The sequence below is a fragment of the Brachybacterium sp. genome (genome assembly GCF_036379615.1).
Lineage (GTDB): Bacteria > Actinomycetota > Actinomycetes > Actinomycetales > Dermabacteraceae > Brachybacterium.
The window spans coordinates 1-54,515 of record NZ_DASVGJ010000042.1 but is presented as its reverse complement, the minus strand read 5'-3'; the positions used below and the strand labels follow the sequence as shown (position 1 = coordinate 54,515).

Here is a 54,515-nt window from a genome sequence, read left to right as displayed (position 1 = left end):
CTCGCGCGCGCGCTGCGGCCCCGGGCACAGGGGGCGCTCGGGCCCCAGGTGGCGGTCCGCTCCTCCGCCACGCACGAGGACACCGCCGGGGCCTCGGCCGCCGGCCAGCACAAGAGCATCCTCGCGGTGCGAGGGAGCGAGTCCGTCGCGGCGGCGGTCCTGCAGTGCTGGGCCTCCCTGTGGTCGCACCACGCGGTCTGCTACCGGCAGGCGCGCCCTCCGAGGGATGCGGCACCGCCGGAGATGGCGGTGATCGTGCAGCGCTTCATCGAGGCGGACGTCTCCGGAGTCCTGTTCACCGGCGAGGAGAGCACCGTGGAGGCGGTCCGCGGTCGCGGCGAGCAGCTGGTCGGCGGCGCGGTCACACCGGACGCCTGGAGGGTCGGGGCGGCGAGGAACCTCGAGCGGCGTCTCGGGGACAGGGCTCAGCGGGCGCCCTGCCTGAGCGATGCGCAGGTGCACGCCCTGGTGACCCTCGGGGAGGAGGTCGTCACCGTGCTGGGCACCGAGGCCGATGTCGAATGGGCTCTCCTGGACCAGCGCCTCCACGTGCTCCAGGCACGGCCGATCACCGTGGCCGTGCCCCGCACCCCGAAGGCCGGACCTCGGGACGCCGGGGCGCTGCGAGGCACTCCCGCGAGCGGAGGCGTTGCGCGCGGCACGGCCCGGTGCGTACGCGGCCCGCAGGACTTCCGACGGGTGCAGCCGGGCGAGGTGCTCGTCTGCCATGCCACGGACCCTGCCTGGACCCCGCTGTTCACGGTCGCGGGAGCAGTGGTCACGGAGACCGGGGGAGTGCTCTCCCATGCCGCGATCGTGGCACGGGAGCTCGGCATCCCGGCCGTCCTCGCAGTCCCCTCGGCGTTGGCCGAGATCCCGGACGGCGCCCTCGTCACCGTCGACGGCGATGCAGGACTGGTCAAGGTGGCGGCGACACCCGTCTGAAGGGCCCGTTCGAGGATCCCCCTCGCGGGGGAGCCGGTCCACCCTGGGGGAGGAGCCGGTACGGGATCCGTCGCGGAAGAGTCAGGGCATGTCCTCACCACGACCCGCCGCACCACGACCCGCCCATCCCGCGCCCGCCGCATCCCGCCTGACCCTCGCCGCCGGCTGGTCGCTCCTGGCGATCTGCCTGCTGCATACGCTCGCCTTCTCGATGCACCCGTACTGGGCGGACTGGCTCGCCGGGCCCTTCCGCGACACCACCGCCGTCGCCGACGAGTCGATCCAGTTCTGGGGCCTGCCGGGAGGGTTCGTCGTCCCGGGAGCGCTCCTCGGGCTGCAGATCCTCGAGCGCGGTCGTCAGGGTCTCCGCCTTCCCGCCTACGTCGGCGGGGTGCTCGCCGTCTGGGCCCTGGCCTGCCTCTGGGTGATCGGCCCCAGCGGGTTCCTGGTCGTCCTGGTGCCGGCCGGACTGCTCCTCGCAGCGCGCCTGCGCGCAGAAGTCACGGCACCGGGCGCGGCGGCACGGCGGCGATCTCCTGCGGAGCGCTGAGCGTCGCGCAGTCCCCGCCCGCCCGCTCAATCTCCGCCCGCCCGCTCAGTCCCCGAGGATCGCGCCCCTCGAGGCGGACTTCACGAGTTTCACGTACTTGCCCAGCACGCCCTTGGTGAACTTGGGCGGCAGCGGCTCCCAGCCCTCGCGCCGGCCCGCCAGCTCCGCCTCGTCGACCAGCAGGTCCAGCGCACCGGTGCTCACGTCCAACCGGATCCGGTCCCCGTCCCGCACGAAGGCGATCGGTCCGGCGTCGACCGCCTCGGGGGCGATGTGCCCGACGCACAGTCCGGTGGTGCCGCCGGAGAAGCGGCCGTCGGTCATCAGCAGCACGTCCTTGCCCAGGCCCGCGCCTTTGATCGCGCCGGTGATCGCGAGCATCTCGCGCATGCCGGGCCCGCCCTTGGGGCCCTCATAGCGGATCACGACCACATCGCCGTGGGTGATGGTGCCGTCGTTCAGGGCGTCCAGCGCCTGCTGCTCCCGCTCGAACACCCTCGCAGTGCCTTCGAAGGCGTCCTCCTCGAAGCCGGCGGACTTCACGACCGCGCCCTCGGGGGCGAGCGATCCGTGCAGGATCGTGATCCCTCCGGTGGGGGCGATGGGCGCGGAGGCCGGGCGCAGCACCTTCCCGTCGGCCGGGCGCGGGGCGAGCACCTCGAGGTTCTCGGCGATCGTGGACCCGGTGACGGTGAGACAGTCGCCGTCCAGCAGCCCCTCATCCAGCAGGGTCTTCATCACCACCTGGATGCCGCCGACGTGGTCGACGTCGTTCATCACGTAGCGCCCGTACGGCTTGAGATCCACGAGATGGGGGACCTTCGCGCCGATGCGGGCGAAGTCCTCGAGGGTCAGGTCCACGTCCGCCTCGTGCGCGATCGCCAGCAGATGCAGGACCGCGTTGGTGGAGCCGCCGAAGGCCTGCACCACCGCGATCGCGTTCTCGAAGGCGGCCTTGGTCATGATGTCGTGGCTGGTGATGCCCTGGCGGAGCATCCCCACCACGGCCTCGCCCGCGCGGCGAGAATCCGCATCGCGGCGACGGTCGGCCGACGGGGGAGTGGCCGATCCGGGGATCGACATGCCGATCGCCTCGGCGACGCTGGCCATGGTGTTGGCGGTGTAGAAGCCGCCGCAGGCGCCCTCGCCGGGACAGATCGAGCGTTCGATGCGGCCGACGTCCTCGCGGCTCATCAGCCCGCGCGCGCAGGCGCCGACGGCCTCGAAGCCGTCGATGATGGTGACCTCCTTCTCCTCGCCGGTGGAGAGGCTGACCCGGCCGGGCATGATCGTGCCCGCGTAGACGAAGACGCTGGCCAGATCCAGACGGGCGGCGGCCATCAGCATGCCCGGCAGGGACTTGTCGCAGCCGGCCAGCAGCACCGAGCCGTCCAGCCGCTCGGCGCTCATCACGGTCTCGACGCTGTCGGCGATCAGATCGCGGGAGACGAGCGAGTAGTGCATGCCGTCGTGCCCCATCGAGATGCCGTCGGAGACGGAGATGGTGCCGAACTGCAAGGGGTACCCGCCGCCGGAGTGCACGCCCTCCTTCGCGGCCTGGGCGAGCCGATCCAGCGACAGGTTGCAGGGGGTGATCTCGTTCCAGGAGCTCGCGATGCCGATCTGTGGCTTGTCCCAGTCGGCATCGCCCATCCCCACCGCGCGGAGCATGCCGCGCGAGACGGTCGCGCCGAGTCCGTCGGTGACCTGGCGGCTGCGGGGCTTGATGTCGGGGGTGGTGGCCGTTGCGTCGCGGGCAGTGCCCGCGGTCTCCTCAGCGTTCATGTGCCGACCCTAGGACCCCGCGCCGCCGATGTACACGGCCGACGGGGCGCGTCGGCCCCGCCGGCGTGCCCGCCGACCGGGCGTTCAGAGCGCCCGCGGGCGGCTCCGCTCCTCCTCGCCGAGCCGGGCGAGGCGGCTGAGCTGGGTGACGTGCTGCGGGCCGAGATCGGCCAGGGTGGGGACCTGCAGCAGCTTCATGGTCTGCTCGACCTGGCTCGCGAGGATCTCGATGGTGCGGTCCACGCCCTCCTTGCCGCCGGCCATGAGGCCGTAGAGGTAGGCGCGGCCGATCATCGTGAAGTCGGCGCCGAGCGCGATCGCGGCGACGATGTCGGCCCCGCTGCGGATGCCGGTGTCCAGGATGATCTCCATGTCCTTGCCGACCTCGCGGGACACCTCCGGCAGCAGGTGGAAGGGCACGGGGGCGCGGTCGAGCTGGCGGCCGCCGTGGTTGGAGAGCACCACGGCGTCGACGCCGAGGTCCGCGAGCTTCTTCGCGTCCTCGAGGGTCTGGACCCCCTTGACCGCGAACCTGCCCGGCCACATCGTCCGGATCTCGGCGAGGTCCTCGAAGTCGATCGACGGGTCCATCGCGGAGTTCAGCAGCTCGCCGACGGTGCCGCCGGTCTCCGAGAGCGAGGCGAACTCGAGCTTCGCGGTGGTCAGGAAGTCCCACCACCACCAGGGACGCGGGATCGCGTTGACGATGGTGCTGAGGCTCAGCTGCGGCGGGATGGAGAAGCCGTTGCGGGAGTCGCGCAGACGGGCACCGGCAACGGGGGTGTCCACCGTGAAGAAGAGCGTGTCGAAACCGGCCGCGGCCGCCCGCGCGACCAGGCCGTAGGAGATCTCGCGCTGGCGCATCACGTAGAGCTGGAACCAGTTGCGGCCCAGCGGGTTCGCCTCTTTGACGTGCTCGATCGAGGTGGTGCCGAGGGTCGAGAGGGTGAAGGGGATCCCGGCCTCACCGGCCGCCGTGGCACCGGCGATCTCGCCCTCGGTCTGCATCAGCCGGGTGAAACCGGTGGGGGCGATGCCGAAGGGCCGGGCGGAGCTGCCGCCGAGGATCTGGGTGGTGGTGTCCACCGAGGAGACGTCGTTCAGGATCGAGGGATGGAACTCGATGTCCTCGAAGGCCTCGACGGAGCGGTCCATCGAGATCTCGCGCTCGGCCGCGCCGTCGGTGTAGTCGAAGGCGGCGGCGGGGGTGCGGCGCTTCGCGATCGTCCGCAGGTCGTCGATCGTCAGCGCCGAGGAGAGGCGTCGACGCTTGCCGTTGAGCTCGACCTTCTTGAACTGCATGAGCTCGAGGAGCTCGGCGGGGCGGGGGACCTGTCGCTGGACCATGGGGGTTCTCCTTCGGGGCGGCGTATCGGGGCATCGGGGTATCGGCGTATCGGCGTATCGGGGTTCGGAGGTGGGAGGTGTCCGGATCGGGCGGGTGCGGCGGGGTCAGATCATTGGACCGGGATCATCCACGAGAGCACGGTGGATTGCAGCCCGACCAGCAGGCACAGGGCCACCAGCATGCCGAGGCTCCACCAGATCACCGTGCGGAAGATGGCGGACTCCTTGCCCACCAGTCCCACCGCGGTGGCGGCGATGGTGAGGTTCTGAGGGCTGATCATCTTGCCCACCACGCCACCAGAGGTGTTGGCCGCGACCAGCAGCGCGGGATCCAGCCCGGCCTTCTCCGCGGCGGTCTGCTGGAGCGTGGCGAACAGGGCGTTGGCACTGGTGTCGGAGCCCGTCACGGCGGTGCCGAGCCAGCCCAGGATCGGGGAGAGGAAGGCGAAGGCCGCGCCGGCGCCGGCGATCCAGGTGCCGATGGTGATCGTCTGTCCGGACTGGTTCATGACGTAGGCGAGGGCGAGCACGGAGGCGACGGTGAGGATCGAGTAGCGCATCGTGACCACGGTCTTCACGTAGACGTCCGCGGCATCGCGCAGCGGCAGGCGGTAGACCACGGCGACGATCACGCCGGTCAGCAGCAGCAGGGTGCCGGGGGAGGAGAGCCACTGGAAGGAGAAGACGGTGCTGGTCGAGAGCTCGCCCGCGGCGTCGTGGATGTTCCCGTCCAGTCCCGGCCAGGGGATCATCAGGTCGGTGGACTCCAGCAGGGAGCTCAGCGGCATCCACAGCTTCGAGGCCGAGAAGATCGCGATCACCAGCAGATAGGGGAACAGGGCCATGAACACCCGGCTCGGGGTCAGGCGCACCTCGGTGCGGGTCTCGGTGGCCAGGGCCGTGCCGCCGGGGCCGGGATCGGGGGCGTCGGCCCCCTCGCTCTCGCGCTCGCGCTCCATGTTCTCCAGCGCGTCCTGGCCGCCCACGGGCTTCCACACCTGGAGCATGAGCACGGCGGCGGCGAGGCCGGCGAGCGAGGCGATGATGTCGGTGAGCTCGACCGAGAGGACGTTCGCGGAGACGTACTGGCTGATCGCGAAGACGAGGCCCACCACCAGGGCGAGCGGCCACAGCTGCCGCAGACCGCGACGGCCGTCCACCAGGAAGACCAGGAACATCGGCACCAGCGCCGCGAGGAACGGGGTCTGGTGGCCGATGATCGCGCCGATGTGCTCGTAGTCGATGCCGGTGAGGTTCCCGGCGGTGATGATCGGGATGGCGATCGCGCCGAAGGCGACCGGAGCGGTGTTGGCGATGAGCACGACGGTCGCGGCACGCATCGCGGTGAAACCGATCGCCATCAGCATCACGCCGGTGATCGCGACGGGCGCACCGAAGCCGGCCAGCGCCTCGAGCAGCCCGCCGAAGCAGAAGGCGATGATGATCGCCTGGACGCGCGGGTCGTCGGAGATCGCATCGATCACCCGGCGCAGGTCCTCGAAGCGGCCGCTGCGCACGGTGAGCTCGTAGAGCCAGATCGCGTTCAGCACGATCCACATGATCGGGAAGAGCCCGAAGGCGAAGCCCTGGGTCGCCGAGAGGCCGACGAGGCCCACCGGCATGCCGTAGACGGCCACGGCGACCAGGATCGCGACGCCCAGCGAGGTCAGGCCCGCCCAGTGGGCCTTCCAGCGCAGCACGCCGAGGGTGAGGAAGATCGTCAGCAGAGGGAGGACCGCGACCAGCGAGGACAGCGCCAGGCTGTCTGCCAGGGGAGCGAGATCCGGTGTGTACATGGGGACCTCCGACACGAATCAGCGGCGGTGCTGCACTGCATCACCGTCGATGTCGTGCCTCGTGTGTCGATGAGGAGTCGAGCGGCAGACCGTCCTGTGGTCTGACCACTAAGGGATGGTACGGGGTGCGGTCGTCGACGACAAGGGGACGGCCGCCGGAGATCCACCGTCGCCCCGGAACCCCGTCGGCCGCACGCTGTCCGAGCGCACGCAGTGCGACTGCGAGCAGCCCGGTCGCGCGGCGCGGGGCAGTGAGCCCTGCGCTCGCGCGGACCCGCCCGGGGTTCTGCCGGAAGGCTGTGCTACAAACAGAGCTATGGTCGAGGCGACGAAGGACGATGAGGTCGGACCGCAGCGCGCACGCCCCCGGGTGGCCGAAGCGAGCTGGCGACCGGTCGCGCGGGCCAGCACTCACGAGCTCGTCCTCAACGCGATCGAGGACCAGATCATGCACGGCACCCTCGCCGTCGGCGATCTGCTGCCCCCTGAACGTGAGCTCGCCGCGCGTCTCCAGGTCAGCCGGGCGGGGGTGCGCGAGGCGATCCGCGTCCTCGAGGGCCACGGGGTGCTGCGCTCCGACGTCGGCTCGGGGCGCGGCGCCGGCACCTTCGTCGCCTCCCTGCCGAGCGCCGCCCTCGAGCGATTCCTCCGCCTCCATGTCGCGCTGTCGAACTTCCGCCTCGAGGAGGTGATCGAGGCGAGGGTGCTGCTCGAACGGGCCAGCGCCTCCCTCGCCGCCCGGCGCGCGGGCGAGGAGGCGACGGCCGAGCTCGAGCGACTGGTGGCACGGATGGACGACCCGGAGCTCAGCCGCGAGGACTTCAACGACGCCGACACCGCCTTCCACGTCGCGATCGCGGAAGCCGGGGGGAACGCCCTGTTCTCCGACATGACCGGCGCGATCCGCGCTTCGCTGCGGCGACCGATCCTCGAGGCCTTCACGAAGGTCGAGGACTGGGACGGCTTCGCCGCGATGCTGCGCCGTCAGCACCACGAGATCCTCGAGGCGATCCTCCGGGGGGACGACGCCGCAGCGGCGGAGCTGGTCGCCGCCCACATCGGCGCCGCGGGCGAGGCGCTGCCCGGATTGGCGGGCGCAGCGGCGCAGCCCGGAGGACCCGGCGACTGAGCGGCCCGGCCCCGGGAGCGGCTGAGGGCCGATTGCTACGCTGACGGTGCCCGAGGATCGCCCGCGAACCTGCCCGTCCGTCGGGCGGCGGGCGGCGCCCGCGGTGAGGAGGATGCGCATGTCGACCACGAACGCCCCCGCCGGACTCGCCCTGAAGATCGTCATCTCCCTGCTGACCGTGATCACCGCGGTCATCCATCTGTCCATCGGTGTGCCGCTGTTCGTGCTGAACGGCCTCGGTTATCTCGGACTGCTGGTGCTGCTGTACGCCCCGTTCGCGCCTCTGCGCCCGATCCAGCCGATCGTCCGCTGGGTGCTGGTGGGCTACACCGCTCTGACCGTGGCGCTGTACTTCCTGGCCGGCCCGCCGTTCGACACGCTCGGACTGCTCACCAAGGCCGTCGAGGTGCTGCTGATCATCGCCCTGGTGATCGAGGCACGCCGGGCACGGTCCGTGCCCGCGGTCGGCGCCGCCCCCAGCAGGGGCTGAGGACGGCGCGCTCGCTCAGGCGCCGGGGACGGGCCGCTCGTCGGGCCCGCTGTACTCCGACAGCGGCCGGATCAGGGCGTTGGACGCCCGCTGCTCCATGACGTGCGCGGTCCAGCCCGTCACGCGAGCCGCGATGAACAGCGGAGTGAACAGCTCGGTGTCGAAGCCCATCAGGTGATACGTGGGACCGGCCGGGTAGTCGAGGTTGGGCTTGATGCCCTTGGCCTCGTCCATCGCCTGCTCGAGCCCGTTGTAGAGCCCCAGGATCTCTGGCCGCTCGTAGTGCGCGATCATCGCGTCCATCGCCTGCTTCATGGTGGGCACACGGGAGTCGCCGTGCGTGTAGACGCGGTGGCCGAAGCCCATCACCTTCTTCTTCTGCGCGAGGGCGTCCTCCATCCAGGCCGTGGCCCGTTCCTTGGCCTCGGCCTCGGACTCCTCGGGTCGGATGCCGAGCTCGTCGAAGGTGTGCATGACCGCTTCGTTGGCGCCGCCGTGCAGGGAGCCCTTGAGCGCGCCGATCGCCCCGGTGACCGCGGAGTGGAGGTCCGAGAGGGTGGAGGTGATGACTCGGGCGGTGAAGGTGGAGGCGTTGAAGGAGTGCTCGGCGTAGAGCACCATCGAGACGCGGAAGGCATCGACCACCTCGGGGGCGGCCTCCTCGCCGAAGGTCATCCACAGGAAGTTCTGTGCGTAGTCCAGATCCTCGCGCGGGGCGATCGGCTCCGTCGGCCCCCCGGCGCGCCGCCGCCGCTGCTCGTAGGCGATCACGGCCGGCAGCTGGGCGAAGAGGCGCCGTGCCTTCTCGAGCTCGGCCTCGGGGGAGGAGTCCTCGGCGGCCGGGTCCAGGCCTCCGAGCACGGAGACGGCGGTGCGCACGGCGTCCATCGGATGGCAGGTCGGCGGCAGCGAGTCGAGCGCAGCCCGGACCTCCGGGGCGAGCTCGCGATGGGCGCGCTCGTGCGCGGTGGCGGCAGCCAGCTCCTGCGCCTCCGGCAGCTCCCCGGTCCACAGCAGGTGCGCCACGGCCTCGAAGGGCTGGGTCGCGGCGAGCTCGGGGACGGGGTAGCCGCGGTAGAGCAGCGAGTTGGTCTCGGGATTGACCTTGGAGATGGCGGTGACGTCGGCGATGACGCCGTTCAGGCCCTTGCGGATCTCGTTCTCGCTCATGTCTCGCTCCTGGGATCGACGGCGGTGTCGGTGGTGGTGGTGTGGGTGTCCGGGGTGGCGTGCGCGCCGGGTGAGCTGGGTCGGGCGCCGGGGACCTCGACGTCGAACACCGAGGTGTCGAAGCGGTTGTAGGACTCATAGTCCACCAGTTCGTACAGTCGCGCACGGGTGAGCATCTCCGGGACCCGGGATTCCTGGGTCCCCTCCTCCAGGATCGTCTCCAGCACCCGCTCGGCCGCGCCCATCGCGGCGCGCAGCAGCGTGACCGGGTAGATCACCATCGCCACCCCGGCCGCGGCGAGCTGCTCGCGCGTGAACAGCGCGGACTTCCCGAACTCGGTCATATTCGCCAGCACCGGCACGTCGAGCGCCGCGCACACCTGCTCGAACTCGCCGAGGTCCTTCAGAGCCTCGGGGAAGATCGCGTCGGCCCCGGCGTCGACCAGCGCCTTCATCCGGTCGATCGCGGCGTCGAGCCCGTCGGTGGCGCGCAGATCGGTGCGGGCCATGACGAGGAAGCCCGGGTCACGCCGGCCGTCGGCCGCGGCGCGGATGCGCTGGGTGGCGGTGGGCAGGTCCACCATCGTCTTGCCGTCGAGGTGGCCGCAGCGCTTGGGGTTGACCTGGTCCTCGATGTGGCAGCCGGCCAGGCCCGCGTCCTCGAGCTCCTGGACCGTGCGGGCCACGTTCATCGGTTCGCCGAAGCCGGTGTCCGCATCGATCAGGCAGGGCAGGTCGGTGGAGCGGGCGATCTGGGCGCCGCGCGTCGCGACCTCCGAGAGGGTGGTCAGGCCGATGTCCGGCAGGCCGAGCTCGTTCGCGATCACCGCGCCGGAGATGTACACCCCGGGGAAGCCCTTCTCCTCGATGAGCGTCGCCGACAGCGGGGTGAAGGCGCCGGGGAAGGGCTGCGCCGCCCCCGGGGTGAGCAGGGTGCGCAGGTGCTGGCGCTTCTGGGCGGGGGTCCTCGTGCTGGACAGCATCAGAACAGTCCCTTCGGAGCGGCCGACGGGTCGAGAACTCCGGGGGCGGCCTGGAGGGTCAGCCTGCCGAGCTCACCGGCGGGCAGCGTCGCGAGCTGCGCGGCGGTCTCGAGGAAGCGGGCGATCTCGGCCTCCTCGACCAGCCCCTCGGCGAGGGTGCGGAACTTGTGCACGTACTGCTCGCGGGCGAAGGGGCGCGCGCCCTGAGGGTGGGCGTCGGCGACCGCGATGCTGTCCTCGATGACGGTGCCGTCGGTGAGAGTGATGACCACGGCGCCGCCGAAGGCCTTCTCGGACAGGTCCAGGGAGTGGTAGCGGCGGGTCCACTCCTGATCCTCCTCGGTGGTGACCTTGTGCCACAGCGCCACGGTGTCGGGCCGGGCGGCCCGCTCGGGGGCGTAGGAGTCGACGTGGTGCCAGGACCCGTCCTGGAGGGCGACGGTGAAGATGTACGGGATCGAGTGGTCGAGGGTCTCCCGTGAGGCGGTCGGCTCGTACTTCTGCGGATCGTTCGCACCCGAGCCGATCACGTGGTGGGTGTGATGGGAGGTGCGGATCAGGATCGAGGCGACGCGGGCGGGATCGGTCGCCTCGGGGTGCTCGGCGTGGAGCCTGCGGGCCAGATCGATCCAGGCCTGGGCCTGGTACTCCGCGGAGTGCTCCTTGGTGTAGGTGTCCAGGATGGAGCGCTTGGGCTCCCCGGACTCCGGCAGCGGCACCGTGTAGCGAGCGCCCGGGCCGTCCAGCAGCCAGGCGATCACGCCGTCCTCGCCCTCGTAGATCGGGACCGGGGAGGTCTGGCCGCGCATGGCGCGGTCCGCCGCCTCGACGGCGAGCTTCCCGGCGAAGGCGGGGGCGTGGGCCTTCCAGGTGGAGATCTCGCCCTTGCGGGACTGGCGGGTGGCGGTGGTGGTGTGCAGCGCCTGGCCGATCGCCTGGAACACCGTCTCGGTGTCCAGACCCAGCAGGGTGCCGATCCCGGCGGCGGCCGACGGGCCGAGGTGGGCGACGTGGTCGATCTTGTGCTCGTGCAGGCAGATCGCACGCACCAGATCCACCTGCAGCTCGTAGCCGGTGGCGATGCCGCGGATCAGATCCCGGCCGGAGCGGCCGGTGTGCTCGGCGACGGCGAGGATCGGCGGGATGTTGTCCCCGGGATGGGAGTAGTCCGCGGCCAGGAAGGTGTCGTGGTAGTCCAGCTCTCGCACGGCGACGCCGTTGGCCCAGGCCGCCCATTCCGGGGAGGTGCGCTGCTCGATGCCGAACACCCCGGCCCCGGAGCCGCCGGCGGAGACCGAGTGGGCGAGCGCCTGCGCACGGGCGGAGACGATGGGAGCGCGGTTCAGCGAGGCGATCGCGACCGAGGCGTTGTCGATGATCCGGTTGATGATCATCTCTTCGACATCGGCCTCGACCTCGACGGGGTCGACGGCGACCTCGGCCATCGTCCAGGCCAGCTGGCCCTCGCGGGGCAGGTTCTCGTCGGAGCGGTGGACGCGGACATCATGGTCGATCATCAGGCGGTCTCCTGGAGGGGCGGGGGCGTGGTGGACGTGGTGGTCGGTGTCGGCGACTGTGGCGGTGACAGGGTCGGAGGGTCAGCGCCCTGGTCCTGCAGGTGGGCGAGAGCCTGGCGGAGGTGGACGGTGGTGGCGGCGGCGGCGAGCTCGGCGTCACCGGCGGCGACGGCGCGGGCGATCGCAGCGTGCTCGCGCGCGGAGTCGGCGAGGCGCCCGGGGGAGTTGCGTGCGAGCCGGCGCAGGCGGCCCAGATGAAGGCGCAGCCCGCGCAGCGACTCGGCGAGGTAGGGGTTCGCGCACGCGGCATCGAGCGCGGCATCGAGCTCGGTGGTCAGGGCGTAGTAGGCGCTCGGGTCGGTGCCCCGTGCGAGCGCGGAGGTGGCCCGCTCGAAACGTGCGGCGAGAGCTGCGAAGCGCGAGGGGAGATCAGTGCCCTCGGCGGCCTCGGCTGGGTCCACCCGGTCCGCGAGGGCGGCGCGCTCGGCGGCGCGGCGGGCGGCGAGAGTCTCCAGGGCGATCCGGAGGTCGAAGAGCTGCGGGGCCTCGCCGAGGGAGACGGCGGTGACGACCGCGCCGCGGCCCCGCGAGGATTCGGCGAGCCCGTCGGCGACCAGGCGGGCGAGTGCTTCACGCAGCGGGGTGCGGGAGATGCCCAGGCGCGCGGACTGCTCCACCTCGCCCAGCACGGTGCCGGGATCGAGATGGCCGTCGATGATCTCCTCGCGGAGCGTCGAGTAGGCGCGGTCGCTGGCACGCATACGACTCAGTGTATACAGCGAGAAGGGGACGGGTGCCAGATCGGGGCGATGACTCCTGCCTCTGGAGTAGCGTGTATACATCCGGGCGCCCAGCCCTGCACCACTCAGCCCTGCACCGGGTCACCCCGTGAGCGGACACGCTCAGCGGCCGAAGGCCTCCGCCGTCTGCGTCGGGTCGAGCACCGCTCCCGGGTGCGGACCGGCCTTCTCCCAGGCCGTCCGCCACTGCCCGACGTCGGGGGAGGAGAGGGCACCGCCCGCGATCAGCACCATGTTCCCGTCGGCCGGGGTGGTCAGCAGCGAGGCGAGGGTCAGGGTCCACACACCGGAGAGACCAGCCTCGGCCGCGGCGCCCTCGAGCTCGCGCACCTGCGCGGCGAGGAAGCGCTGGCCCGAGTCGTCGCCGACGTTGACCAGCAGCAGCCCGTCGGCCTCCAGGTGCGCGAGTGCCTCGAGATAGAACTCCTTCGTCGCGAGGTGCGCGGGGGACTCCTCGCCGGAGAACACATCGAGCACGATCGCGTCGAAGCGGCGGCCCTCCATCGCGGCAAGCTCCTCGCGGGCATCACCGATCACGATCTCCAGCTCCGTCCCTGCGGGCATCGGCAGTGCCGTGGTGACGAGGGTGGGCAGCTCGCGCTCGATCTCGATGACCACCTGCGCGGAACCAGGCCTGGTCGCCTGCACGTACCGGGCCAGGGTCAGGGCGCCCGCCCCGAGATGCGCGATCCGCAGGGGCTCGCCAGGGGGCCAGGCCTCATCGAGCACGGTGGCCATCCGGTGCAGGTACTCGTGCACGAGATGCGTGGGATCCTCGAGATCCACATGGGACTGCTCCACCCCGCCGATCAGCAGCGTCCACCCGCCGGAGACCTCGTCCTTGACGATCCAGGCGGGCTGGTCGGAGAAGCTCAGCTGAGCACTGCGCTGAGCGCCCGGGAGGAAATCGTGGGTGGTCATGGAACAAGTGTCGTCGATGCGGCGAGCCGTCGCCGCCGACCACAATGGGGCCATGGACGCACTGACCCTCGCCGGCCGCCGTTACTCCATCGTCCGTGCCGTCGCGGACGATCTGCCCGCGCTGGTGGCGCTGCTGGCGGACGATGTGCTCGGCCGGGAGCGGGAGAGCAACGACCTCGGTCCCTATGAGACGGCCTTCGCACGGATCGATCAGGATCCGAACCAGCTGCTGCTCGCGGTCCGGGACGAGGAGGGCACGCTGGTCGCGACGATGCAGCTCACGCTCGTGCCCTCCCTCTCTCGGGGCGGTGCCCTCCGCCTCCAGATCGAGGCCGTGCGTGTCGCGGGATCGACCCGCGGCACCGGGCTCGGCACGGCCCTGTTCGACTGGGCCCACACCTGGGGCCGACGCCAGGGCGCGGTGCTCGCCCAGCTCACCACCGACGCCACCCGCCTCGACGCGCATCGCTTCTACGAGCGGCTCGGCTACGCGGCCAGCCACGTGGGGATGAAGCTGGACCTGTGACCCGCGAGCCGCGGAACGGTTCTCCCGATTCTCCTGCGTGGCGGGGTCCAGCGCTCTATGGTGTGGCCATCCCGTGATGTCCCGCAGGCGACGAGGAGCGAGGATGCCGATCTACGAGTTCCGCTGCGAGAGCGCCCACGAGTACGAGCGCTCGGTGCCGATCAGCGCCCGCGATCAGGACCTCACCTGCCCCGACTGCGGCGCCCGGTCGCGCCGGCGGGTGAGCGCGCCGCGGCTGGGATCTCTCGGCTCCCCAGCCGGGAGGCTGCTGGAGAGCACCGCGGCGAGCGCCCATGAGCCCGCCGTCGTCGACCGACTCCCCGGGGCCCGTCGGACGGCCACGAGTCGCATCACCGCCGACCCGCGCCACGCGCGACTGCCGCGCCCCTGAGCCGGCCCTGGATCTGGCGGGCCCGCGCAGAGGACCCGTCGCTGTGGAAGGAGAAGCATGCCCCAGAACGTGTTCCCCCTCGACTCCGCGAAACCCTTCACCGAGCAGAAGATCCTCGGTCACAACCGCTGGCACCCGGACATCCCGCCGGCCGTCAGCGTCAAGCCCGGCGACACCTTCCGCGTCGACTGCCGCGAGTGGTTCGACGGCTGCATCAAGAACGACGACTCCGCCGAGGACATCGCCAGCGCGCCCCTGAACACCGTCCACACCCTCTCCGGGCCGTTCCGCATCGAGGGGGCGCAGCCGGGCGACCTGCTCGTCGTGGACATCCTCGACGTCGGGCCGATCCCACAGGAGGATTCCGGGCCGCTGGCCGGACAGGGCTGGGGCTACACCGGCATCTTCGCCACGCGCAACGGCGGCAGCTTCCTCACCGACGAGTTCCCCGACGCCTACAAGGCCGTGTGGGACTTCAGGGGAGGTCGGACCACCTCCCGCCACGTGCCCGGCGTCGAGTTCACCGGGATGATCCACCCCGGCCTCATGGGCACCGCCCCCTCGCCCGAGCTGCTGAGGACGTGGAACACGCGCGAGGCGGCGCTGATCGCCACCGAGCCGGACCGCGTGCCGGCGCTCGCCCTGCCTCCGGAGCCCGACGGGGCGATCCTCGGCGGGGTCGGCGAAGCGGATCGTGACCGGGTCGCCGGGGAGGCCGCTCGCACCGCCCCGCCGCGTGAGAACGGCGGCAACCAGGACATCAAGAACCTCACCAAGGGCACCCGGATCTTCTACCCGGTGTTCGTGGACGGGGCGAACTTCTCCGTGGGCGATCTCCACTTCTCCCAGGGGGACGGCGAGATCACCTTCTGCGGCGGCATCGAGATGGGCGGATTCCTGGACCTCCACGTCGACGTCATCAAGGGCGGCATGGAGAAGTACAACGTCTCCGAGAACGCGATCTTCATGCCCGGTGACTCTGCCCCGCAGCACACCCGGTGGCTGTCCTTCTCCGGCACCTCGGTGACGCTCGACGGCGAGCAGCGCTATCTCGACTCGCATCTCGCCTATCAGCGGGCCTGCCTGCACGCGATCGACTACCTCTCCACCTTCGGCTGGTCGAAGGAGCAGGCTTACCTGCTGCTCGGCGCCGCGCCGATCGAGGGGCGGTTCTCGGGTGTGGTCGACATCCCCAACGCCTGCGCGACGGTGTACCTGCCGCTGGACATCTTCGACATCGACATCCGCCCGGGCAGCGGCGAGGTGCCGAGGATCGATCCGGGGATCGGGGCGCCGCGCGCGAGCGTCGGCTGAACGAGGATGCTCCAGCAGCGCAGCGCCCGGGTCGGCGGGGACGCGTCGGCCCGGGCCCTGCCCTGCCTGCGGGCCGACGGTGCCGGCGAACGCCGTAGGCTCTCGAGCACAGCACCGACGACGGAGGATGCACGATGACAGGCAGCGCGCAGGACACCGACCTCACTGCGACGATCACTGCGCTCCGTGAGGAGCTGGCCGGGCTCGAGGACGAGCGTATGCGGGCGGTCAACGCCAAGCGCGGAGACGACCACGCGGTGAACCTCACCGCTCTCCGCGGGATCGCGAAGCGCCTGAAGACCCAGCCCGAGCTCGCCCATGCGCTGTGGGAGGAACCCGCGCGGGACTCGACCCCGAAGCTGCTCGCCCTGCTCATCTCCCGCCCCTCGCAGTACTCCCGGGAGGACCTGGATCGCATGCTGCGCGGGGCCGGCACGCCCAAGGTCCACGACTGGCTCGTGAACTACATGGTGAAGAAGAGCCGCCACCGAGAGGTGCTGCGTGAGGCCTGGTTCGTCGATCCCGATCCGGTGATCGCGAGCGCCGGCTGGGCGCTGACCAGCGACCGGGTGGTCAAGAAGCCCGACGGCATCGACCAGAGCGCTCTGCTGGATCAGATCGAGGCGGAGATGACGGATGCGCCGGAGCGGTTGCAGTGGGCGATGAACGAGTGCCTCGCCCAGATCGGCATCACGAACATCGCGCTGCGCGCACGGGCTCGCGACATCGGCGAGCGGCTCGAAGTGCTCAAGGACTATCCGACGCCGCCGAACTGCACCTCACCGTTCGCGCCGATCTGGATCGACGAGATGGTCCGCCGCGCCGACGACGGCTGAGCGAGTCGAAGACTGAGCGAGTCGGAGGCTCAGCGGTCGAGGGCTGAGCGGGATCAGCGGTGGAGCTCCTCGGAGACCTCGACGTGCACTGCCTTGTGGTCGGTGCCGGTGATGCTCTCGAACCGGGGCGTCCCGCCGACCACGGTGTCGGAGACCAGTGCATGGTCGATGCGGGCGAAGGGCGGGAGCACGGAGCCGACGGGCCAGGTGGGATGCCATGGGAGACCCTCGCCCGGATGTCGGGCGGCGAGGTCCTCCAGGTCCCCGTCCGCAGTGAGCCGCAGCATCGTGTCGTGGCGGTCGATCGCGTTGAAATCTCCGATCAGCAGCAGATTCTCCGTGAGATACGGTGCGGCCATCTCCTGGACGGCCGTCGCATCGTGCAGCCAGACGTCGGCACCCATCTGGGGCGGCGCGGTATGGATCACGCCGAGATGCCAGACGGTGCCCTCGACCGCGGTGGACGCGATGAGGTTCGCGAACACCGTGTCCTCGGTCTGCGCGATGAGCTCGAGCGGAGTGCGGGAGAGCAGGACCGATCCCGCCGCTCCGGCGCGCGCCTCGCCGGCGCGGTGCGGGAACTGCTCCAGCAGCCCGGATGCCTCGAGCTCCGCCTCGAACGCTGGGGTGTACTCCTGGAGGGCGAGCACGTCGACCTCGTCCGTGGCCAGCCCGATGACCTCCTCGAGGTCCGCGTCCCCGTACTGGAGATTCAGGGAGAGGACCGAGAGGGCGCTGCCCACGGCGACCGGGGCGTCCGATCTCTCCGGCAGGGGCCGCAGCGGCCAGGCGAAGGGCACCATCGACGCGATGAGGACCACGGCGCCGAGCAGCCGCCACCGGCCGCGCAGCACGAGGATCAGCCCCAGGCAGCCGACCAGCACCGGGATCCACAGCAGCGGGATGAACGTCGCGGCTGCGATCAGGAGGTGGTGCCAGGTGTGCACTTCCGTCACCTGGCGCAGCACCAGGAGGACGGCGGCGGCGAGCACCCCGGCCGCCAGCAGGGCCCACCCCAGGATCGATACTCCGGTACGGACCATGCCGGGAGTCTACGGCGACGCCGACGTGAGGAAGCGGGAGGGGTCCACCGGGCGCTGCGCCCGCGGAAGCGTCTCGACGACCAGCAGGTACGAGTCGGTCACCAGCTCCCGCACGAGCTGCTCGTCGAGCCCGCCGCCCGGGGAGAGCGTGATCCAGTGCCGTTTGTTCATGTGATAGCCGGGGGTGATGTCCGGGTGGGTCTCGCGCAGCATCTCCGACTCGCGAGGATCCGCCTTCATCACCACGATCCTCTCGCCGCGCACCTCGGTGAGCAGGAGGAACATCTTTCCCACCACCTTCGCCACGTCGTACTCGGGCCCGAAGGGCCGAGTGATCCCGGCTGCGGGCAGTTCGAGCGCACGGGCGCGGGCGATGTCCTGCAGGGTCTGTCCGTCCATGTCCTCATCCTCCTCGGAGACGACGCGGGCTCACATGCTGTGTCCGCCGGGGATTCATCCGCCGGCCGTGCCCTCGAACGCTGCCAGCAGTGGGGAGCCTGCCGGACCGTCGAGCTCGAGCCTGCCATCGGCCACGAAGGTGAGGGCCGGGGCGGCGGTGAGCGGTGTGCCCAGGGAATCCCCATGGAGCAGGGTCCGGCGCGAGATCGGGGTCCCGGACTCGAGGTCCTGCGCGCCGACGACCACCGCGTCTGTGAGCCCCTGGCGATGAAGCAGGGCGACCGCTCCCGGCAGGGTGCGGTCGTCGACGGCGTCCTGGAGCATTCCGGCGACGGTGTTCATGGCCGCAGTGTGGCAGGGAAGCGGGTGAGGGTCGAGCGGCCGTGAACGTGCATCGACCAGTCGAGTCCTGCTCCGGGGTGGGGCGCGGCGGCGCCGCGAGGGTCCCGGAGGTGTCAGCCTGCTGTCACCACTGGTCCTGCTCGGCGAAGAACTCGAGCAGCTCCGGCTCGAGCTCGCCCGCAGCCTGCATCGGCAGGGAGTGCGTGGTGTGCGGCCAGGTCTTCACCGTGGGCTCCGCCAACTGCTCGGCGCGCTCGGCAGCGGACTCTCCTCCCGCGAGGGAGCTGTGGGACGCGATCGCCACGTAGACCGGCATCGTGAGCTGGGCGAGCTCGGCGTCCGTCAGCGAACTGGGCTGGGGCAGAGCCGCTCTGTATCCCTCGGAGGCCGCAGCGATCATGCGTGAGAGGGGCTCCTCCTCGAGCGATGCCGAGTCCGTCTCCTCGCCGCCGACCTTCTCGAGCGCCGTCTCCCGCACGCCGGCGGGAAGGAGCGGCAGTGAGGACACCATCGTCCAGAACAGCAGGTCGCCGGGTGGTGGGCTCAGGGTGAACACTGGTTCCAGCAGCGTCAGGGTCACGACGCTCTCCGGGTGCTGCCGGGCGTAGGCCGCCGCGATCGCGCCACCGAAGGAATGCCCGATGAGGTGGACTCCCTCCGGGGCGAGCTCTCGGACGACCTCGGCGATCGGATCGGCCTGCTCGTCGAAGCTGGAGAAGGGTGCGGACTGGATCGACTTTCCCGAGTCCCCGAGCGAGTCGACAGCGAGCACCCGCCTCTCCTGGAGGAGCGCGGGCAGATTCTCGCCCCACATGGGAGTCCCCGACGCCCGGCCGGGAAGGAGGAGCAGCGGGGTCGCCTCACGGTTCTCCTCGCTCGACCACTCGTAGACCCGCACCATCCCATGGGCCGTCGGCACGTCGTGCACGGACGTGGTCGGGGGGAGGAGGGCCATCGCCTCGTCGTAGGCGGCGAGGTACTGCTCGCGGGACTGTGCGTCGCGGAAGTGTCCGACTCCGGGCGGGCCGGCGAAGAAGTTCCATGTCGCCACCAGCCCTACCGCCGTGAACAGCGCCACGATGACCGTGCCCGCGCGGCGCAAGATCCGTCGCGGACGGGAAGCACGGCGCCGTGCTCCGCTCGGCATCGATCCCTCCTCGGCAGGGGCCGTCGGCGACTCCTGCGAGGGGTTCCTGGCGCGAAGCTTTTGCAGTACATTCATACTGCCATGATTTCGCAAGTCGCTCGTACTGTAAAGTGGCCGCATGCCGAAAGTCGTCGATCACGATCAGCGCAGGGCAGAGATCGTCATGGCGCTGTGGCAGGTGATCCATCAGCAGGGGATCGACGGCGTGTCCTTCCGTGCCGTCGCCGAGGCGACCGATGTGTCGGTGGGGCGGATCCAGCACTACTTCCCCTCCCGGGAAGAGCTCGTCCTCGACGGGTGCCGACGCATGGTCGCGGCCGCCGTCGCGGACCACGGGCCGGGCGGGCGGCCGGCTGATCCTCAGGAGGCTCGCGCGGCACTGATGTCACTGCTGAGCGCTTCCCTGTCCGAGGCCGACGAGTTCAGGGTCGGTGCGTCCGTGTGGGCGGCCTATCAGGCCAAAGCGGTCTCCAGCCCCGGCATCGCCGCGATCGTGGTCGACGCTCTCGTCGGGCGCTCGACGCTGCTCGCCGAGCTCGTGGCCTCCGCTCGCGCGACAGGCGGCGCGAGGTCTCCGGCACCCACGAGCGCGGACAGCGCTGACGCCCTCTGCCTGGCGTCGCTCTCCGAAGGGCTCGCGCACCGGGTCCTCGCCGGCGCCATGAGAGCCTCCGAAGCGCGACGGCTGCTCGACGAGGCCGCTGCCCGGTACCTCGAGAGGGATGACTCCGCCTCGCCGTGCTCGGGCGGCCGCGAGCGGGCGCGCTGAGCTCTGCGTCCGGTCAGATCGAGATGCCACCTGGCCTGGTGGCCGTTTCCCACGGTTCCGGGGTGGTGGACGGCTCCTGGTGGCGCGGTCATCGATGGTGTGAAGGAACCAGCCCGAGCCCGGGCGACCATCTCGAGGACGCTGGCGTCCTGCTGGCGGAGATTCACCGAGCGGGCGAGAAGAGCGCCCGGGCGCTCGACGACCAGGCTCGGGAGGCTCGAACGTGGGGCGCCCTGGCTGAACTGCCGGGGCTTCCGGGGCCGCTCTCCGATCAGCTGTGCTCTGCCGCCCCCGAGCTTGCCCAACTCGGCGCAGCGACGGCGGCGAGCGCCCACCTGGTGACTGAGCATGCCGACTCCCACAGCGACCTCGACCCGAAGAACACACTCTTCGCTTCGGGACGGTTGCTGGCAGTCGATCGGGATGCCGCAGGTCCTCGTTCCATCGCACAAGAAGCCGTATGCCTGGCGCTCGACTGGGCCGAGGATGTTGACGGCTTCCGTCGCGTGCTCACGGCGTACGCCGACTCGTCCGGCACGGCGCTGCCCACCGAGGCGTGGGCGTTCGGCGGATGGGTGGCTGCGCTGACCGGCTGGCTCACCTGCAACGTCGAGAAGCGATCAGGCACCGGCCTCGGCCTGCATGAGGCCTCCGAGACCTGTGCTCGACTGCTCTCCGTGCACCGCGCTCTGGACGAGCATGTGTTGGCGCTCAGCGACCTCTGACGCCGCAGGCAGGACGCGGGCACGCCCCCACACGTCCGTGCCGTCGAGATGCTGCTGGTCGGGTTCCGTCTCCGAGCCGATCACGAGCATCGCCTGCTCTTCGGAGCCGCTGTGATCGCCGTGGCCGTGAGGCGTTCCGATGCGCCACGTCCGATGCTCTCCGCCGAGTTCGGCGAAGAGCGGGCCGCCGTCGACTCCGGGCGCGTCCGACGATTATGGCGGCGGTGATCCGCGAGCCCGCGCTCGCGCACGGCTGCGGCTGACCTGTTAACTCGGCGATCGCCCTGAGCGCAGCCAGGTGCTCCTGGACGGCCTCGCGACCAGAATCCGTCAGTGCCACCCAGGTCAGCCGACGTGCATCGGATCGCTTCTCCGATGCCTCTTTGCGCATGGAGACCAGGCCCGCGTCCGCGAGGACCGCGAGGTTGTTCGAGACGTTCGCATCCCTGAGACCGAGCGCATCGCGGATGGCCGAGAACTCCAGCTCCTCGACCCGACGCAGCAGCCCGCAGAGTCGCAGGCGGGTCGGAGCATGGATGACGTCATGGAAATGCGCCGTCGTGCTCACGAGTCGGCCGCCGAAGCGGCGAGCTCTCTGCGGAGCTCGCGGTCGTAGCGAGGACCTATGGCCCACGTGAGCAGAAGGCCGGACAGCGCAGGTACCAGCGCCCACCAGGCCGAGGGCTCCATCAGGCGCAGGGCGAGAGCAGCGCCCATCAGCACGATGTAGACGACCATGAGGACGCGCTGGAGCTGCCTGGTGGCGGGTCCCGCAGCTTGCGAGATCCAGAGCCCCGTACGGAGTGTGTATGCCCGCACGAGTACGGGGATCCCGATGATTCCGATCGCGACGAGGCCGAAGCCGAGCACGCCAGGGTGTGCAACCCCGAAGATCATCAGGGCGACGATGGCGCCGAGGATCGGGTGATACCACCAGGGCGTGATCACCCGCTGGGTCAGACGTGCCCCATCGGCATCGAGCGCTGACAGCGCCTCACGCGCCGCGTCGCGGTCACCCGCCGCCGCACCAGAGATGTTTTCCGTGTCGACAAGTCAAGAACTGACTTTCCGTCCCGTCAAGTCATCTGGGGTCGGTCCGGTCAGTCCCGCATCCGTGATCCGGTCCAGCTGGTACGCGAGAACGGCCACCTGGACACTGCGGTGCCGCAGTGGGCGGCGCGACCTGCGTCGCACGGGCCCAGATTCTCGCTGAACTGTCAGATTCTCCAGCGTGCAGGCAGCAGGAGAGGCCCGCAGGGGTTTCCTCGCGGCGCTCCCACGACTCGGCCCCCGGGGACTGGGCAGTCGGCTGTTCCCGCTGCGGAGTCGTACAACCCGAGCAGCAATCAGTTCTCTCCCGGAGCGGGGTTGCCGGCCTCGGGGGCCGAGCTCCCTCGCGAAGAGAATCGAGGCCCGGCGCAGGACCTCGTCGTCCTCCCGCACGCGCTTGTTGTCCACCTCGGCATGCTGTCCATCCTCTCGGACTCAAACAGCAGCGGCATCGAACCCGCGCCGATTCAGGCTGCGGGCAGGCGGTGCTCCACGCCCTTCTCGACAATCAGCCCGCACTCAAGCTCTATCGGAATGAAGGTTGGATAGCCGTGGGCGACGAGTATGAGCACTCGCTACTGAAGAGACCATTGCAAACCTTTTCGCGATCCCTCCAGGCGGACGGGCTCGAAGGAGCCAGCGGAGGGTGAGACCGGACCCTCGCTTCTTCAACCACAAAGATGGAGCTGCTGCGCCGACTACTACGGGATCGCTCGGCGTCTCTCACCCCTGCTCGCCGACGAGCGCCTCTCCGAGCTCGGTGCGCCGGTAATGGACCTCGCGTCCGGTGCGAGCGCGGTGCACGAGCCCGGCGCCCTCGAGCACGGCAAGGTGCCCGCCGACGGTGCCGAGCGCATACCCGAGATCGGCGTGGAGCTGGGAGGGTGTGGCAGGAAGGTCCAGCGCCAGCAGCACTGCGGCTCGACCGGTGCCGAGAAGTCTCCCGAGCGCCTTCCCGGTGCGCGGGGAGACAGCGGCGCGTGAGCCCCGCGCCCCATACACGAGCGCGACGCCGACGGGTCCGTCGCACGTCCACCTGCCCCTGACCTGCGTGGTCGGGACGAAACAGAGGTGGGAGGAGACGGTGAGGCTGCGGTCGAGACGGTGGGAGACGAGCAGCGCGTCGGGATCCTCCCAGGCGACGTCGCGGGCGATGCCGTCCACCGCACCTGCCCAGCCGGTGGTGCCGATCAGCGCAGTGCGGAACGCGATCTCACGGCGCAGGATCCGTTGCCGGCGCGGCCAGTCCGCCGCGAGCAGCTGCTCCCACGCCGAGCCGAGCGCAGCCGCGATCCGACTCGGGAGGTCGGGGGCGGCGAGCCATGCCGTCTGCTGCGGGGTCCATGCGGCGGCGACCGAGTCCTCGAGGGTGCTCACGGCGGCCTGCGGGTCCCACGCGGCGATCTGAGCGAGCTCGCCGACGAGGCTCACTTCCCCGGTCGCGGGTGGGGCGAGACCGATCAGGTCCGGGAACCACTTGGTGTGCGCGATGAGGTCGGTGAAGGCGGTGTGGAGCGGGTCCGCGGTGCGCCAGCGGTGGAGGGCGTCGAGGTCGAGCCCTTCGGCCCGCGAGATCGCGGAAGACGGCAGCGGACGGGCGCGCCGCGGCTGCTCGAGTGCGGTCACTCCGCTGGCAAGGGCCCCGATCAGCTCTGCGAGCGGAGAGACGACGAACCGCGTGCGCGCGAGCGCACCGGGCGTAAGAACGAACCGCATGAGCACGTCCTTTCGGTGGACACCGAAAGCCTAGTGGTCACAGATCGAGCCGTCCACGATGAGGTGATGCTGTCAGCTCCATCTGCTTCGCCAGCCGTACCCGCCTCCCCGTGGACCCCTGCTTTCACTCGCTTCTTCCTTGCCCAATGTTTTTCGTGGCTCGGCAGCTCGATGACGCCGGTCGCGCTGAGCTTCGGAGTGCTGCGCGCCACGGGCTCCGCCGCGGATCTGGGTCTGGTCCTCGCTGCGAGCACGGTCCCGATGGTCGCGCTGCTGCTGGTGGGAGGGGTGGTGGCGGACAGGGTGCCTCGTCGAGCGCTGCTGACCTTCACCCACCTGAGCGCGGGTCTCGCCCAGGCAGGCAGCGCACTGTGGTTCCTGCTGGATGCGACGGCACTGCCGCTGCTGCTGGGGGTGGTGGCGCTGGGAGGCATGGCCTCGGCATTCACGGCCCCGGCGCTCCGCGGCATCATCACCGACCTGGTCCCGCATGACGCGATCGGCCGTGCGCACGCCGTGCGCACCACCTCACGGAACCTCACCCGTATGCTCGGCCCGGCCGCCGCTGGCCTCCTGGTCGCCTCCGCGAATGCTGGTTGGGCCCTCGCGATAGACGCCGCCTGCCTGCTGCTCGCCGCCGCCGTTCTCGCCACCATCCCGAACGCGGCCACCTCCCACCGGTCGGCCGCTGTCGCTCCTCCCCGTCGCCGACGCAGTGTCCGGCCGGTTCTCCGCGGTCTTGTCGCGGAGCTGAGCGTCGGCTGGCGCGAGTTCACCAGGCACCGCTGGATATTGCCTGTGACCTGTGCATTCACAGGGATGAACGTGCTGATCGGAGGGGTCTGGCTGGTGCTCGGCCCGGCTGCAGTCGAGCACACCATCGGTCCCTCCGGCTGGGGGCTCGTCCTCGCGGCGCGTGCGGCCGGACAGGTGGGTGGCGGCGTCCTCGCCTACCGTTTCTCCCCGAGTCGACCGATGGTCGCGGCGCTGCTGATGCCCCTGCCGTACGCGGCGCTGTTCGCGGCGCTCGCTGCAGGAAGCGGCCTGACGCCGCTGCTGGTGCTCGCGGTGCTGGCCGGGATCGGTGCGGCGGTCGAGAACGTAGTGTGGGAGACGGCCCTGCAGCAGCGGGTCGCGCGCGAGGCGCTCTCTCGCGTGGCCTCGATCGACATGCTCCTCAGCTTCGTCTCGGTGCCGGTGGGGGCGCTCGCAGTCCCCTTCGTCGCTGCTCTGATCGGTGTGCCGCTCGCGCTGGCGGTCGGGGCCGGAGCGTGCGTGGTGACCTTGCTGGCCCCGCTCGCGTCGGCCGACGTGCGCGGCCTGCGCCGAACCCGAGGTCCCGTGTGAGCATCTCTCCGTCACTCCCTGGTCGTCGCGACCTCGTCGCCGGCGACGGCGCAGTGCACGGGTTCACCTCGCGGCCGCCCGCGAGGTCATGGTGCCCACTGCGCGATGCGTCGGAGACCGACCCGCGCCGGCCAAGAACTCGGAGCTGACCACTTGGGCTCTGGGCCTACGGGTATGCCCAGCACCTGCAGCTGTGATCTAGGACATATCGCGAGGCCCTGGGAATGAACCTGTCCGGACCGAAGTTGAGTCTGGTGTGCTCAAGTTCAGTGACACTCGGATTGACAACAACGATCGAGGGTCTTCTACTTGAGTCCGTACAGCTCAAGTCTTGCCGCCGGTACTCGCCGGTAGTGCAGATCCCGTGCGGCGCATCCGTCGCAGAAAGGCAGGCACCCATGTCCCGTGTCGTCGGAATCGACCTCGGTACCACCAACTCCGCCGTCGCCGTCCTCGAGGGTGGCCAGCCCACCGTCATCGCGAACGCCGAGGGCTCCCGCACCACCCCGTCGGTCGTCGCCTTCTCCAAGCAGGGCGAGGTCCTCGTCGGCGAGGTCGCCAAGCGCCAGGCCGTCACCAACGTCGACCGCACCATCTCCTCCGTCAAGCGCCACATGGGCACCGACTGGAGCCAGGAGATCGACGACAAGAAGTTCACCGCGCAGGAGATCTCCGCGCGCACCCTCGGCAAGCTCAAGAAGGACGCCGAGTCCTACCTGGGCGAGGCTGTGACCGACGCGGTCATCACCGTCCCCGCCTACTTCTCGGATTCCGAGCGTCAGGCCACCAAGGACGCCGGCACCATCGCGGGTCTGAACGTCCTGCGCATCATCAACGAGCCCACTGCTGCGGCTCTCGCCTACGGCCTGGAGAAGGGCAAGGACGACGAGCAGATCCTGGTCTTCGACCTCGGCGGCGGCACCTTCGACGTCTCCCTGCTCGAGGTGAGCAAGGACGAGGAGGGCTCCACCATCCAGGTCCAGGCCACCGCGGGCGACAACCGCCTCGGCGGCGACGACTGGGACCAGAAGATCGTGGAGTGGCTGACCTCCCAGGTCAAGAACAAGGAGGGTGTGGACCTGTCCAAGGACCGCATCGCCCTGCAGCGTCTGAAGGAGGCCGCCGAGCAGGCCAAGAAGGAGCTGTCCGCCTCGACCTCCACCTCGATCTCGCTGCAGTACCTGTCGATGACCGAGAACGGCCCGCTGCACCTCGACGAGAAGCTCACCCGGGCCCAGTTCGAGGACATGACCTCGGACCTGCTCGAGCGCACCAAGGCTCCCTTCCACCAGGTGATCAAGGATGCGGGCATCTCCGTCTCCGACATCGACCACGTGGTCCTCGTCGGCGGCTCCACCCGCATGCCTGCCGTCACCGAGGTCGTCAAGGACCTCACCGGCGGCAAAAAGCCCAACAAGTCCGTGAACCCGGACGAGGTCGTCGCCGTCGGCGCCGCGCTGCAGGCCGCCGTCATCAAGGGCGAGCGCAAGGACGTCCTGCTCATGGACGTCACCCCGCTCTCCCTCGGCATCGAGACCAAGGGCGGCGTGATGACCAAGCTCATCGAGCGCAACGCCGCCATCCCCACCAAGACCTCCGAGGTCTTCTCCACCGCCGAGGACAACCAGCCCTCCGTGGCGATCCAGGTGTTCCAGGGCGAGCGTCAGTTCACCCGGGACAACAAGATGCTCGGCACCTTCGAGCTCACCGGCATCGCCCCGGCCCCGCGCGGCATCCCGCAGGTCGAGGTCACCTTCGACATCGACTCCAACGGCATCGTGCACGTCACGGCCAAGGACCGCGGCACCGGCAACGAGCAGTCCATCCAGATCACCGGCGGCTCCGCCCTGTCCGATGAGGACATCGACCGCATGGTGAAGGACGCCGAGGCCCACGCCGCCGAGGACGAGGAGCGTCGCAAGAACGCCGACGCCCGCAACACCCTCGAGCAGCTCGTCTACCAGGGCGAGAAGCTGCTCAAGGACAACGAGGAGAAGATCTCCGACGGCGATCGGACCAAGGCAGAGGACTCCATCAAGGAGGCCAAGGAGGCGCTCGCGAAGGAGGACGCCTCGACCGAGGACCTCGAGGCCAAGCGCGATGCGCTGAACGAGGCCCTGCAGGCCGTCGGTACCGCGATCTACTCCCAGGCCGACGGTGCCGAGGGCGCCGAGGGTGCTCCCCAGGGTGCCGAGGGCGAGGCCCCTTCGTCGGACGATGACGACGTGGTCGACGCCGAGATCGTGGACGAGGACGAGGAGAAGAAGTGATGACCGAGGACCGGAGCACTCCTGAGGACCCCCAGCGGCCTGAGGGCGAGCCGAGGTTCTCCTTCACCGACAAGCGCAAGGTGAACCCGGAGGACGGCTCCGTCCGTCCCTCCGGGGCCACCCCCGCCGCCGAGGGTCAGGGGACCGACGAGCCGGTCGACCCCTTCGACGCCGAGGCAGCGGAGCTGTTCGAGCAGGCGGGCCAGGGCGGGGACGACTCCTCGCTCCCGGCCGACGCCGGACGGGTCGCCGAGCTCGAGGGCCGGGTCACCGAGCTCTCCGAACAGCTCAAGCGCGACCAGGCCGAGTACGTCAATTCCCGTCGCCGTATCGAGGGCGCCGCGCAGGTGAGCAAGGAAGCGGCGGTCGCCGGTGTCCTGGGCTCGCTGATCGGAGTCCTGGACGACGTGGAGCTGGGTCGACAGCACGGCGACATCGTGGAGGGCACGCCCTTCCACGCGATCGCGCAGAAGCTCGAGGAGGTCCTCACCTCCCACGGCCTGAAGCGCTTCGGCGCGGTGGGCGAGGAGTTCGACCCGAACCTCCACGAGGCGCTCATGCATGAGGACGCCGACGGCGCCGAGGGCACGACCATCTCGATGGTCATGCAGCCCGGCTACTCGATGAACGAGCGGATCCTGCGCCCCGCCCGCGTCGGCACCCGGGGTCCGGCCTGATCGACGTGCTGTGAGCTTGCGATCGGCAGGAGATCAGGCAGCAGATCCCGCCTGATCGACGTGCTGTGAGCTTGCTATCGGCAGGAGATCAGGCAGCAGGCACAGCCTGAGACCGGGTCCCACCCCTCGACGGCGACGGGACCCGTCGGTCGGACTCCTCGGCCGACGGGTCCCGCCCCGTCGCCCCCATGACACATCCGAGGCTCCCGGAAGGAGACGCACATGTCCCAGCAGGACTGGCTCGACAAGGACTTCTACGCCGTCCTCGGCGTCTCCAAGGACGCCGACGAGAAGCAGATCAAGAAGGCCTACCGCACCCAGGCCCGCAAGTACCACCCCGATCACCACCCCGATGACGCGAAGGCTGAGGAGCGGTTCAAGGAGATCGGCGAGGCGTACTCGGTGCTCAACGATCCCGAGCAGCGCCAGCAGTACGACGCCCTGCGCGCCATGGGCTCCGGCGGTGCCAGGTTCTCCGCCGGCCAGGGCGGCCCCGGCGGTGCCGGCTTCGAGGACATCTTCTCCTCGATGTTCGGCGGCGGCCAGGCAGGCCCCCGCACGGCTCCAGGAGCAGGCGCCGGCAACCCCGACATCGACGACCTGCTGAAGATGTTCAGTGGTCAGGGCGGCGGATTCGGTGGGGGAGGACCTGCCGGATTCACCCCGAACCGGGCCCCGGCCAAGGGCGCGGACACCTCTGCCCGTACCCGTATCAGCTTCCGCGACGCGGCGCTGGGCACCGATCTGAAGCTGACCGTCGATGGTCGCACCGTCACAGCCCGCGTTCCCGCCGGGGTGCACGACGGGCAGAAGATCCGACTGCGCGGCAAGGGACGGCCCGGTCCGGGCGGTGCCCCCGCCGGCGACCTGCTGCTCACCCTCGAGGTGGGGAAGCATTCCGTGTGGAGCGCGGACGGCACCCATCTGAAGCTCACTGTGCCGATCTCCTTCGACGAGGCGGTGCTGGGGACCACGCTGTCCGTGCCGCTGTTCGACGGTGGCACGGTGTCGGTGAAGGTCCCGCCGGGCACTCCGTCCGGACGTACCCTGAGGGTCCGCGGCAAGGGTCTGGTCACCTCCAAGAAGACCGGTGACCTCCACGTCACCGTCGAGGTCGCCGTCCCCACGCACGTGGAAGGCGCCGCGAAGCAGGCCGTCGAGGACCTGCGCACGGCCCTGGCCGAGGAGGACCCGCGCGCCGGGCTCGCCGAGGCCGCCGCCCGCTGACCCGACCGGACCCTCGCCCGCCCGACGGGCCCGGTTCCGTCCGCCGCCCACCGACCGTCACCACCGGATCCTCGGAAGGAGCCCCTGATGCCGAGCTCGCACCGCCTGGACGACAGGGCGCCCGTGTTCGTGATCTCGGTGGCGGCGGAGCTGTCAGGGATGCACCCCCAGACCCTGCGCCAGTACGACCGGCTGGGTCTGGTGATCCCGCAGCGCACCCGCGGGCGAGGGCGCCGGTACAGCACCCGCGACATCACCCGCCTGCAGGAGATCCAGACCCTCTCCCAGGAGCAGGGCATCAACCTCGCCGGCATCAAGCGGATCCTCGAGCTGCAGGACGAGGTCACCGCGCTGGAGGACCAGCTGGACACGGTCCGGGAGTCCCTCGAGCGGATGACCCCCGCTCAGCGACGGGTGTTCTCCGCCGACCGTGACGGGGAGATCAGTGCACTGCGCCGCGGCGAGCGGCCGCGCCGCCGGTCCACAGGCAGCGCCGTGGTGGTGTGGCGGCCCACGCGACGGCCGTGATCACTCTGTCCTGACGCTGAGCCGTGACGCTGACGCCGCCGCTCACCGGCCCCGGGCGGCGCTCCGGGCACGGCGTGCGGGCACGACGCCGGTGACGTGGTAGATCTCCTGCAGCTGCTGCGCCACCTGCTCCAGGTCGACGCCCTCGGCCGCGCGTCGCCCTGCCGGCGCGAGGTCCTCCAGCTCACCGCCGAGAAGAGCGCTGAGCTTCTCGGCGACCTGCCCCGCGAAGCCAGGGCCGTCGCCGCTGACCTGATGGGTGAGCACCCCGTCGGGCATGGCGTCGCGGTAGATCGGGATCCCACGCACCAGGACGGGCACCTCGCAGGCGAGCGCCTCCCACAGCACGATCCCCTCGGTCTCCTCCTTGGTGAGGAAGCAGAAGGCGTCCGCTCCGCAGTACGCCTCGCGCAGGGTCTCCGCGCCCACGTATCCGGGGAACAGAGCGTTCGCGGGCGCCTCGGCGAGGGCGCGCTCGACCTCCGCGGTGAGCAGGCGGGGATCGGTGCGTCCGTACCAGACGAAGGTGACCTCCGGCAGCTGCCGGGCGAGCTCCACCCAGTCCAGGATCCCCTTGCGCACCAGCTGCATCCCGACGCTGATCACCACCGTCGCGTCGGCCGGCAGGCCCAGCGACTCCCGCAGCCGGGGCCGCGCCTCGGGATCGGGGCGGAAGAAACCGGTGTCCACCCCGTTGGAGAGCACCCGGATCGGTGCCCGGATGCCATATTTCGGCGCGGAGATCAGCCCTTTGGAGTAGGTGCTGGGAGTGACCACCGCGTCGCCGCGGCGGTACAGTTGCGCGATCCAGCGCCGGAACAGCGGGGCGATCCGGTTGGCGCCGGTGAACGAGTCGCGGAAGTCCTCCTCGGTGGAGTGCGCCCACATCAGCACCGGCCGCCGTCGCAGCCGCGCCCACCGCGCCAGCAGCGGGGTGTCGGGGAACGGGGTGTTCAGATGCACCACGTCGAAGGGCTGCAGCGGATTGGTGACCACCTGGTGACCCAGGGAGCGCACCGCCGATTCCTGATGGCGCATCGCGGCTCCGATGCCGGATTCGCGCGCCAGGGTCGCGAGCCCGCGCGGCATCAGCACCCGCAGCGGTTCCTCGGCCTGCCCCTCGGGGCGCGCGGGCTGTTCCGATCGGGCGGTGGGTGCGAGGGGAGTTCGGGGTGCGCGAGGAGCAGCGGCGGGGGCGCGGCGTCGCAGGGAGCCGGCATCGCGGGAGCGCCGCAGGGCGCGAGATCTCATGAACATGTCAGGGGTCCGTTCACCAGGGGAGGAATCGCATCACGACCGCACTGATGCCCAGACCGTAGGCGATCAGCGCCCACGGCTTGCACAGCAGGATGATCGCGACATAGGTGCGCCACCGCATCCGGGTGGTGCCGGCGATGTAGCAGAGGAGGTCGTCGGGGGCGATCGGGAGCGCGATCGCGAGGGCGAAGGCACGCGTGAAGCGCGGGCTGCGGGTCCAGCCCAGGAACTTCTCGACCGTGCGCGGGCGGAAGATCCGCTCGATCATGTCCAGCCCCACATGACGGGCGATGAGGAAGTTCAGCAGGGAGCCGGCGCAGACGGCGAGGTAGTTGTAGATCGTGCCCTCGACGGCACCGAACAGCACGGGGCCGGCGATCACCAGCAGACCGCCGGGCACGATCGGGAAGACCACGGAGGCGACGGAGACGATCAGGAACGCGACCGGGCCCCAGGCACCGAGCGAGTCGATGAAGGCCTGCAGGTTCTTCAGCGAGTGCAGCACGCCCGTCTCCAGGCCCCACCACACCAGTGCGATGCTGAGACCGAGCCCCAGCAGCGGGGAGAGCCGGGCGGCGAGCTGCAGCGGGTCGCGGCGCGGGTGGGAGACCTCCGCGGTCGATCCCCGGACCGGCGCTGAGGGCCGTGTCGCCGTGAGGGAGGATGCCCGTCGAGCGGGAACCGGGCGGACGACGGAGAGGGAACCGGTGCTGGTGCTCACGCTGGCACCGCTTCGCGGATCATCACCAGCGGGGCACGCCGCTGCCGAGCTCGCTGGTAGACATCGAGCACATCGCGCCCGAAGACCTGCGCGCTGCAGGTGGCCTGCGCATGCGCCACGGCCGCACGCGACATCCGCTCCCGGCGCTGCGGATCATCCAGCAGCATGTGCAGACGGGCCGTGAACTGTGCGGTGTTCTCGAACTGCCAGCCGGTGGAGCCCTCGACCACGACGCTCGCGAGCGACGGGTCGCGGCGGCACAGCAGAGGCAGCCCGCTCGCCATCGCCTCGATGAAGGTCAGGCCCTGGGTCTCGCTGAGCGAGGCGCCGACGAAGACATCGCCCAGGCGGTACCAGCGCGGGATCTCGGACGGTGCCTGCACACCGGCGAAGCGCACCCGCTCGGTGATGCCGAGCGCCCGGGCACGCGCCTCCAGCTCGCCGCGATAGGGGCCGTCGCCGACCAGCACCAGCACGGCATCAGACCTGTCCGCCGAGGCCACCATCTCGAGGACCTCATCGAGGTTCTTCTCCTTGGCGAGGCGCCCCACGGACAGCAGCACGCGCTGGTCGGGAGCGATGTCGAGCGAGGCGCGCAGCGCGCGCACCTCGGCGCGCTCCTCTTCGGACCGCGCCGGGCGGAAGCGGTGCAGGTCCAGCCCCGTGGGGATCACGTGCAGCGGCCGGTGCACCCCGTAGCCGGTGAGCAGATCCGCGACCTTCGTGGTCGGCACGATCACGGCATCGGTCGCGGCGAGGGCGCGACGGGAGAAGGTCTCCACGACCTTCCTGCCCACGGTGCGGCTGGGCGAGTAGTAGTGGGTGTAGTCCTCGTAGATGGTGTGGTACGTGTGCACCAGCGGCACCGACAGGGTGCGGGCGATGCGCCGCGCCCACACATAGGTGGAGAACTCGGCCTGGGAGTGGACCACCTCCGGTGCCCAGCGCAGCACGTCACGCAGCACCCGACGGCTGGAGAGCATCCCGAACCGTGCCCGCTCGTAGACCATCGAGGCCGAGACCGAGCCGATCCGGTACACCCCCTCCTCGCTGCGGGTGCGCAGGCCCTGGGACAGGGTCAGCACACGGACATCGCATCCCAGAGCGAGCAGCTCGCGACGCAGGGTCTGGACGGAGGCGACCACGCCGTTGACGACGGGCTCCCACCAGTCGGTGGTGATCAGCACCCGCAGGGGGCGCTGCGCTGAGGTCGACGCATGCGGGTCGGAGGAGGTCCGGTTCTCGTTCACCCCTCGAGCCTGGCACCCCGAGCGCGTCTCCGCGTCACCCGGGCGCATGAGAGGCATCAGACCAAGGTCTGATCCTTGTGCTCGCCGCTCGCTGCGAATCGTCCTGGCGTTCATGCTCTCGAGCCTACGACCGGCCCTCGAGACAGGGCACGGGGCACGCCCGACCTGTCGCGGAGTGTTTCCCCCTAGTGTTTCAGCGCGTCACCTGATAACGGGCTGTGAACGAGGCCGAGGCGAGCTGCTGGGAGAAGATCGCGAAACGTGCGCCGATGTGCGGGTCCTCGGGATCCGCGCCCAGGGTCTCCACCGGCAGGGCGTGGACGGAGAACTGGTAGCGGTGCGGGGCACCGGCCGGCGGCTCGGGGCCGTCGTAGCCGACATTGCCGAAATCGTTGCGCGCCTGCTTCAGCGAGGCGTCATCCCTGGCCACCCCGAGCGGGAGCGAGGTCGTCGAGGCCGGGATGTCCCAGGCCACCCAATGCCAGAACCCGGAGCCGGTGGGAGCATCGGGGTCGTAGCAGGTGACGGCGAAGGACTTCGTGCCCTCCGGCGCATCGGTCCAGGTGAGGTCGGGGGAGAGGTTCTCCCCTCCGAGGTTCTCGACCAGCTGCTGGGGTGCGACGTCCGTGCCGGCGGGAGTCGCGTCCGAGGTCAGGGCGAAGGTGTTCTGGGTCATGGGAGCCACCTTAGGCAGACGCCCGGACGATGTCGACCACGGTGGCAGGAGCCGAGGTCGAATCGCCGCCGGAGTCCTCGGCTCGGGACTCGACGGCTCAGAACCCGTCGGCCGACGGGCGGGGGTAGTGCTGCAGGAACTTCTTGACCTGGTTCGCCTTCGCGGCGAGCACGTACGCCCGGCGCTTCGCCCCCTCGATCCCGTAGGCCAGCGGGTGCACGGTACGGCGCCTGCCGATCTCGCGCACACGGGCCCGGAGGTCAGGATCGACGATGTAGCGGCGCAGGAGCATCCAGGGGACGATCGAGTAGAGGATCTCCTCGCGAGGCACCAGGCGACGCAGCTCGCGCTCCTCGATCAGATCGGCGACCACGGGCTCGGCGACGTTCGCGCCCGCCGCGGTCATGTAGTAGTTGTTCCGACCGATCCGGGGGTTGACCTCGAAGAACTTGCCCATGCTGTCGCGCGGGTCGATCTTCACATCGAAGTTCGCATAGCCGCGGTAACCGGAGTGCTGGAGGAAGCGCACCGACTGATCGAACACCTCGGGCAGATCGGTGGTGAACATCGCCGCAGGATTCCCGAGCGCGCCCGGGGTGTGCTCCTCGAGCAGCACCTGCGCGCCGCCCAGCAGGGTGACCGCCCCTTGGGAGTCGACATAGGCGGTCACCGAGAGCATCGCGGTGTCGTCCCCGGGGATCATCTCCTGGAGCACGAAGCGGTCCCGGTACCCGGCTGAGGTCAGGCGTGCGATCAGATCCATCAGCTGGTGGCGGTCCTCGATCTCGAACACCTTCCGCTTCCCCGGGAAGGAGACCGCGTTGTAGGCGGAGGAACGGGAGGCCTTCGCCACCAGGGGCCAGCCGAGGTCCAGCTCCGGCAGCTCCGGCGCGGTGCCGGAGGAGAAGTCGAGCACCTCGGTCCGCGGCGTCGGGACGCCGATCTCCGTGCAGATCTGCGAGAAGCTCGCCTTGTCCGCGACCGCGTGCAGCACCTCGTCCGCGAGCAGCGGCAGGTGGTACAGCTCGCCGAGCTCCTTGCGGTGGGCGGCCATCAGGGCGACCAGGAAGTCGGCATTGGCCAGCAGCACGGGGCGGGTGCCACCGGGCCGGGCGGCCTTGTCGCGCCCCACGCGCATCAGCGCCTGGATCATGTCCTCCTCGGACGCACCCATCCCGATCTCCACCGTGCGCAGGATCGAGGAGTCCGCCACCGGCCCGGCGACCTTGCGGGTCACCACGGTCGCGACGGTGCCGTACTTCTCGTGGAAGGCGCGGGCGAGGGCGTAGATGCCGATGTCGCCGCCCAGCAGCACCAGGTCCACCTCGGGAGCGGATGCGGCGAAGGGATGCGGAGGAGTGTCGGGCATGGGAGGCGGAGTCCTTTCGGGGACTGTGGACCGGGGCTCAGAATCCGGTGTCGGTGGGACGCGGGTACACGGCACGGTACTTGCGCACGAAGTTCAGGCCGGAGGCGACGGAGTACGCCCGCATCCACAGACCTTCAGGACCGTACCGGAAGGGATTGCGCAGGCCCCTGCGCGCCACGCGGCGCACGTGCGCATGCAGAGCGGCATCGCGCACATAGCGCAGCACCAGACGCAGCGGCAGGATGGTGTAGAGGACCGGCGCGGTCACCACCACCTGCGTCAGGTCGCGGTCGTGGATTCGATCGGCGACCACGTGGCGCGCCACCGACTCCCCGGCGGCGGTGACGTAGTAGTTGTTGCGACCGATGCGGGGATTGATCTCGAAGAAGCACTCGGCGCCGGTGCGCGGGTCGACCTTCACATCGAAGTTCGCGAAGCCGACGTAGTCCACGGCGTCCAGGAACTTCTCGGCCGCGGCGGTGAGGGTGGGGAAGTCGCCGGTGACCATGGCCGCAGGGCGACCCAGAGCCTCCGGGGTGTGCTCGCCCAGCAGCACCTGGGCCGCGCACAGCAGCGTCACCTTCCCGCGGCTGGAGCGGTAGGCGGTGATCGAGCGCTGCGCGGTGTCATCGCCCTCGATGAGCTCCTGGAACAGGAACCGCCCGGTGAACCCGGACTCCTGCAGCCGCCGCACCAGATCATGCTGCTCGGCCGCGGACTCCAGGAAGAAGACCTTCCGCTTCCCCGGGAACTCCACGTGGTGGTACTCCGCGGTGTTCGCGGCCTTGCCGACCACCGGATAGGACCAGGGCAGCTCGTCCAATCCGTTCCAGTCCGGTTCCTCGGCGCGGGCGAAGTCGACGATCACGGTGGGCACCGTGGTGATGCCGAGCTCCTGGCAGATCTCGGCGAACTCCGCCTTGTCCGCGAGGCGGGAGAGCAGCGCCCCGTCGACCTGGGCGAGGAGGTAGTGCGCTTCGAGGTCCGTGCGGAAGCGATCGATGAAGTCGATCAGGGAGTCCGCATTGGTCAGCAGCAGCGCGGGCCGGCCGGCAGGTCGCTGCGCGGCGAGGTCGATCAGCGCGTCGCGCATGTCCTCATCGCTCGCCTCGGCCCCGAGGACCAGCAGGTCCGAGGTGACGGTGTGCTCGTTCATCGCGACCGGGATGCGCACCACCGTGGTGCAGCGCATCCGGTACTGCTGATGGAAGGCGATCGTGAGGTTCAGGGAGTTCAGACCGGCCCCGAGGACGACGACGTCGAACCCGGGGTCGGTCGGGGAAGCAGCAGGCATGCGGTCGATGGTAATCGGGAATCCGGCCGCCTCAGCCCTTGACGGCACCTGCCGTGGAACCGCCCACGATGTACCGCTGCAGGAACTGGTAGAGGATGATCACCGGGATCATCACCATCACGGACCCGGCGGCGAAGACGCCCAGGTTGTTCGAGCGGTCCGAGGAGAACATCCCGTACATGCCCACCGCGAGGGTCTTCTTCGAATCGTCGGTGAGGAAGATCGATCCGATCAGGAACTCGCTCATCGACCCCACCAGCGCGAGCAGGAGCGTGGTGGCCAGGATCGGGGTCATCGACGGCACCAGGATCTTGCGGAACGCCTGCCAATGGGTCGCGCCGTCGATGATGGCGGCCTCGTCCAGGGACTTCGGGATGGTGTCGAAGAAGCCCTTGAGGAGCCAGACCTGGCCGAACGCCCCGCCCATCAGCACGGCGATGTAGCCGGCCAGGGTGTTCAGCCCCAGCATCGGCACCGCCTCGCCGAGGTCCGCGATCATCGTGTACACCGCGATCATCGACAGGATCGCGGGGAACATCATGATCAGCAGCACCGCGAGCATGCCGCCGCGGCGGCCGCGGAAGCGGAAGCGGCTGAACGCGTAGGCGGCCAGCAGGGAGAGGAAGACCTGCCCGACGGCGACCACCCCGCACACGATGATCGTGTTGAGGTACCAGCGCAGGAAGTTCGCCCGCTCCCCGCTGAGCATCGCGGCGTAGTGCTCGAGGGTGACGCCCTGGGTGGGGATCAGCCCTGCCGAGGACAGGGAGCCGCTCTCGTTCACCGAGGCGGAGAGGACGAAGAGGATCGGGAAGACCGCGAAGGCGATCGCCAGCACGCCGACGACGTGCCGCCAGCCGATCTCCGTGAACCAGCGGCCGAAGGGCATGCGTCGTCGGCGCGGCGGGACGCGGTCGGCGGTGGTGGTGCTCATGGTGGACCCCTTCCGCGGGTTCAGTTGACGTCTTCGAGGACGTTGGTGAATCGGAACTGGATGGCCGCCAGCACACCGGTGAGGATGAACAGGCAGACGGAGACTGCGGAGGCGAAGCCGAAATCGGCCCCGGAGCCGCCGAAGGCGATGCGGTAGACCATCGAGATGAGGATGTCCGTGGCGCCTCGGCCGGAACCGTCGGGGAACGGACCGCCCTCGGTGAGCAGCTCGATCGCGTTGAAGTTGTTGAAGTTGAAGGCGAAGGACGAGACCAGCAGCGGCGCCACGGCCACCAGCAGCAGCGGCAGCACGATCTTCGAGGTGGCCTGCAGGGGAGACGCGCCGTCCATCCGGGCGGCCTCCTTCAGCTCGTCCGGGATCGCCTGCAGCGCACCGGTGGAGACGATGAACATGTACGGGAAGCCCATCCATAGGTTCGTCAGCAGCACCGCCGCCTTGGCCAGGGTGGGATCGCCGAACCAGTTCAGGTCCAGGCCCAGGGTCTGGTTGACCAGCCCGAACTCCTGGTTGTAGAAGTTCGACCACACCAGCAGCGAGATGAAGCCCGGGATCGCGTAGGGCATGATCAGCACCGACCGGTAGATCCGCCGGCCCGTGAGCCGCTGATCGTTGAGGATCAGAGCCAGGGCGAAGCCCAGCGCGAAAGTCAGCAGCACGGAGCCCGCCGCGAACACCAGGGTCCACACGAAGGCCGAGAAGAACTGCCCCGCGACGGTGGAGTTGGTGAACAGCCGCTCGTAGTTGGACAGCCCCACGTCCTGCAGCCAGCCCTGGGAGAAGGCACGCTCCCCGGCGGAATCGACGAAGTACTGCTCGTCCCCGATCGTGCCGACGGTGTACTCCTCACCGGTGGAGGTGTCCACGATGGTGTCGCTCGCCTCGTCGTACTGCAGCACGGTGGTGCCCACGAACGCCTGGTTCACGCCCAGGGGACGCACCGCGGAGGACTCGTCGACCGGGACCGAGAGCTCCATCAGCTCGTTGTAGACGGCGTTGACCTGGCCGGCGTCCAGCACGGTGAGCCCGTCGACCTCGGTCACCCGGCCATCGGCCACGGTGACGTCACCGGCGTCGACCTCCTCGAGCGCGGTCTCGGCATCACCCCGGAAGATCGTGCCGTCGGAGGGGTTGACCAGGTACAGCTCGAAGGGCCCCTCGGTGGGGGTGCCCGCCGTCGCGACCGTCATCGTGTAGCGCGGGGCGTCGGCGCTCTGCTGGACGGAGTTCGCGACGATGGAGCCGACAGCCTGCTCCTTGGTCCCGCGGGTGCCGTCGCCGTAGTTGGTGAAGGAGTACCCGACGGTGAGCGCGATCGGCAGGATCAGGAAGACCGAGAGGAAGAAGGTGCCGGGGAAGAGGTACTTCCCGGGCACGAAGCGCTTGGTCGAGTACAGGGCGAAGATCCCGGCCGCGGCGAGCACCAGCACCCCCAGCCACATCCAGGACTGCTGGGAGATCAGCACCGGTGCGATGAACACGGTCACCGCGAGGGTGATGCCGAGCACGGCGATGCGAGCGACCTGAGCCGGCACCGTGGTGGACCGGCTTCGATGCGCGGGGGCATGCGTCGAGGTCATGAGGCGACTCTGCCTTTCGGGGACTGGACGAGCAGGGACGGCGGAACGACGGGGCGACGGCGCGGAGCGATCCGCCGCGCCGGCCGCAGGGGCACAGGCAGCGGCGGATCGCTCCCTCCCGGTCAGCCGATCGCGGCGGCGATCTCCTCGCCGGCGGCCTCCATGGCCGCGTGCGGGTCGTCCCCGCCGACGATGTTGGCCTGAGCGATGCCCAGCGGCTCCCAGATGGCGGACATCGCCGGGATGGCGGGCATCGGGGCGGCGGCCTCGGCGGCCTCGGCGAAGATCATCACGTGCTCATCCGTGGAGGCGATCTCCTCGCGCAGCTGGAGGTTCACCGGCGGCAGCGGGTTCGCCTCGTACATGGCCTTGGCGACGTCGGGGGAGCTGGCGACATCGGTCATGAACTGCTGGGCGAATCCGGCGTTGGCCGCGTTCGAGGCGACGTAGAACGAGTTCACGCCCGCGAACGGTGCCGCAGGCTCCATGCCCTCGAAGCCGGGGACGGGGGAGACCGTGAAGTCGATGCCCGAGTCGCGCACGTCCGCCAGGGCCCACGGGCCGGAGATCAGGTACGCGGCCTTGCCCTCCGCGAACAGCGAGATCGAGTTGTCGCCGGTGATGGAGTTCTTCAGCACGCCCTGCTCGCCGAGCTCGGAGATCTTGTCCGCTGAGGCGAGCGAGCCCTCCTCGCCCACGCCCAGGTCTGAGGGGTCGAGGTTGCCCTCGGAGTCCTCTCCGAACAGGTAGCCGCCGGCGGAGGTGTAGAGGGGCTGCATGTGGTACGGATCGCCGGACTCGCCGATCGGGAGCGCGAGGATGTTCTCGGCGCCCCCGGCCTCCGCCGCGGAGATGAGCTCCTCGATCGACGCCGGCTCGGCGACATCGGTGAGCTCGTTGTTCGCGTACAGCGCGAGGGTCTCGACCGCATACGGCACGCCGTAGGTCTGGCCGTCGTAGGTCACGGCCTCGATGCCGATCGGGGCGATGGTGTCGGCGACGTCGCCGGGCAGCTGCACGGGGGAGATCGCACCGTTCTGCACCAGGTTGCCGATCCAGTCATGGGCGCCCATGGTGACGTCAGGACCGTTGCCGGCCTGGTTGGCGGTGATGAAGTTCCCCTGCAGCTCGTCGCCGGGGACGACCTCGACGACGACCTCGATGCCGTTCTCCTCGCCCCAGGCCTTCGCGGAGGGCTCCAGCGCGGGAGCCTTCTCCTCGTCGGCCCAGATCACGAGCGTGCCGGCACCACCGGCGGCACCGCCCCCGCCGTCGGAGGCGCCGCCGGAGCCGGAGCCGGTGTCGGCGCCGGAATCGCTGTCGCCGCCGCAGGCGGCGAGCACGGTCATCGAGGCGGCGAGGCCACCCAGGGCCAGGAAGTTCTTACGACGGATCTGCACGTCTTCTCCTTTGAATCGTGGTCGGTCTCGACCGTTCCAGGACGATGCCTGATGGCGTCACTGTAGATCTCGGGGCGCGGTCTGTGCAAGAATACGCAAGAACTTGCAGATGACGATCTGGACACGGTGAGGACGCCGCGGGTCCGGGAGGGAGCGTGGGATGACGCGACTCATCGATATCGCGAAGACGGCCGGGGTCAGCGAGGCGACAGTCTCCCGGGTGCTCAACGGGCGCGCGGGCGTGAACGAGACGACGCGCAGGTCCGTGCTGGATGTGGCCCGCCAGATGGGGCGCGATGTGGGCCCCGCGGCCGCCGGTGGCGGTCCGCTCGTGGGGGTGCTCGTGCCTGATCTCGACAACCAGGTCTTCACCGCCTGGGCGGAGCGCATCGAGGCCGAGCTGTTCGAGCGCGGAGCCTCCACCCTGGTGGCGCTGAGGGCCCGCACGGTCGAGCGTGAGCGCGATATCTTGCAACGCTTTCTGCACTGCGGTGTCGAGGCGATCATCGTCGTCTCCGGTCATCACGCCCAGGAGCGCGCACCACTGGACCACTACCGCGAGCTGACCGCCGCCGGCATCCCGCTGGTGCTCGTCAACGGCGTGCGGGAGGACCTGGAGGCGGCCTTCCTGTCCACCGATGACGAGCACGCCGTCCGCTCGGTGCTCACCCATCTGCAGGACCTCGGTCATCAGCGGGTGGGGCTCGCCGTCGGCGATGAGCACACCTGGCCGGTGCGCGAGAAGCTGCGCGTGTTCGAGCAGGTCACCAGCGAGTGGGGGACTGATCCGCAGCCGGTCGCCTTCACCGACTTCTCCTATGCGGGCGGCTATGAGGCCGCGCGGGATCTCGTCGGGCGCGGCGCGACGGCGATCGTGTGCGGTTCGGACGTGATGGCCGCCGGAGCCCTCGAGGGCGTGCGCTCCCAGGGCCTCGCCGTGCCGCGCGACGTCTCCGTGGTCGGCTACGACGACGTCTTCTGGGCCTCGCTGACCAATCCGCCGCTGACCACCGTGCGCCAGGCCGTCGGCTCCATCGCCCGCGCCGCCGTGCGCACCGCCCTCGGCGGCGGCGAGGACTCCCGCCGCCCCGCCCGCACCGAGGTGGTGGTCCAGCCGCAGCTGATCGTGCGCGGCTCGACCGCGGCGGCACCCGACGGGGCCGCTACCATGGAGTGGTGACCGCACCGAACCACGCCCGCACCAGCTACGACACCGCCCAGCAGCGCAGCGACAAGATCTGGTCCCAGATCCAGACCGATCCCTCGGGCCTGCGCATGCTCACCGGTGACCGCCCCACCGGCGCCCTGCACATCGGCCATTACTTCGGCTCGCTGCGCAACCGAGTGCGCCTGCAGGACGCGGGCGTGGAGACCTGGCTCATCGTCGCGGACTACCAGGTGATCACCGATCGTGAGGTCACCGGGGACATCAAGGGGTCGGTGCGCGAGCTGCTCACCGACTACCTGGCCGCCGGGATCGATCCCGAGCGCTCGACGATCTTCGCGCACTCCGCGGTGCCGGCGCTGAACCAGCTGATGCTCCCCTTCCTGTCGCTGGTCACCCAGCCAGAGCTGGAGCGGAACCCCACCGTGAAGACCGAGCTCGCCGCGGCGGGGAAGTCCGCCATGGGCGGGCTGCTGCTCACCTACCCCGTTCACCAGGCCGCAGACATCCTGTTCTGCCACGGCAACCTGGTCCCGGTGGGCCGGGATCAGCTGCCGCACATCGAGCAGACGCGCGTGATCGCCCGCCGCTTCAACGAGCGCTACGCCGGCGGGGAGGAGTTCTTCCCGGTGCCCGATGCGCTGCTCTCGGAGGCCCCGACCATCCTCGGGCTGGATGGCGAGCACAAGATGAGCAAGTCCCGCGGGAACACCGTCATGCTGCGGATGGATCCCGACGAGACCCTGAAGAAGATCAAGAAGGCCAAGACCGACGCCGACCGCCTGATCACCTTCGATCCGGAGGGTCGTCCCGAGGTCGCGAACCTGCTCACCCTCGCCTCACAGGCCACCGGCCGGACGCCGGAGGAGATCGCCGAGGAGATCGGTGACCGCGGCGCGGGCACCCTGAAGATCTTCACGGCCGAAGCGCTCAACGAGCACCTCGCCCCGCTGCGCGCCCGCCGCGCGGAGCTCGAGCGGGACCCCGGCTATCTCTTCGAGGTGCTCCGCGCCGGCAACGAGCGCGCGAACATCGAGGCGGAGGCCACCCTCGCGAAGGTCCGCGAGGTCATGGGAATGGTCTACTGAGGCACTGCTGACCCGGGCCAGGGTCCGGGTCAGGTCCTCAGCCCGCCGGCCGGCTGCCCCTCGCTCAGAAGCGGCTCGAGCTGCCGGCGCCGGAGAATCCGCCGCCGGAGTACCCCGAGGTGCTGCCGCTGCTGGTCGAGGACGGGTCGCGGTGCTCCGCCAGCTCGGACGTGGACTCGTCGTGCCAGCTCGAGTACCACAGCACCGGGCTGAGGCTCCAGAAGACGTCGTTCCCGGAGGTCCCGACCCTCTGACGGTGGCGGCGGGCCCGCAGCGAGGTGTACTCGTGCTCCTCGTCGTCCTCGAAGTCCACGGTCGCTGCTCGCAGCACCCCCGCCTCGCTCCCGTCCTCTGCGACGCGCTCGATGCGCAGCTCCCGGAGCCGGGAGACGGCCGCCGAGAGCTCCCGAGTCAGGGTGTCCAGGCGCTCGAGGGCGGTATCGGGATCGATCCGATCGGCCTCGAGCTGCGCGGTGAGGGTCTCCATCTCCTCGGCGGCATCCCGGCCGAGCGACTCGAGATCCGTGACGGCGGCTCGCTCCTGCTCCGACATCTCCTCGTCCTCGGAGCGCAGGGACTCGATCCGGGCGAGGGAGTCCTGCAGCGGGTCCAGCTCGCGCTGCCAGGCCGCCTGCCAGTCACCCAGGCGGTGCAGCAGATCGGCGGCGGAGAGGATCGCATCGTCGGTGTCGTCCAGGTAGCCGACGGTCTCCTCGTAGTCCCGGGCCAGGCGCCGCTGAGCGGAGGCGAGGCCCCAGCCCCAGCTGCGCCGCTGCGGGTCGGGCAGCTCGGCGTGCAGGCGCTCGGCGTCGATGATCCGGCGTCCGTACTCCTCGTGGTCCTGCAGGGCTGCCTGTGCGTAGGGGGAGGAGGTCGGCAGGGTGCGCGCCGCGGTGTCGGTGAGGGAGCGCTTGGCCTGGACGTCCTGGTAGCGGGGCAGTGTGTCGTCCATGCGGCGTCGGGCCGCGCGGCGCAGCCCCAGCAGGCTCAGGGCCCAGATCGCCGCAGCGCCGACCGCGCTCGCCGCAGCCACCAGCACGCCGGGGTGCTGCCACCAGGGGCGGTGCAGCAGATCGCTGTACTTCTCGGCACCCGCTGTCAGAGCGTCCCTCCACTGCGCATCCCGGGCGTCCTCGCGCATCGCGTCCTGCACCGCGGAGAATCCGTCGTCGTCGAGCTTCACGTCCTCCCCGGCATAGGTGCCGAGGAAGCGGTTCTCCGGGTCGAGCGCGAGGATGACGGTCCCGTCGGCGTAGTGCTCGCCGTCCCCGGAGAGCAGCGACGGATCAGTGGTGCGGGCGTGATCCAGCACGGCATCGTTCAGGGCGGTGTCCTGTGCGGGATCGCCCCCGTGGTCCGTGACGTCGAGGATCAGCACCACCAGATCCAGCTCTGTGCGGAAGCCGACCTCGGACAGCTCGTTCTGCAGCACCTCACGGTCGACGGAGCCGGTCGTGTCGATCACCTTGACCGAGCGGGGCGGTTCGGCCCGGGCGGGAGCCGGGACGAGAGCAGTCAGGACGAGCAGAGCCAGTGCGCACAGCGCGACGAGGGGGCGAATGATCGGGCGGTGCGCGAGCCGGGAGTCCGGGCGCGGCGCGACGGAGTGCGGAGCAGAGAGCATGACCCGACGGTAGTGGTCTCGCCCTCGCCCGCACCTCCGACGTTCGTCGTGAGGTCACCCGCTCTCCTGGAGGTCGCCCGCTCTCCGGGAGGTCGGCCGGCCTCCAGGACGATGACCGGCCGTTGGGTATCCCCGCACGAATCCTGGATACGCCGTTATGATCGAGCCAAGCACACCTTGGATGCCCCCGAGGGGTGATCCCCGTCCCGCGAAGGAGAAACATGCCCATCTACGAGAACGTCTCCGAACTCGTCGGCCGCACTCCGCTGGTCAAGCTCAACCGCCTGGGGGACGAGGTCAAGGCGACGATCGTCGCCAAGCTCGAGTTCTACAACCCCGCCAGTTCCGTCAAGGACCGCATCGGCGTGGCGATGATCGACGCCGCCGAGGCGTCCGGCCAGCTGCAGCCCGGTGGCACCATCGTCGAGGCCACCAGCGGCAACACGGGGATCGCGCTGGCGATGATCGGCAGCTCCCGCGGCTACAAGGTCGTCCTGACCATGCCCGAGTCGATGTCCAAGGAGCGGCGGATGCTGCTGCGCGCCTACGGCGCCGAGCTGATCCTCACCGAGGCGCCCAAGGGCATGAAGGGCGCGGTCGAGAAGGCGGAGGAGATCGCCGCCGAGACCGGCGCCGTCCAGGTGCGCCAGTTCGACAACCCCGCCAACGTCGAGGTCCACCGCCGCACCACCGCCGAGGAGATCTGGGCCGACACCGACGGCACCGTCGACGTGCTGGTCGCCGGCATCGGCACCGGCGGCACCATCAGCGGCGTCGGCCAGGTGCTCAAGGAGCGCAAGCCGGGGGTGAAGATCATCGCCGTCGAGCCCGAGGAGTCGGCGATCCTCAACGGCGGGCAGCCCGGCCCGCACAAGATCCAGGGGCTCGGCGCGAACTTCGTGCCCAGCATCCTGGACCGTGAGATCTACGACGAGGTCATCGACATCGATGCGCAGACCGCGATGGAGCGTGCCCGTTCGGTGGGCCGCACCGAGGGCCTGCTGGTGGGGATCTCCTCCGGCGCCGCCATCGAGGCCGCCGTGCGGGTCGGCTCCCGGGAGGAGTTCGCGGGGAAGACCATCGTGGTGGTGGTGCCGTCCTTCGGCGAGCGCTACCTCTCCACCCCGCTGTACGCCGAGCTCGCGGACTGAGCCCCGGATCACGAACATGGTGACGAGCCCGCTCGATCGGGTGATGAGCGTCGTCGCGACGGTCCGTGAGGACCTCGCGGCGGCGCATCGTCGTGACCCGGCCGCGACCGACGACCTGTCGATCCTGCTCACGTCTCCGGGCCTGCACGCGATCTGGACCCACCGGGTGGCGCACCGGCTGTGGGAGCGCGGGGCGCGGCTGCCGGCCCTGGTGCTCGCCCAGGGAGCCCGCTCGGTGACCGGGGTGGAGATCCACCCCGGGGCGAGAGTCGGCCGGCGCTTCTTCATCGACCACGGCATGGGCGTGGTCGTGGGGGAGACCGCCGAGGTCGGGGACGACGTCATGCTCTACCACGGGGTCACCCTCGGCGGACGCTCCATGGAGAGGGTCAAGCGCCATCCCACGGTCGGCTCCGGGGTGACGATCGGCGCCGGGGCGAGGGTGCTGGGACCCGTGGTCCTGGGCGAAGGGTCCCAGATCGGGGCGAACGCCGTGGTCGTCAAGGACGTCCCGGCCCGCGCCACAGCCGTCGGCATCCCGGCCACCGTGCGCTCCGGCTCGGCCCATCCCGAGGAGCAGGTGGACCCGGCGATCTGGATCTGAACGAGATCCGGATCCGGTCGTTAGGCGGATCCGGTCATGAGACCGATCCGGTCATGAGACGGATCCGCGCTGCGGCACGGGGCCGCTCAGCAGAGCCCAGGTCCCGTCACGAGGGGAAGGGGTCCAGGAACGAGTTCCCGCCCACGTGGTGGATCTGCCGCTCCCAGTCCGGCAGCACCTCGTGGGCGTCCTCGGCGAGGACATGGTCGAAGACAGTGCGAGCCCCGAGGGGCGGAGCGATGTCGATCAGCACCGTCTCCGCGCCGTGGGATGCCGCCAGCGGGGCGAGCTGGGCGGAGGGGAACACCACACCGCTGGTGCCGACGACCACGAACAGATCGGCCCGCTGAGCCAGTCGCGTCGCGAGGTCGAGCGCCTCCCCGGGGAGCTGCTCGTCGAAGAGCACCACGTCGGGCCGCGTCGGCTCCCCGCAGACGGGGCAGCTGCCGGGGACGCCGTGGTCCTCGGGCCGCGGCCCGTCGCCCGGGGTCAGCGGACTCGTCCACGAGCAGCGGGACCCCAGGCACACGGCGCGCAGGGCGCTGCCGTGCAGCTCGGCGACCACCTCGCTGCCGGCGGCCTGGTGCAGCCCGTCGATGTTCTGGGTGACCACCGGGGCGCCCAGCCGGGCGATCGCCCGGTGCCCCGGGGTGGGGCCGTGACCGCACGCGATCCGCGCCATCCGGCCCCACACCTGCCAGAGCTGCGGCAGGGATCCCGGGAGCAGCTCGGCGTGCATCGCCTGCTCGGTCTCCGGTTCCAGGGCCCACAGCCCGTCGGGCCCCCGGAAGGTGCCCAGACCCGTGCGGGCGCTGATCCCGGAGCCGGTGAGGAAGACGATCTCCCGATGCTCCGGCCCCGGGACGAAGCGGTCGCTCCGGGTCACCACTCCTCGTGCTCGCGCGAGTCCCAGGCGGACTCCTCACCCAGGTCCAGGGAGGCCAGCAGAGTGCGGTCCTCGTCGTCGAGGAGGAGATGGTCGAGCTCCGCGTTCTGGCGCCGGCGCTCCGGGTTCGAGGAGCGGGGGATCGCGACGATCTCCTGGTCGCGGATCCAGCGCAGGGTCACCTGAGAGGTGGTCACCCCATGCTTCTCCGCGACGCGGCGCAGCGCGAACTGCTCGCCGAGCCCCTCGCGCCCGCCCAGCGGCCCCCAGGCCTCGGTGACGATCCCGTGCTCGCGGTGGAAGGCGAGGGCGGAGGGCCGGGGCAGAGCGGGGGAGAGCTGGATCTGGTTGACCTCCGGCCACACGCCCGTCGCGTCGAACAGCTCCTGCAGCTGCTCGGGGCGGAAGTTCGAGACGCCGATGTGCTTCGCGAGCCCCTCCTCCTTGAGGTCGATCAGGGTGCGCCAGGTCTCCAGCGCCAGGCCGCGCGAGGGATTCGGCCAGTGGATCAGCAGCAGCGCCGCCGAGGGAAGGCCCAGGCGGCGCAGCGACTCCGAGAAGCCCTGCCGGGCGGCGTCCCGGCCCTGATCGCCGCCGGCGATCTTGGTGGTCACGAGGATCTCGGCCGGGTCGATGCCCGAGCGGCGCACACCCTCGCCCACCGCTGCCTCGTTGCCGTACTGGGCGGCGGTGTCGACGAGGCGGTAGCCCTCGCGCAGCGCGGCGGCGACCACCTCGGCGCCCTCGGGGCCCTTGGGGCTTCCGGTGCCGAGACCGAGCAGCGGGAAGGCGGTGCCATCGGCGAGGGGGATGGTGGGGATGGACAGCGAAGGAGCGGTCACGGAGGCCTCCGGGAGCAGAGCGGGTGCGGACCCCACCAGCGTAGCCATCGGGCGGTGCTCCGTGCACGACGGGCCTCTGCTAGCGTGCCCGCAGATCCAGAGCTGAGGAGTCCCTATGGCAGTGACAGCAGCGGAGCACACCGGAGTGCCCGACGAGATCTCCCCTCTGCGACGGGTGATCGTGCACGAGCCCGGGCAGGAGCTCGAACGCCTCACGCCCGACTCCCGGGAGGCGCTGCTGTTCGACGAGGTGCTCTGGCGGGATCGCGCCCAGGCGCAGCACCGCGAGTTCACCGCGCTGCTGCGCGACCAGGGCGTCGAGGTGCTCGAGCTGACGCGCCTGCTCGAGGACCTGCTCGAGGAGGCGTCGCTGCGGGAAGAGCTGTTGCAGCGGGCGCTGGATCCTGCGGTCCTGGGGGACATCGCCGTGCAGGACCTGCACGGCGCCCTGGCCGAGCTGGCACCGGCGTCTCTGGTGGACGTGCTCATCGGAGGCATCACCGTGGGGGAGCTGCGGGCGCTGGGCGCGAGCCCTCGCTCGATCGCCCTGCACGGGGTGGGGGAGGAGCACCTGGTCCTGGACCCGCTGCCCAACCACCTGTTCACCCGTGACCCCTCGGCCTGGATCGGGGACGTGGTCTCGGTGAGCCCCATGCGCCATTCCGCCCGGCGACGGGAGAGCCTGCACCTGGAGATGATCTATCGCCACCATCCGCGGTTCACCGGTGCAGCAGCTCCTCGCCGCATCGTGGGACGGGACGGCGCGGGCGCCGCGACCGTCGAGGGCGGGGACGTGATGATGCTGTCCCCGCGCGTGGTCGCCGTGGGGATGTCCGAGCGCACCAGCGCCGTGGGCGTCGAGCGGCTCGCCGCCGATCTGCTGGCCGACGGTTCGGTGGAGCGGGTGGTCGCGATCGCGCTGCCCCATCGCCGTTCGATGATGCACCTGGATACGGTCACCACCGTCGTCGACGAGGAGTCGATGCTGCGGTTCGGCCCGCTCGAGCCGCTGGAGACCTTCGAGATCGAGCAGCGCGGGGACCGGCTGCTCTCCCGCGCCAGGCCGGCCGACGAGATGGATGCGGTGCTCGCACGTGGTCTCGGCGTCCCCACCCTGCGGGTGCTGTCCGCACCGCTGGACCCCTATGCGGCGGCCCGGGAGCAATGGGACGACGGCTGCAACGTGCTGGCCCTCGCGCCCGGGAAGGTGGTCGCCTACGAGCGCGCCGCCGCCACCAACGACTACCTGCGCGCGCAGGGCGTCGAGGTGCTCGAGTTCGCGGGGGACGAGCTGGGGCGGGGCCGTGGAGGGCCGCGCTGCATGAGCTGCCCGGTCGCCCGGGGCTGACTGCCCCGTCGCCCGGGGCTGCGGGCGCCCGCGGTGCTGCGCGCGCCCGCGGTGAGGTCGCGGGAGCGCCGGCTCAGCGCCGGGTCGGGGGCGGCGGATCCGCAGCGGTCTGCAGCGGCTGCGCGTACTCCGGAAGCGGCTCGCCCAACGAGCGCTCCAGCAGCAGCTGCTGGGTGCCGAACTCCTCGAGCCCCTTGCGCACGGTGAAGCCGAGCTTGCGCAGCAGCGCCACGCTGCGCTTGTTGCGGGTCTGGCTCACCGCGATGACGTGCTCGTCCTCGAGGGCGCTGCGCGCCCAGTCCAGCAGGGCGATGCAGGACTCGGCGGCGAATCCCCTGCCGGTCCACTCCGGCAGCAGCGCATAGGAGAGCTCGAGCTCGTCGCGGTCGTAGCCGAGGGTGATCGAGCCGATCATGGTGTCGTCCTGGGCCAGGGCGAGGACCCAGCGCCCCCAGGTCAGCCCCAGCGGAGACAGCTCGAGCGCCTGACGGGAGGCGTAGTCCACCGCCCCGCCGAGGTACTCACGGGTGACAGGGTCGGTCATCAGGCGGATCATCGCCGCGCGATCATCGTCGCCCGGCGGCCGGATCACCAGCCGTGGGCTGCGTATCCGTACCGGCCACTCATGCGTGCCTTCCATCGTCACGCCCCCACGGTACCGGTTGCGGGACCCTCCGCGGCGGGACCTCCGGCCCGGCCCCACAGCGAGCGGGCAACTGGAGGACACCGGGCCACGGGCGAGCCTCGGCGACGGTATGGTGACCCTGGCGACACAGAGCAGTGCCGCTCGACGTCGCTGTTGCGGACCTGATGCCGCGCGAAGCACATGGGGCGGGAGCCGACCGCCCCAGGGACGACAAGGAGCACCATGGCCCTGCAGGACCTGCGCAGCACCGCACTGGAAGCGGTCCACGAGTCGCTCGGAGCGACCTTCACGGACTTCGCCGGCTGGCGGATGCCGGTCCGGTACGACTCCGACCTCGCCGAGCACAAGGCCGTCCGCGCGAGCGCCGGTCTCTTCGACCTCAGCCACATGGGGGAGATCCATCTGCGCGGACCCCAGGCCGGGGAGGCGCTGGACCACGCGCTCGCGGGCAAGCTGTCCGCGATGTCGGTCGGTCGGGCGAAGTACTCGCTGCTGCTCACCGAGGACGGCGGAGTGATCGACGACGTCATCACCTACCGCGTGGCCGAGGACCACTTCCTGGTCGTCGCCAACGCGTCCAACGCCGAGGTCGACGCCGCGGAGCTGCTCGCCCGGGCCCAGGGCTTCGACGTCGAGGTGCTCGACGCCTCCGCCGAGACCTCGTTGATCGCCGTGCAGGGTCCTGTGAGCGAGCAGATCCTCCACGACACGCTGCTGGCCGAGGGATCCGGGGTCGAGGGGCTCACCGCCGCGGACCTCACCGAGATGAAGAACTACCGCTTCGCCGAGTGCACCTACCGCGGGGAGTCGATGCTGATCGCCCGCACCGGATACACCGGCGAGGACGGCTTCGAGCTGTACGTCCCCGATCAGCACGCCGCACCCCTGTGGGAGCAGCTCACCGTCGCCGGCGGGGACCGCCTCACGCCCTGCGGGCTCGCCTGCCGCGACACCCTCCGCCTCGAGGCCGGGATGCCGCTGTACGGCAACGAGCTCGGCCGGGACATGTACCCCGCGCAGTCGGGCATGGGGCGCGTGGTCGCGCTGGCGTCGAAGGGGGACTTCGTCGGCCGCGCCGGCGTCGAGGCGGCGGATCTGACCGATCGTCCGGTCCTCGTGGGTCTGGTCGCGGAGGGCCGCCGTGCCGCGCGCGCCGACGCACAGGTGCGCGATGCGGACGGTCGCGAGGTCGGGGCGATCTCCTCCGGCGCACTGTCGCCGACGCTGGGCCACCCCATCGCCATGGCCTTCGTGTGCACCTCCGTCGCCGAGGTCGGCACCGAGCTGGTGGCCGACGTCCGCGGCAAGGACCTCCCGGTGCGGGTGGTCCCGATGCCGTTCTACCGCCGCGGCTGATCCCCGTCGGCCGTGCGGCCGGCCCCTGATTCCCCCCAGAGTTCCCTCAACCCCGGAAGGACCGATCCCATGTCCGCAGAACTCCTCTACAGCAAGGACCACGAGTGGGTCCGCGTCGAGTCCGACGGCGTGGCCGTCGTCGGCGTGACCGACTACGCCGCCGAGCAGCTCGGTGATGTCGTCTATGTCGACCTGCCCGAGGTGGACGGCGAGATCTCCGCCGGCACCGAGATGGGCGAGATCGAGTCGACCAAGTCCGTCTCCGACCTCTTCTCCCCGATCGATGGCACCGTCACCGAGATCAACGACGCCGTCGTGGACAGCCCCGAGCTGGTCAACTCCTCGCCCTTCGAGGACGGCTGGCTGATCAAGGTCCGTTTCGAGGCGCTCCCGGACGATCTGCTGAGCGCCGCGGACTACAAGGCATTCACCGAGTCCTGAGCGTCGAGGGGGCGGCTGCCACAAGGCAGTCGCCCCCTCACGGTGCCGCGCCCCGGTGCGCGGACGGCTCCACCGATCCAGAACCGCACGCAACTCCCAGGGGCATTCCTTCATGACCGCATCGCCCGCGCATGCTCACGACTCCTTCGTCCGCCGCCATGTCGGCACCGATCCCGACGCGCAGCGTCACATGCTCGAGGTCCTGGGCTACGAGTCCCTGGACGAGATGCTGCAGGCCGCCGTGCCCAGCACGATCCTGCTGGAGGGCTCCGAGGGCCCCCGCAGCGTCGCCTCCGCGGTCCCTGCCGGGATCACCGAGCCGGCGGCGCTGGACGAGCTGAAGGCCCTCGCCGACCGCAACACCGTCCACCGCTCGCTGATCGGGCTGGGCTACCACGGCACCCACACGCCCGCGGTGATCCAGCGCAACGTGCTGGAGAACCCCGCCTGGTACACCGCCTACACCCCGTACCAGCCGGAGATCTCGCAGGGCCGGCTCGAGGCGCTGCTGACCTTCCAGACGATGATCTGCGACCTCACGGGGATGGACGTCTCCAACGCCTCCACCCTCGACGAGGCCACCTCCGCGGCAGAGGCGATGCTGCTCGCCCGCCGCAGCGTCAAGCGCAATGGCAACGTGTTCCTGGTCGATGCCGACGCCCTCCCCGCCACCAAGGCGGTGCTGCAGGGTCGGGCCGACGGCCTCGGCATCGAGCTGCGCGAGGTCGACTTCGCCCGCGACGGTGCCCCCGAGGGCGAGTACTTCGGCGCCTTCCTCCAGTACCCCGGCGCCTCCGGCCGGGTGTGGGACCCCCGCGACGTGATCGCCGAGGTGAAGTCCACCAAGGCCCTCGCGATCGTCTCCGCCGACCTGCTGGCTCTCACCCTGCTGGCCTCCCCGGGCTCGCTCGGCGCGGACGTCACCGTCGGCACCTCGCAGCGCTTCGGGATCCCGCTCGGCTTCGGCGGCCCGCACGCCGGTTTCGTCGCGGTGCGCAAGGGCCTGGAGCGCCAGCTGCCGGGACGCCTGGTGGGCATCTCGCAGGATGCCGACGGCAACCCCGCCTACCGCCTCTCCCTGCAGACCCGCGAGCAGCACATCCGCCGCGAGAAGGCCACCAGCGCGATCACCACCGCACAGGTGCTGCTGGCCGTGATGGCCGCGATGTATGCCGTCTACCACGGCCCCGCGGGGCTCACCCGCATCGGCCGCACCGTCGCCGACCGCACCGCGAGCCTCGCCGACCTGCTGCGCCGCAGCGGCTTCGACCTGGTGGGCGAGAGCTTCTTCGACACCCTCGAGGTGCGCGCGACCGGCCAGGCGGCAGACCTCTCGGCCTCCCTGCGCGATGCCGGCTACCTGGTGCACACCGTGGGCGACGACCTCGTGCACCTCTCCCTCGACGAGACCACCACCCCCGACGATCTCCAGAAGATCGCCGCCGCGTTCGCCCCGCACGCCCCGACCCCCGGCCAGGATCTCGCCGCCGTGGACTCGGGGCGCGGTTGGGAGTCCCTGGTGCGCGAGGACCCCTTCCTCCAGCACCCGGTGTTCTCCTCCTTCCCCTCCGAGACGGCGATGATGCGCTACCTGCGCCGGCTCGCGGACCGCGACTTCGCACTGGACCGCGGAATGATCCCGTTGGGCTCGTGCACCATGAAGCTCAACGCCGCCACCGAGATGGCGGGGGTCACGTGGGCGGGCTTCAACGCCCTGCACCCCTTCGCTCCGCGGGAGGATGTCACCGGCTACCTGGAGATGATCACCCAGCTGGAGAGCTGGCTCGCGGACCTCACCGGATACGACACCGTCTCCCTGCAGCCCAACGCCGGGTCCCAGGGCGAGTTCGCGGGCCTGCTCGCGATCCGTGCCTACCACGCCTCGCGCGGTGAGAGCGGGCGGGACGTCTGCCTGGTGCCGAGCTCCGCCCATGGCACCAACGCCGCCTCGGCCGTCATCGCCGGGCTGCGCGTGGTCGTCGTCGCCTCCGATGCGCGCGGCAACATCGACCTCGACGACCTGAAGCAGAAGATCAAGGACCACGGCGACGAGCTCGCCGCGATCATGATCACCTATCCCTCCACGCACGGCGTGTACGAGGAGGAGGTGCGCACCGTCTGCCAGCTGGTGCACGACGCCGGCGGGCAGGTGTACGTCGACGGTGCGAACCTCAACGCCCTGCTGCAGGTGGCACACCCCGGCGAGTTCGGCGGCGACGTCTCCCACCTGAACCTGCACAAGACCTTCTGCATCCCCCACGGCGGCGGCGGCCCGGGTGTGGGTCCCGTCGCGGCGAAGGCGCATCTGGCGCCGTTCCTGCCCGGCCATCCCTCGATCCAGCAGGCCGAGCACCCGGTGGCCGGCCAGGGCCCGCAGAGCCATGGCGGGCCCCCGGTCTCCCAGGCGCCCTACGGCTCTCCCTCGATCCTGCCGATCACCTGGACCTACATCCGACTGATGGGGCCGGACGGGCTGCGCCACGCGACCGCCTCCGCGGTGCTCGCGGCGAACTACATGGCCCGCCGCCTCTCGGAGTCCTACGAGATCCTCTACACCGGCGAGAACGGCCTGGTGGCCCACGAGTGCATCGTGGATCTGCGACCCCTCACCGCCCGCACCGGGATCTCCGTGGACGATGTCGCCAAGCGGCTCATCGACTACGGCTTCCACGCCCCGACCATGTCCTTCCCTGTGGCGGGCACGCTGATGGTGGAGCCGACGGAGTCCGAGGACCTCGCCGAGATCGATCGCTTCGTCGATGCGATGCTGATGATCGCCAAGGAGGCGGAGGAGGTCCTGGCAGGGACCTGGCCGGCCGATGACAATCCGCTCGTGAACGCCCCGCACACGGCCGCCTCGATCGCGACGGGGGAGTGGACCCACCCCTATTCCCGAGAGGTGGCCGTCTACCCGGGCAGCTGGACCGCGCTCGAGGACGACTCCGTGCACGACAGCGCCCAGATGCGGATCCAGTCGAAGTACTGGCCGCCGGTGCGCCGCGTCGAACAGGCCTTCGGCGACCGCAACCTCGTCCCCACCTGGTCCCGGGACTGAGGACCGGACATGCGGTGACAGGAGTGACGTGTGAACCGCCGTGACGCCCCGGTTTTCGGCCGGGGCGTCA

At 70.4% G+C, this 54,515-nt stretch carries 51 protein-coding genes; 23 read left to right on the top strand and 28 right to left on the bottom strand.

Features of this window, described 5'->3' with window-relative positions; translation table 11 throughout:
- Together VF289_RS08215 and VF289_RS08210 are read left to right on the top strand one after the other, a co-directional pair.
- Nucleotides 1–945: PEP/pyruvate-binding domain-containing protein (locus VF289_RS08215; protein WP_330882938.1), on the top strand; the 945-nt coding region annotated here is incomplete at its 5' end.
- Nucleotides 946–1,033: 88 nt separating this feature from the next.
- Nucleotides 1,034–1,495, top strand: coding sequence for a DUF6463 family protein (locus tag VF289_RS08210; RefSeq protein WP_330882936.1), 462 nt, complete (start codon nt 1,034–1,036; stop codon nt 1,493–1,495).
- A 45-nt stretch (nt 1,496–1,540) separates the two neighbouring features.
- Here the strand turns inward: VF289_RS08210 and ilvD are convergent, their stop codons facing one another.
- From ilvD to VF289_RS08195, 3 genes are all read right to left on the bottom strand, one after another.
- Nucleotides 1,541–3,280 (bottom strand): dihydroxy-acid dehydratase, encoded by a 1,740-nt coding sequence (ilvD, locus tag VF289_RS08205; protein ID WP_330882934.1) that lies wholly within the window; start codon nt 3,278–3,280, stop codon nt 1,541–1,543.
- Between the two features lie 84 nt (nt 3,281–3,364).
- Nucleotides 3,365–4,627: an alpha-hydroxy acid oxidase gene (locus VF289_RS08200; protein ID WP_330882932.1), complete on the bottom strand. Its 1,263-nt coding sequence runs from the start codon at nt 4,625–4,627 to the stop codon at nt 3,365–3,367.
- Between the two features lie 110 nt (nt 4,628–4,737).
- Complete coding sequence (locus tag VF289_RS08195; RefSeq protein ID WP_330882930.1) at nt 4,738–6,423, bottom strand: L-lactate permease; 1,686 nt, start codon at nt 6,421–6,423, stop codon at nt 4,738–4,740.
- Nucleotides 6,424–6,739: 316 nt separating this feature from the next.
- On the opposite strand from VF289_RS08195, the gene VF289_RS08190 reads away from it, so the two are divergent.
- Together VF289_RS08190 and VF289_RS08185 are read left to right on the top strand one after the other, a co-directional pair.
- Nucleotides 6,740–7,552, top strand: coding sequence for a FadR/GntR family transcriptional regulator (locus VF289_RS08190; protein WP_330882929.1), 813 nt, complete (start codon nt 6,740–6,742; stop codon nt 7,550–7,552).
- Nucleotides 7,553–7,670: 118 nt separating this feature from the next.
- Nucleotides 7,671–8,042: a hypothetical protein gene (locus VF289_RS08185; RefSeq protein WP_330882927.1), complete on the top strand. Its 372-nt coding sequence runs from the start codon at nt 7,671–7,673 to the stop codon at nt 8,040–8,042.
- Nucleotides 8,043–8,057: 15 nt separating this feature from the next.
- Here the strand turns inward: VF289_RS08185 and VF289_RS08180 are convergent, their stop codons facing one another.
- From VF289_RS08180 to VF289_RS08160, 5 genes are all read right to left on the bottom strand, one after another.
- Nucleotides 8,058–9,212: a bifunctional 2-methylcitrate synthase/citrate synthase gene (locus VF289_RS08180; protein WP_330882926.1), complete on the bottom strand. Its 1,155-nt coding sequence runs from the start codon at nt 9,210–9,212 to the stop codon at nt 8,058–8,060.
- Nucleotides 9,209–10,195, bottom strand: coding sequence for a methylisocitrate lyase (gene prpB / locus VF289_RS08175; RefSeq protein WP_330882924.1), 987 nt, complete (start codon nt 10,193–10,195; stop codon nt 9,209–9,211). Before prpB ends, VF289_RS08180 begins: the two co-directional genes overlap by 4 nt.
- Nucleotides 10,195–11,712: an MmgE/PrpD family protein gene (locus tag VF289_RS08170; protein WP_330882922.1), complete on the bottom strand. Its 1,518-nt coding sequence runs from the start codon at nt 11,710–11,712 to the stop codon at nt 10,195–10,197. The genes prpB and VF289_RS08170 overlap by 1 nt, the downstream gene beginning before the upstream one ends.
- Nucleotides 11,712–12,473, bottom strand: a complete 762-nt coding sequence (locus tag VF289_RS08165) for a GntR family transcriptional regulator (RefSeq protein WP_330882920.1) — start codon at nt 12,471–12,473, stop codon at nt 11,712–11,714. The genes VF289_RS08170 and VF289_RS08165 overlap by 1 nt, the downstream gene beginning before the upstream one ends.
- 141 nt (nt 12,474–12,614) lie before the next feature.
- Nucleotides 12,615–13,433: a fused MFS/spermidine synthase gene (locus tag VF289_RS08160; protein ID WP_330882918.1), complete on the bottom strand. Its 819-nt coding sequence runs from the start codon at nt 13,431–13,433 to the stop codon at nt 12,615–12,617.
- 52 nt (nt 13,434–13,485) lie between these two features.
- Between VF289_RS08160 and VF289_RS08155 the strand changes: the two genes are divergently transcribed.
- The 4 genes from VF289_RS08155 to VF289_RS08140 all read left to right on the top strand — a co-directional run bounded on the left by VF289_RS08155 (nt 13,486) and on the right by VF289_RS08140 (nt 16,500).
- Complete coding sequence (locus VF289_RS08155; protein WP_330882916.1) at nt 13,486–13,959, top strand: GNAT family N-acetyltransferase; 474 nt, start codon at nt 13,486–13,488, stop codon at nt 13,957–13,959.
- 103 nt (nt 13,960–14,062) lie between these two features.
- Nucleotides 14,063–14,350 carry a zinc ribbon domain-containing protein gene (locus VF289_RS08150; RefSeq protein ID WP_330882914.1) on the top strand — a complete coding sequence of 96 codons (288 nt, stop codon included), beginning with the start codon at nt 14,063–14,065 and terminating at the stop codon, nt 14,348–14,350.
- A 57-nt stretch (nt 14,351–14,407) separates the two neighbouring features.
- Nucleotides 14,408–15,664 (top strand): formamidase, encoded by a 1,257-nt coding sequence (gene fmdA / locus VF289_RS08145; RefSeq protein WP_330882912.1) that lies wholly within the window; start codon nt 14,408–14,410, stop codon nt 15,662–15,664.
- Between the two features lie 134 nt (nt 15,665–15,798).
- On the top strand, nt 15,799–16,500 hold the full coding sequence (locus tag VF289_RS08140; protein WP_330882910.1) for a DNA alkylation repair protein: 702 nt from the start codon (nt 15,799–15,801) through the stop codon (nt 16,498–16,500).
- Between the two features lie 53 nt (nt 16,501–16,553).
- Here the strand turns inward: VF289_RS08140 and VF289_RS08135 are convergent, their stop codons facing one another.
- The 4 genes from VF289_RS08135 to VF289_RS08120 form a co-directional block, all read right to left on the bottom strand.
- Nucleotides 16,554–17,543, bottom strand: a complete 990-nt coding sequence (locus VF289_RS08135) for an endonuclease/exonuclease/phosphatase family protein (RefSeq protein ID WP_330882908.1) — start codon at nt 17,541–17,543, stop codon at nt 16,554–16,556.
- A 9-nt stretch (nt 17,544–17,552) separates the two neighbouring features.
- Nucleotides 17,553–17,942 (bottom strand): MmcQ/YjbR family DNA-binding protein, encoded by a 390-nt coding sequence (locus VF289_RS08130; RefSeq protein WP_330882906.1) that lies wholly within the window; start codon nt 17,940–17,942, stop codon nt 17,553–17,555.
- Nucleotides 17,943–17,996: 54 nt separating this feature from the next.
- Entirely contained in the window at nt 17,997–18,284 is a 288-nt protein-coding gene (locus VF289_RS08125; protein ID WP_330882904.1) for a hypothetical protein, read from the bottom strand.
- Nucleotides 18,285–18,408: 124 nt separating this feature from the next.
- Nucleotides 18,409–19,431, bottom strand: a complete 1,023-nt coding sequence (locus VF289_RS08120; protein ID WP_330882903.1) for an alpha/beta hydrolase — start codon at nt 19,429–19,431, stop codon at nt 18,409–18,411.
- Between the two features lie 118 nt (nt 19,432–19,549).
- On the opposite strand from VF289_RS08120, the gene VF289_RS08115 reads away from it, so the two are divergent.
- A complete protein-coding gene (locus tag VF289_RS08115) occupies nt 19,550–20,200 on the top strand; it encodes a TetR/AcrR family transcriptional regulator (RefSeq protein WP_330882901.1) in 651 nt (216 codons plus the stop codon).
- A 62-nt stretch (nt 20,201–20,262) separates the two neighbouring features.
- Nucleotides 20,263–20,925 (top strand): hypothetical protein, encoded by a 663-nt coding sequence (locus VF289_RS08110; RefSeq protein ID WP_330882899.1) that lies wholly within the window; start codon nt 20,263–20,265, stop codon nt 20,923–20,925.
- On the opposite strand, the gene VF289_RS08105 is transcribed toward VF289_RS08110, so the two are convergent.
- From VF289_RS08105 to VF289_RS08095, 3 genes are all read right to left on the bottom strand, one after another.
- On the bottom strand, nt 20,912–21,493 hold the full coding sequence (locus tag VF289_RS08105; RefSeq protein WP_330882897.1) for a transcriptional regulator: 582 nt from the start codon (nt 21,491–21,493) through the stop codon (nt 20,912–20,914). The two genes, VF289_RS08110 and VF289_RS08105, sit on opposite strands and share 14 nt — an antisense overlap.
- A complete protein-coding gene (locus VF289_RS08100; RefSeq protein ID WP_330882895.1) occupies nt 21,490–21,873 on the bottom strand; it encodes a hypothetical protein in 384 nt (127 codons plus the stop codon). The genes VF289_RS08105 and VF289_RS08100 overlap by 4 nt, the downstream gene beginning before the upstream one ends.
- 825 nt (nt 21,874–22,698) lie before the next feature.
- A complete protein-coding gene (locus VF289_RS08095) occupies nt 22,699–23,691 on the bottom strand; it encodes a winged helix-turn-helix domain-containing protein (protein ID WP_330882893.1) in 993 nt (330 codons plus the stop codon).
- A gap of 66 nt (nt 23,692–23,757) precedes the next feature.
- Here VF289_RS08095 and VF289_RS08090 point away from each other — a divergent pair, with 66 nt between their 5' ends.
- The 5 genes from VF289_RS08090 to VF289_RS08070 all read left to right on the top strand — a co-directional run bounded on the left by VF289_RS08090 (nt 23,758) and on the right by VF289_RS08070 (nt 29,740).
- On the top strand, nt 23,758–25,038 hold the full coding sequence (locus VF289_RS08090; RefSeq protein ID WP_330882891.1) for an MFS transporter: 1,281 nt from the start codon (nt 23,758–23,760) through the stop codon (nt 25,036–25,038).
- A gap of 398 nt (nt 25,039–25,436) precedes the next feature.
- A complete protein-coding gene (gene dnaK, locus VF289_RS08085; protein ID WP_330882889.1) occupies nt 25,437–27,308 on the top strand; it encodes a molecular chaperone DnaK in 1,872 nt (623 codons plus the stop codon).
- Nucleotides 27,308–27,985 carry a nucleotide exchange factor GrpE gene (locus VF289_RS08080; protein WP_330882887.1) on the top strand — a complete coding sequence of 226 codons (678 nt, stop codon included), beginning with the start codon at nt 27,308–27,310 and terminating at the stop codon, nt 27,983–27,985. Before dnaK ends, VF289_RS08080 begins: the two co-directional genes overlap by 1 nt.
- Nucleotides 27,986–28,207: 222 nt before the next feature.
- Nucleotides 28,208–29,212: a DnaJ C-terminal domain-containing protein gene (locus tag VF289_RS08075; protein ID WP_330882885.1), complete on the top strand. Its 1,005-nt coding sequence runs from the start codon at nt 28,208–28,210 to the stop codon at nt 29,210–29,212.
- An 87-nt stretch (nt 29,213–29,299) separates the two neighbouring features.
- The gene (locus tag VF289_RS08070) at nt 29,300–29,740 is read left to right on the top strand and encodes a heat shock protein transcriptional repressor HspR (protein ID WP_330882884.1); all 441 of its coding nucleotides are present in this window, start codon (nt 29,300–29,302) and stop codon (nt 29,738–29,740) included.
- 42 nt (nt 29,741–29,782) lie between these two features.
- On the opposite strand, the gene VF289_RS08065 is transcribed toward VF289_RS08070, so the two are convergent.
- From VF289_RS08065 to VF289_RS08025, 9 genes are all read right to left on the bottom strand, one after another.
- Complete coding sequence (locus tag VF289_RS08065) at nt 29,783–30,997, bottom strand: glycosyltransferase family 4 protein (protein WP_330882882.1); 1,215 nt, start codon at nt 30,995–30,997, stop codon at nt 29,783–29,785.
- A 13-nt stretch (nt 30,998–31,010) separates the two neighbouring features.
- On the bottom strand, nt 31,011–31,718 hold the full coding sequence (locus tag VF289_RS08060; protein ID WP_330882879.1) for a TVP38/TMEM64 family protein: 708 nt from the start codon (nt 31,716–31,718) through the stop codon (nt 31,011–31,013).
- Nucleotides 31,715–32,968, bottom strand: a complete 1,254-nt coding sequence (locus VF289_RS08055) for a glycosyltransferase (protein WP_330882877.1) — start codon at nt 32,966–32,968, stop codon at nt 31,715–31,717. The genes VF289_RS08060 and VF289_RS08055 overlap by 4 nt, the downstream gene beginning before the upstream one ends.
- 193 nt (nt 32,969–33,161) lie before the next feature.
- Nucleotides 33,162–33,644: a YbhB/YbcL family Raf kinase inhibitor-like protein gene (locus VF289_RS08050; protein WP_330882875.1), complete on the bottom strand. Its 483-nt coding sequence runs from the start codon at nt 33,642–33,644 to the stop codon at nt 33,162–33,164.
- Between the two features lie 97 nt (nt 33,645–33,741).
- On the bottom strand, nt 33,742–35,013 hold the full coding sequence (locus tag VF289_RS08045) for a carboxylate--amine ligase (protein WP_330882873.1): 1,272 nt from the start codon (nt 35,011–35,013) through the stop codon (nt 33,742–33,744).
- A gap of 37 nt (nt 35,014–35,050) precedes the next feature.
- Nucleotides 35,051–36,307: a carboxylate--amine ligase gene (locus VF289_RS08040; RefSeq protein ID WP_330882871.1), complete on the bottom strand. Its 1,257-nt coding sequence runs from the start codon at nt 36,305–36,307 to the stop codon at nt 35,051–35,053.
- 31 nt (nt 36,308–36,338) lie between these two features.
- The gene (locus VF289_RS08035) at nt 36,339–37,241 is read right to left on the bottom strand and encodes a sugar ABC transporter permease (protein ID WP_330882869.1); all 903 of its coding nucleotides are present in this window, start codon (nt 37,239–37,241) and stop codon (nt 36,339–36,341) included.
- Between the two features lie 20 nt (nt 37,242–37,261).
- Nucleotides 37,262–38,839 (bottom strand): ABC transporter permease subunit, encoded by a 1,578-nt coding sequence (locus tag VF289_RS08030; protein ID WP_330882867.1) that lies wholly within the window; start codon nt 38,837–38,839, stop codon nt 37,262–37,264.
- 122 nt (nt 38,840–38,961) lie between these two features.
- Nucleotides 38,962–40,239 carry a sugar ABC transporter substrate-binding protein gene (locus VF289_RS08025; protein WP_330882865.1) on the bottom strand — a complete coding sequence of 426 codons (1,278 nt, stop codon included), beginning with the start codon at nt 40,237–40,239 and terminating at the stop codon, nt 38,962–38,964.
- Between the two features lie 160 nt (nt 40,240–40,399).
- Here VF289_RS08025 and VF289_RS08020 point away from each other — a divergent pair, with 160 nt between their 5' ends.
- Both VF289_RS08020 and trpS read left to right on the top strand, forming a co-directional pair.
- Nucleotides 40,400–41,419 (top strand): LacI family DNA-binding transcriptional regulator, encoded by a 1,020-nt coding sequence (locus VF289_RS08020; protein ID WP_330882863.1) that lies wholly within the window; start codon nt 40,400–40,402, stop codon nt 41,417–41,419.
- Nucleotides 41,416–42,492: a tryptophan--tRNA ligase gene (trpS, locus tag VF289_RS08015; RefSeq protein WP_330882862.1), complete on the top strand. Its 1,077-nt coding sequence runs from the start codon at nt 41,416–41,418 to the stop codon at nt 42,490–42,492. Before VF289_RS08020 ends, trpS begins: the two co-directional genes overlap by 4 nt.
- Before the next feature lie 64 nt (nt 42,493–42,556).
- Here the strand turns inward: trpS and VF289_RS08010 are convergent, their stop codons facing one another.
- Complete coding sequence (locus VF289_RS08010; RefSeq protein ID WP_330882861.1) at nt 42,557–44,116, bottom strand: DUF5129 domain-containing protein; 1,560 nt, start codon at nt 44,114–44,116, stop codon at nt 42,557–42,559.
- Nucleotides 44,117–44,337: 221 nt separating this feature from the next.
- On the opposite strand from VF289_RS08010, the gene cysK reads away from it, so the two are divergent.
- Both cysK and epsC read left to right on the top strand, forming a co-directional pair.
- On the top strand, nt 44,338–45,267 hold the full coding sequence (gene cysK / locus VF289_RS08005) for a cysteine synthase A (protein WP_330882859.1): 930 nt from the start codon (nt 44,338–44,340) through the stop codon (nt 45,265–45,267).
- A 16-nt stretch (nt 45,268–45,283) separates the two neighbouring features.
- Nucleotides 45,284–45,871: a serine O-acetyltransferase EpsC gene (gene epsC / locus VF289_RS08000; protein ID WP_330882857.1), complete on the top strand. Its 588-nt coding sequence runs from the start codon at nt 45,284–45,286 to the stop codon at nt 45,869–45,871.
- 106 nt (nt 45,872–45,977) lie between these two features.
- Here epsC and VF289_RS07995 read toward each other — a convergent pair whose 3' ends face one another.
- Entirely contained in the window at nt 45,978–46,757 is a 780-nt protein-coding gene (locus VF289_RS07995; RefSeq protein ID WP_330882855.1) for an SIR2 family NAD-dependent protein deacylase, read from the bottom strand.
- Nucleotides 46,754–47,599 (bottom strand): aldo/keto reductase, encoded by an 846-nt coding sequence (locus VF289_RS07990; RefSeq protein WP_330882853.1) that lies wholly within the window; start codon nt 47,597–47,599, stop codon nt 46,754–46,756. The genes VF289_RS07995 and VF289_RS07990 overlap by 4 nt, the downstream gene beginning before the upstream one ends.
- 115 nt (nt 47,600–47,714) lie before the next feature.
- Between VF289_RS07990 and VF289_RS07985 the strand changes: the two genes are divergently transcribed.
- A complete protein-coding gene (locus tag VF289_RS07985; protein ID WP_330882851.1) occupies nt 47,715–48,947 on the top strand; it encodes an arginine deiminase in 1,233 nt (410 codons plus the stop codon).
- Between the two features lie 73 nt (nt 48,948–49,020).
- On the opposite strand, the gene VF289_RS07980 is transcribed toward VF289_RS07985, so the two are convergent.
- On the bottom strand, nt 49,021–49,587 hold the full coding sequence (locus VF289_RS07980; RefSeq protein ID WP_330882940.1) for a GNAT family N-acetyltransferase: 567 nt from the start codon (nt 49,585–49,587) through the stop codon (nt 49,021–49,023).
- A gap of 228 nt (nt 49,588–49,815) precedes the next feature.
- Between VF289_RS07980 and gcvT the strand changes: the two genes are divergently transcribed.
- The 3 genes from gcvT (at nt 49,816) to gcvP (ending at nt 54,445) form a co-directional block, all read left to right on the top strand.
- Entirely contained in the window at nt 49,816–50,949 is a 1,134-nt protein-coding gene (gene gcvT / locus VF289_RS07975) for a glycine cleavage system aminomethyltransferase GcvT (protein ID WP_330882849.1), read from the top strand.
- Nucleotides 50,950–51,018: 69 nt separating this feature from the next.
- Nucleotides 51,019–51,390, top strand: a complete 372-nt coding sequence (gene gcvH, locus VF289_RS07970) for a glycine cleavage system protein GcvH (RefSeq protein ID WP_330882847.1) — start codon at nt 51,019–51,021, stop codon at nt 51,388–51,390.
- 112 nt (nt 51,391–51,502) lie between these two features.
- Nucleotides 51,503–54,445: an aminomethyl-transferring glycine dehydrogenase gene (gene gcvP / locus VF289_RS07965; RefSeq protein ID WP_330882845.1), complete on the top strand. Its 2,943-nt coding sequence runs from the start codon at nt 51,503–51,505 to the stop codon at nt 54,443–54,445.
- Nucleotides 54,446–54,515: the final 70 nt, after the last annotated feature.

Excerpts from the sequence above, each read along its gene's own strand:
- VF289_RS08210 (WP_330882936.1), top strand. The coding sequence starts at position 1,034 with ATGTCCTCACCACGACCCGCCGCACCACGACCCGCCCATCCCGCGCCC.
- ilvD (WP_330882934.1), bottom strand. The coding sequence starts at position 3,280 with ATGAACGCTGAGGAGACCGCGGGCACTGCCCGCGACGCAACGGCCACC.
- VF289_RS08200 (WP_330882932.1), bottom strand. The coding sequence starts at position 4,627 with ATGGTCCAGCGACAGGTCCCCCGCCCCGCCGAGCTCCTCGAGCTCATG.
- VF289_RS08195 (WP_330882930.1), bottom strand. The coding sequence starts at position 6,423 with ATGTACACACCGGATCTCGCTCCCCTGGCAGACAGCCTGGCGCTGTCC.
- VF289_RS08190 (WP_330882929.1), top strand. The coding sequence starts at position 6,740 with ATGGTCGAGGCGACGAAGGACGATGAGGTCGGACCGCAGCGCGCACGC.
- VF289_RS08185 (WP_330882927.1), top strand. The coding sequence starts at position 7,671 with ATGTCGACCACGAACGCCCCCGCCGGACTCGCCCTGAAGATCGTCATC.
- VF289_RS08180 (WP_330882926.1), bottom strand. The coding sequence starts at position 9,212 with ATGAGCGAGAACGAGATCCGCAAGGGCCTGAACGGCGTCATCGCCGAC.
- prpB (WP_330882924.1), bottom strand. The coding sequence starts at position 10,195 with ATGCTGTCCAGCACGAGGACCCCCGCCCAGAAGCGCCAGCACCTGCGC.
- VF289_RS08170 (WP_330882922.1), bottom strand. The coding sequence starts at position 11,712 with ATGATCGACCATGATGTCCGCGTCCACCGCTCCGACGAGAACCTGCCC.
- VF289_RS08165 (WP_330882920.1), bottom strand. The coding sequence starts at position 12,473 with ATGCGTGCCAGCGACCGCGCCTACTCGACGCTCCGCGAGGAGATCATC.
- VF289_RS08160 (WP_330882918.1), bottom strand. The coding sequence starts at position 13,433 with ATGACCACCCACGATTTCCTCCCGGGCGCTCAGCGCAGTGCTCAGCTG.
- VF289_RS08155 (WP_330882916.1), top strand. The coding sequence starts at position 13,486 with ATGGACGCACTGACCCTCGCCGGCCGCCGTTACTCCATCGTCCGTGCC.
- VF289_RS08150 (WP_330882914.1), top strand. The coding sequence starts at position 14,063 with ATGCCGATCTACGAGTTCCGCTGCGAGAGCGCCCACGAGTACGAGCGC.
- fmdA (WP_330882912.1), top strand. The coding sequence starts at position 14,408 with ATGCCCCAGAACGTGTTCCCCCTCGACTCCGCGAAACCCTTCACCGAG.
- VF289_RS08140 (WP_330882910.1), top strand. The coding sequence starts at position 15,799 with ATGACAGGCAGCGCGCAGGACACCGACCTCACTGCGACGATCACTGCG.
- VF289_RS08135 (WP_330882908.1), bottom strand. The coding sequence starts at position 17,543 with ATGGTCCGTACCGGAGTATCGATCCTGGGGTGGGCCCTGCTGGCGGCC.
- VF289_RS08130 (WP_330882906.1), bottom strand. The coding sequence starts at position 17,942 with ATGGACGGACAGACCCTGCAGGACATCGCCCGCGCCCGTGCGCTCGAA.
- VF289_RS08125 (WP_330882904.1), bottom strand. The coding sequence starts at position 18,284 with ATGAACACCGTCGCCGGAATGCTCCAGGACGCCGTCGACGACCGCACC.
- VF289_RS08120 (WP_330882903.1), bottom strand. The coding sequence starts at position 19,431 with ATGCCGAGCGGAGCACGGCGCCGTGCTTCCCGTCCGCGACGGATCTTG.
- VF289_RS08115 (WP_330882901.1), top strand. The coding sequence starts at position 19,550 with ATGCCGAAAGTCGTCGATCACGATCAGCGCAGGGCAGAGATCGTCATG.
- VF289_RS08095 (WP_330882893.1), bottom strand. The coding sequence starts at position 23,691 with ATGCGGTTCGTTCTTACGCCCGGTGCGCTCGCGCGCACGCGGTTCGTC.
- VF289_RS08090 (WP_330882891.1), top strand. The coding sequence starts at position 23,758 with ATGCTGTCAGCTCCATCTGCTTCGCCAGCCGTACCCGCCTCCCCGTGG.
- dnaK (WP_330882889.1), top strand. The coding sequence starts at position 25,437 with ATGTCCCGTGTCGTCGGAATCGACCTCGGTACCACCAACTCCGCCGTC.
- VF289_RS08080 (WP_330882887.1), top strand. The coding sequence starts at position 27,308 with ATGACCGAGGACCGGAGCACTCCTGAGGACCCCCAGCGGCCTGAGGGC.
- VF289_RS08075 (WP_330882885.1), top strand. The coding sequence starts at position 28,208 with ATGTCCCAGCAGGACTGGCTCGACAAGGACTTCTACGCCGTCCTCGGC.
- VF289_RS08070 (WP_330882884.1), top strand. The coding sequence starts at position 29,300 with ATGCCGAGCTCGCACCGCCTGGACGACAGGGCGCCCGTGTTCGTGATC.
- VF289_RS08065 (WP_330882882.1), bottom strand. The coding sequence starts at position 30,997 with ATGTTCATGAGATCTCGCGCCCTGCGGCGCTCCCGCGATGCCGGCTCC.
- VF289_RS08050 (WP_330882875.1), bottom strand. The coding sequence starts at position 33,644 with ATGACCCAGAACACCTTCGCCCTGACCTCGGACGCGACTCCCGCCGGC.
- VF289_RS08045 (WP_330882873.1), bottom strand. The coding sequence starts at position 35,013 with ATGCCCGACACTCCTCCGCATCCCTTCGCCGCATCCGCTCCCGAGGTG.
- VF289_RS08040 (WP_330882871.1), bottom strand. The coding sequence starts at position 36,307 with ATGCCTGCTGCTTCCCCGACCGACCCCGGGTTCGACGTCGTCGTCCTC.
- VF289_RS08035 (WP_330882869.1), bottom strand. The coding sequence starts at position 37,241 with ATGAGCACCACCACCGCCGACCGCGTCCCGCCGCGCCGACGACGCATG.
- VF289_RS08030 (WP_330882867.1), bottom strand. The coding sequence starts at position 38,839 with ATGACCTCGACGCATGCCCCCGCGCATCGAAGCCGGTCCACCACGGTG.
- VF289_RS08020 (WP_330882863.1), top strand. The coding sequence starts at position 40,400 with ATGACGCGACTCATCGATATCGCGAAGACGGCCGGGGTCAGCGAGGCG.
- VF289_RS08010 (WP_330882861.1), bottom strand. The coding sequence starts at position 44,116 with ATGCTCTCTGCTCCGCACTCCGTCGCGCCGCGCCCGGACTCCCGGCTC.
- cysK (WP_330882859.1), top strand. The coding sequence starts at position 44,338 with ATGCCCATCTACGAGAACGTCTCCGAACTCGTCGGCCGCACTCCGCTG.
- epsC (WP_330882857.1), top strand. The coding sequence starts at position 45,284 with ATGGTGACGAGCCCGCTCGATCGGGTGATGAGCGTCGTCGCGACGGTC.
- VF289_RS07985 (WP_330882851.1), top strand. The coding sequence starts at position 47,715 with ATGGCAGTGACAGCAGCGGAGCACACCGGAGTGCCCGACGAGATCTCC.
- VF289_RS07980 (WP_330882940.1), bottom strand. The coding sequence starts at position 49,587 with ATGGAAGGCACGCATGAGTGGCCGGTACGGATACGCAGCCCACGGCTG.
- gcvT (WP_330882849.1), top strand. The coding sequence starts at position 49,816 with ATGGCCCTGCAGGACCTGCGCAGCACCGCACTGGAAGCGGTCCACGAG.
- gcvH (WP_330882847.1), top strand. The coding sequence starts at position 51,019 with ATGTCCGCAGAACTCCTCTACAGCAAGGACCACGAGTGGGTCCGCGTC.
- gcvP (WP_330882845.1), top strand. The coding sequence starts at position 51,503 with ATGACCGCATCGCCCGCGCATGCTCACGACTCCTTCGTCCGCCGCCAT.